47 protein-coding genes and 1 pseudogene are annotated in these 49857 nt (G+C 42.5%); 9 read left to right on the plus strand and 39 right to left on the minus strand.

Going from position 1 to position 49857, the window contains the following annotated elements; genetic code table 11:
• Positions 1–308: IS30 family transposase (locus tag G541_RS09360; RefSeq protein ID WP_027826262.1), on the plus strand; the 308-nt coding region annotated here is incomplete at its 5' end.
• A 103-nt stretch (positions 309–411) separates the two neighbouring features.
• Here the strand turns inward: G541_RS09360 and G541_RS0104070 are convergent.
• Positions 412–1335: a manganese-dependent inorganic pyrophosphatase gene (locus G541_RS0104070; protein WP_027826576.1), complete on the minus strand. Its 924-nt coding sequence runs from the start codon at positions 1333–1335 to the stop codon at positions 412–414.
• Between the two features lie 128 nt (positions 1336–1463).
• Positions 1464–2432 (minus strand): LysR family transcriptional regulator, encoded by a 969-nt coding sequence (locus G541_RS0104075; protein WP_009554421.1) that lies wholly within the window; start codon positions 2430–2432, stop codon positions 1464–1466.
• Positions 2433–2738: 306 nt separating this feature from the next.
• Between G541_RS0104075 and G541_RS0104080 the strand changes: the two genes are divergently transcribed.
• On the plus strand, positions 2739–3578 hold the full coding sequence (locus G541_RS0104080; RefSeq protein WP_027826577.1) for a MurR/RpiR family transcriptional regulator: 840 nt from the start codon (positions 2739–2741) through the stop codon (positions 3576–3578).
• Positions 3579–3740: 162 nt separating this feature from the next.
• Here the strand turns inward: G541_RS0104080 and G541_RS0104085 are convergent, their stop codons facing one another.
• From G541_RS0104085 to G541_RS0104160, 16 genes and pseudogenes are all read right to left on the minus strand, one after another.
• Entirely contained in the window at positions 3741–4727 is a 987-nt protein-coding gene (locus G541_RS0104085; protein WP_027826578.1) for a Gfo/Idh/MocA family protein, read from the minus strand.
• A 3-nt stretch (positions 4728–4730) separates the two neighbouring features.
• On the minus strand, positions 4731–5399 hold the full coding sequence (locus G541_RS0104090) for a ribose-5-phosphate isomerase A (protein ID WP_027826579.1): 669 nt from the start codon (positions 5397–5399) through the stop codon (positions 4731–4733).
• A gap of 178 nt (positions 5400–5577) precedes the next feature.
• A complete protein-coding gene (gene pyrE / locus G541_RS0104095; protein WP_027826580.1) occupies positions 5578–6195 on the minus strand; it encodes an orotate phosphoribosyltransferase in 618 nt (205 codons plus the stop codon).
• The gene (gene pyrF, locus G541_RS0104100) at positions 6192–6911 is read right to left on the minus strand and encodes an orotidine-5'-phosphate decarboxylase (RefSeq protein WP_027826581.1); all 720 of its coding nucleotides are present in this window, start codon (positions 6909–6911) and stop codon (positions 6192–6194) included. The genes pyrE and pyrF overlap by 4 nt, the downstream gene beginning before the upstream one ends.
• 8 nt (positions 6912–6919) lie before the next feature.
• On the minus strand, positions 6920–7867 hold the full coding sequence (locus tag G541_RS0104105) for a dihydroorotate dehydrogenase (RefSeq protein WP_027826582.1): 948 nt from the start codon (positions 7865–7867) through the stop codon (positions 6920–6922).
• A complete protein-coding gene (locus tag G541_RS0104110) occupies positions 7860–8642 on the minus strand; it encodes a dihydroorotate dehydrogenase electron transfer subunit (protein ID WP_051174556.1) in 783 nt (260 codons plus the stop codon). The genes G541_RS0104105 and G541_RS0104110 overlap by 8 nt, the downstream gene beginning before the upstream one ends.
• Before the next feature lie 15 nt (positions 8643–8657).
• On the minus strand, positions 8658–11843 hold the full coding sequence (carB, locus tag G541_RS0104115; RefSeq protein ID WP_027826584.1) for a carbamoyl-phosphate synthase large subunit: 3186 nt from the start codon (positions 11841–11843) through the stop codon (positions 8658–8660).
• Positions 11836–12921 (minus strand): carbamoyl phosphate synthase small subunit, encoded by a 1086-nt coding sequence (locus G541_RS0104120; protein WP_027826585.1) that lies wholly within the window; start codon positions 12919–12921, stop codon positions 11836–11838. Before G541_RS0104120 ends, carB begins: the two co-directional genes overlap by 8 nt.
• Before the next feature lies 1 nt (position 12922).
• Positions 12923–14209 carry a dihydroorotase gene (locus G541_RS0104125; protein WP_027826586.1) on the minus strand — a complete coding sequence of 429 codons (1287 nt, stop codon included), beginning with the start codon at positions 14207–14209 and terminating at the stop codon, positions 12923–12925.
• Positions 14209–15165: an aspartate carbamoyltransferase catalytic subunit gene (locus tag G541_RS0104130; RefSeq protein WP_027826587.1), complete on the minus strand. Its 957-nt coding sequence runs from the start codon at positions 15163–15165 to the stop codon at positions 14209–14211. The genes G541_RS0104125 and G541_RS0104130 overlap by 1 nt, the downstream gene beginning before the upstream one ends.
• Positions 15166–15293: 128 nt before the next feature.
• The gene (pyrR, locus tag G541_RS0104135; RefSeq protein WP_027826588.1) at positions 15294–15839 is read right to left on the minus strand and encodes a bifunctional pyr operon transcriptional regulator/uracil phosphoribosyltransferase PyrR; all 546 of its coding nucleotides are present in this window, start codon (positions 15837–15839) and stop codon (positions 15294–15296) included.
• A 175-nt stretch (positions 15840–16014) separates the two neighbouring features.
• Positions 16015–16920 carry an RluA family pseudouridine synthase gene (locus tag G541_RS0104140; protein ID WP_009554444.1) on the minus strand — a complete coding sequence of 302 codons (906 nt, stop codon included), beginning with the start codon at positions 16918–16920 and terminating at the stop codon, positions 16015–16017.
• The gene (lspA, locus tag G541_RS0104145) at positions 16917–17378 is read right to left on the minus strand and encodes a signal peptidase II (RefSeq protein ID WP_027826589.1); all 462 of its coding nucleotides are present in this window, start codon (positions 17376–17378) and stop codon (positions 16917–16919) included. The genes G541_RS0104140 and lspA overlap by 4 nt, the downstream gene beginning before the upstream one ends.
• Positions 17379–17384: 6 nt before the next feature.
• A complete protein-coding gene (locus G541_RS0104150; RefSeq protein ID WP_009554448.1) occupies positions 17385–17768 on the minus strand; it encodes an EbsA family protein in 384 nt (127 codons plus the stop codon).
• Positions 17769–17901: 133 nt separating this feature from the next.
• Positions 17902–18588: pseudogene (locus tag G541_RS09365) on the minus strand (type 1 glutamine amidotransferase domain-containing protein).
• 121 nt (positions 18589–18709) lie between these two features.
• Complete coding sequence (locus G541_RS0104160) at positions 18710–19006, minus strand: ArsR/SmtB family transcription factor (RefSeq protein ID WP_027826590.1); 297 nt, start codon at positions 19004–19006, stop codon at positions 18710–18712.
• Positions 19007–19326: 320 nt separating this feature from the next.
• On the opposite strand from G541_RS0104160, the gene G541_RS09370 reads away from it, so the two are divergent.
• Entirely contained in the window at positions 19327–19629 is a 303-nt protein-coding gene (locus tag G541_RS09370) for a CPBP family intramembrane glutamic endopeptidase (RefSeq protein ID WP_081654779.1), read from the plus strand.
• A gap of 297 nt (positions 19630–19926) precedes the next feature.
• Here G541_RS09370 and G541_RS0104170 read toward each other — a convergent pair whose 3' ends face one another.
• From G541_RS0104170 to G541_RS0104190, 5 genes are all read right to left on the minus strand, one after another.
• Positions 19927–20730 carry a hypothetical protein gene (locus G541_RS0104170; RefSeq protein ID WP_027826592.1) on the minus strand — a complete coding sequence of 268 codons (804 nt, stop codon included), beginning with the start codon at positions 20728–20730 and terminating at the stop codon, positions 19927–19929.
• 3 nt (positions 20731–20733) lie between these two features.
• Positions 20734–24072 carry a DEAD/DEAH box helicase family protein gene (locus G541_RS0104175; protein WP_027826593.1) on the minus strand — a complete coding sequence of 1113 codons (3339 nt, stop codon included), beginning with the start codon at positions 24070–24072 and terminating at the stop codon, positions 20734–20736.
• A 1-nt stretch (position 24073) separates the two neighbouring features.
• Positions 24074–25147, minus strand: coding sequence for an Eco57I restriction-modification methylase domain-containing protein (locus G541_RS0104180; RefSeq protein ID WP_035162912.1), 1074 nt, complete (start codon positions 25145–25147; stop codon positions 24074–24076).
• On the minus strand, positions 25147–25920 hold the full coding sequence (locus G541_RS0104185) for a DNA methyltransferase family protein (protein ID WP_235806343.1): 774 nt from the start codon (positions 25918–25920) through the stop codon (positions 25147–25149). The genes G541_RS0104180 and G541_RS0104185 overlap by 1 nt, the downstream gene beginning before the upstream one ends.
• A gap of 621 nt (positions 25921–26541) precedes the next feature.
• Positions 26542–29337 (minus strand): helicase C-terminal domain-containing protein, encoded by a 2796-nt coding sequence (locus G541_RS0104190; protein WP_027826596.1) that lies wholly within the window; start codon positions 29335–29337, stop codon positions 26542–26544.
• Between the two features lie 258 nt (positions 29338–29595).
• On the opposite strand from G541_RS0104190, the gene mvk reads away from it, so the two are divergent.
• The 4 genes from mvk to fni are packed head-to-tail and all read left to right on the plus strand — an operon-like array spanning position 29596 to position 33676.
• Entirely contained in the window at positions 29596–30549 is a 954-nt protein-coding gene (gene mvk, locus G541_RS0104195; protein ID WP_027826597.1) for a mevalonate kinase, read from the plus strand.
• A 2-nt stretch (positions 30550–30551) separates the two neighbouring features.
• Complete coding sequence (gene mvaD / locus G541_RS0104200) at positions 30552–31523, plus strand: diphosphomevalonate decarboxylase (RefSeq protein ID WP_027826598.1); 972 nt, start codon at positions 30552–30554, stop codon at positions 31521–31523.
• Positions 31524–31550: 27 nt separating this feature from the next.
• A complete protein-coding gene (locus G541_RS0104205; RefSeq protein WP_027826599.1) occupies positions 31551–32627 on the plus strand; it encodes a phosphomevalonate kinase in 1077 nt (358 codons plus the stop codon).
• A gap of 11 nt (positions 32628–32638) precedes the next feature.
• On the plus strand, positions 32639–33676 hold the full coding sequence (gene fni / locus G541_RS0104210; RefSeq protein WP_027826600.1) for a type 2 isopentenyl-diphosphate Delta-isomerase: 1038 nt from the start codon (positions 32639–32641) through the stop codon (positions 33674–33676).
• 71 nt (positions 33677–33747) lie between these two features.
• Here the strand turns inward: fni and G541_RS0104215 are convergent, their stop codons facing one another.
• The 14 genes from G541_RS0104215 to lepB all read right to left on the minus strand — a co-directional run bounded on the left by G541_RS0104215 (position 33748) and on the right by lepB (position 46710).
• Positions 33748–35148: an RsmB/NOP family class I SAM-dependent RNA methyltransferase gene (locus tag G541_RS0104215; RefSeq protein ID WP_027826601.1), complete on the minus strand. Its 1401-nt coding sequence runs from the start codon at positions 35146–35148 to the stop codon at positions 33748–33750.
• Between the two features lie 3 nt (positions 35149–35151).
• A complete protein-coding gene (locus G541_RS0104220; RefSeq protein WP_027826602.1) occupies positions 35152–36147 on the minus strand; it encodes an ABC transporter permease in 996 nt (331 codons plus the stop codon).
• Positions 36148–36156: 9 nt separating this feature from the next.
• On the minus strand, positions 36157–36471 hold the full coding sequence (locus tag G541_RS0104225) for a metal-sulfur cluster assembly factor (protein WP_027826603.1): 315 nt from the start codon (positions 36469–36471) through the stop codon (positions 36157–36159).
• Between the two features lie 29 nt (positions 36472–36500).
• Positions 36501–36725, minus strand: a complete 225-nt coding sequence (locus G541_RS0104230; protein WP_009554471.1) for a YozE family protein — start codon at positions 36723–36725, stop codon at positions 36501–36503.
• Between the two features lie 10 nt (positions 36726–36735).
• The gene (locus tag G541_RS0104235) at positions 36736–37341 is read right to left on the minus strand and encodes a YpmS family protein (RefSeq protein WP_009554473.1); all 606 of its coding nucleotides are present in this window, start codon (positions 37339–37341) and stop codon (positions 36736–36738) included.
• Complete coding sequence (locus G541_RS0104240) at positions 37341–38273, minus strand: SGNH/GDSL hydrolase family protein (protein WP_027826604.1); 933 nt, start codon at positions 38271–38273, stop codon at positions 37341–37343. Before G541_RS0104240 ends, G541_RS0104235 begins: the two co-directional genes overlap by 1 nt.
• A 191-nt stretch (positions 38274–38464) precedes the next feature.
• Complete coding sequence (locus G541_RS0104245) at positions 38465–38983, minus strand: dihydrofolate reductase (protein WP_027826605.1); 519 nt, start codon at positions 38981–38983, stop codon at positions 38465–38467.
• Positions 38984–38993: 10 nt separating this feature from the next.
• On the minus strand, positions 38994–39950 hold the full coding sequence (locus G541_RS0104250) for a thymidylate synthase (protein WP_009554480.1): 957 nt from the start codon (positions 39948–39950) through the stop codon (positions 38994–38996).
• A 9-nt stretch (positions 39951–39959) separates the two neighbouring features.
• Positions 39960–41870: an ABC-F family ATP-binding cassette domain-containing protein gene (locus G541_RS0104255; RefSeq protein ID WP_027826606.1), complete on the minus strand. Its 1911-nt coding sequence runs from the start codon at positions 41868–41870 to the stop codon at positions 39960–39962.
• A gap of 239 nt (positions 41871–42109) precedes the next feature.
• Positions 42110–42976 (minus strand): DNA-processing protein DprA, encoded by an 867-nt coding sequence (gene dprA / locus G541_RS0104260; protein ID WP_027826607.1) that lies wholly within the window; start codon positions 42974–42976, stop codon positions 42110–42112.
• 329 nt (positions 42977–43305) lie between these two features.
• Entirely contained in the window at positions 43306–44448 is a 1143-nt protein-coding gene (locus tag G541_RS0104265; protein ID WP_027826608.1) for a type I-E CRISPR-associated protein Cse1/CasA, read from the minus strand.
• Positions 44449–44562: 114 nt separating this feature from the next.
• The gene (locus G541_RS0104270; protein WP_009554506.1) at positions 44563–45354 is read right to left on the minus strand and encodes a ribonuclease HII; all 792 of its coding nucleotides are present in this window, start codon (positions 45352–45354) and stop codon (positions 44563–44565) included.
• The gene (ylqF, locus tag G541_RS0104275) at positions 45354–46211 is read right to left on the minus strand and encodes a ribosome biogenesis GTPase YlqF (RefSeq protein ID WP_027826609.1); all 858 of its coding nucleotides are present in this window, start codon (positions 46209–46211) and stop codon (positions 45354–45356) included. The genes G541_RS0104270 and ylqF overlap by 1 nt, the downstream gene beginning before the upstream one ends.
• Positions 46212–46221: 10 nt before the next feature.
• Positions 46222–46710 (minus strand): signal peptidase I, encoded by a 489-nt coding sequence (gene lepB, locus G541_RS09375; RefSeq protein ID WP_081581145.1) that lies wholly within the window; start codon positions 46708–46710, stop codon positions 46222–46224.
• Between the two features lie 215 nt (positions 46711–46925).
• On the opposite strand from lepB, the gene G541_RS0104285 reads away from it, so the two are divergent.
• Positions 46926–47660, plus strand: coding sequence for a matrixin family metalloprotease (locus G541_RS0104285; protein ID WP_027826610.1), 735 nt, complete (start codon positions 46926–46928; stop codon positions 47658–47660).
• 43 nt (positions 47661–47703) lie between these two features.
• On the opposite strand, the gene G541_RS0104290 is transcribed toward G541_RS0104285, so the two are convergent.
• On the minus strand, positions 47704–47889 hold the full coding sequence (locus G541_RS0104290; protein ID WP_009554512.1) for a 2-hydroxymuconate tautomerase: 186 nt from the start codon (positions 47887–47889) through the stop codon (positions 47704–47706).
• Positions 47890–48042: 153 nt separating this feature from the next.
• On the opposite strand from G541_RS0104290, the gene G541_RS0104295 reads away from it, so the two are divergent.
• Entirely contained in the window at positions 48043–49467 is a 1425-nt protein-coding gene (locus G541_RS0104295) for a C69 family dipeptidase (RefSeq protein WP_027826611.1), read from the plus strand.
• A 146-nt stretch (positions 49468–49613) separates the two neighbouring features.
• On the opposite strand, the gene G541_RS10155 is transcribed toward G541_RS0104295, so the two are convergent.
• Positions 49614–49857, minus strand: a 244-nt coding sequence (locus tag G541_RS10155; RefSeq protein WP_162139335.1) for an IS30 family transposase, incomplete at its 5' end; no start/stop codon positions are given.

A 49857-nucleotide genomic window follows, 5' to 3' on the forward strand; every position in this document is an offset into this window, starting at 1 on the left:
CTAATCAATTAGGAACTAATCTCAAGACACTGACGGTTGATCACGGGAAAGAGTTCGCCAACTACCAATCAATTGAGAAAAATACCGGCGTGCCGTTGTACTTTGCCCATGCTTATTCTCCGCATGAACGTGGTAGTAATGAGAATCGTAATCGAGTGTTACGGCGATTTATTCCTAAGGGTCAGCCAATTGAAGAGATTAGTGATGATGAATTGATTCAGATTAACTGGTATCTGAATTCACGGCCACTCAAATGTTTGAACTGGCGAACTCCAATTGAGATCTTTTTGCTTAATCTGCGTCATTAAATTTGTTCAAGTTATTTATTGCAATCTACCATACTTAAAAAGTTTTTATTAAAAGACGAGCAAAATAAAAAGACCGGTAAAAACCGATCTTTTACTACTAATCTTAGTTGAAAGCTTCTTGCATTGGTGGAACAACTTGCTTCTTACGGGAAACAACACCTGGCAAGTCCATCTTACCAGCAACTAATTCCTTACCAAAGGCCTTTTCAACAACATCAGTTGGTTCACCAACTACTAACAAGCGTGTGTTAGAGTTCAAAATGTCTGTAACCATCAGTAAGAACAGGTCGTAGCCTTCACTAGCATTTTGTTGCTTGATAGCTGCTACCAACTTATCTTCACGAGCAAAGACGTCATCTAAGTCAACAGTATTAACTTGATCAACACGTACAGACTTGCCACCCATTTCGAAGGTCTTAGCATCGCTAGTGATTAGTTCTTCTTCTGTCTTATCATCTAACTTCGTCCCAGCTTTGAGCATCTTCATACCATAGTCTTCATAGTCAACATGGGCTAAAGCAGCTAATTCCTTAACTGCAGCAACATCTTGGTCAGTTGTAGTTGGGGACTTGAGCAGTAAAGTATCAGAAATGATTGCTGATAACATCAAGCCGGCCAGCTTTTCAGGAACAGCTACTCCCCGTTGTTTGAATTCGTTAAAAATAATGGTACTAGTGCAGCCAACTGGTTCTGCATGGTAGTACAATGGTGCAGCTGTGTTGAAGTTAGCAATCCGGTGGTGGTCGATCACATTAGTTACCACTACATCAGCAATATCATCCGCACTTTGTTGTGGTTCGTTGTGGTCAACCAACATTACTGCTTCAACTTCATTTTTAACGGTTGACACAACCCGTGGTTGGTCTTCGTTAAAGTAGTCCAATACGAAAGCAGTTTCGTCATTTGGTGTCCCCAAGGCAACTGCTTCAGTATCTGCCCCTAATTGATTTTGTAAATATGAATATGCCTTCGCAGCAACGATGGCATCAGTATCAGGATTCTTATGTCCGAAAACTAATTCCTTCATGAAAAAATCTCCCATCTAAGTAAAATACAACTTCCCAACTAATCATTTTTTAATTTAAGAAGTTCTTTCTAATAATTAATAATACGCAAAGTACCCATTTTTAGCAAGTATTCTTACCGTAGAATCCGCTATTCGTTGTCCGCTTGGTTAATGTCTTTCAAGCGACTGACATAGTCTTTTTCTGTTAGGTAATTGTCAAAAGCCTTTAAGAAATTAGCGATTCTTGGAATTTGGTCCTTACCCTTACGGAAGACAAATGCCAAGTCAAACTTAATCTCAGGATCTAGTTCAGCAGTATGGATGTGCTCATCTTGCTTATGCGCCAAGATGAAAGACTGTGGTAGAACAGCATAGGCACCAGTCCGTTTAGCAAAGCGGTAGATCTGAGTCGGTGTGGCAAAATGAGCTACACTCTGCGGTTCATCGATCATCGCATTCTTGTAGGCTTCTTTGCCCAGTTCACTCAAGTAATAATTCGGTGGGTAAGTTACCCATTCATGGTCAAGGGTATCCTTGAGCCGAATCTTCTTACGTTTTTCCAGTTTAGGATTTTGATGAACAAAGAGCAGCTCTTCAGTAATGATCTTTCTGGTCTTATATGGTTTCCAATTTTTAATAGAATCGTCTGGAAGGTACATAATCGCCATATCAATGGTGTTATTTTTGAGACCTTCCCACACTTCTTTACGGGTCAACATGTACGTGGTTAACTTAATACCTGAGTTTTTCTGGAAGTATTGCACCCCAAAATCTGTCAAGACGCTGTCTTCAATGGAAGCCAAAATCCCTACTTTGATGTCACCGTGCGTCGCACTAGTTGATTGTTGGATCTCATCAGAGGCCTCATTGAGAATTTCGTAAATTCTATGGGTAGCATCCAGCATCGTATATCCAGCATCAGATAAATGTAACTTTTTGCCGACAGAATAGAACAACGGCGCACCAACAGTTCGCTCCAATTTTTTGATTTGTTGTGTTAATGCCGGCTGAGTGATTCCCAGAATCTGCGCTGCTTGCGTATAGTTCATCGTTTCGGCTAATTGGAGAAAATAGCTCAATGTTTTTGAAGAAAAAATCTTCTCTTGTTTAGTTTTCATAACTACATCCTTCTTCACAAAAATTAGTCAAACAGGTATAAATAATCCCTTATGCTTCTTAAAATATTTTACAACATCTCAAAAATATTTTAAAGTTAATTCACTTCTTGAGGGCATAATTGCTCCTTTGTTATGAAACCGTGCTCATTAAGATCTAAGTAAATACTTTAGGAAAAATACTTATTGGTATTCATAGCAGTAGTCTCAGTTTGCCCTCCCCTTTTATCCTTCCCTAACCGTTTATTATTGTAGCTATCAAGTCTTAGGCGGTATAATTAAAAATAGATATTTACCAGGAGGACGCAAATGAACGATCAAAATATCATCAATGTAATCTACAGCAAACTAGCTGGGATGCGTCCAACAGACCAAAAGATTGCGCAGGTTTTATTGGAAGACCCCGCTCGGGCTGTGGACTTTACTATTTCTCAATTAGCCCGGCTAGCGGCGGTTAGTGACGCCTCGGTAACCCGCTTTTGTAAAAGTCTGGCCTTGACGGGGTTCCACCAGTTAAAAATCGAACTTGCCAAAGCTGCCAATGATCAAACTAATTATTACCAGCAGGTCAACGCAGATAATATCCAAAAAGCATTGGCTAGTATTTCTGCTAATAAGGTTGCCGAAGTGAAAAACACTCTGGCACCTATCGCAACCGCTACGATTGAACAAGTATTGTCCTGGATCAAAGAAGCTCGGCTCATCCAAATTATTGCGGAAGGCGATACTGTTCCTGTTGCCATTGACGCAGCATATAAGCTCAACCAGCTAGGCTTCTTAGCAATTACTGCTGATTCATGGGAAACTAGCATTGCCCAGACTCTAAATATGTCACCGCATGACTTGATCATTGTCATTTCGAATTCAGGTGAGGCTCTCCGCTTACTGAAGCAAATTAAAGAAGCCCAGAAAAAGCATATCCGGGTGTTAGCCATCACTAATCGCGATGATTCGCCTATCGCACTAGAAGCAAACCTTCATTTACAGACCGCTGTACGTCAAAAAGTATTCCAGTCGGAATATTATTTTTCTAGGATTGCCGCTGCCACTGTTATTGAAGCAATCTTCCTACTTTTGATCGCAGATGATGAAACTCGGCGTGAACACATAAAAACACATGAAGCTTTAATTTCTGATGCCAAAATATAAGGTAAGCGGAAAATAATCTTCGCAGTATCTGAAGGTATTAAAGAACAAAAAACAAGACTGGTAAGAAAACATAATTTTCTTCCAGTCGTCATTTTATTCTCTATCTGTAAAATACAACGCTACTATCTGAGGACTGGATCTGCCCAGTCTTTTTATTTTTCCCTACTTATTATCAAACGGATACCGCATTCCCCACGCCGTCCGTACACTATCTAGCAGGTGTGCAACATCATGCGATAAGGCTAATTCCCCATCATCATGCCCCTGCTCAATATACCGTTGCATATCTTGAACTTCATATACCAGAGCGTCTGCACTCACACCAGCAGTCAAAGTAGTATGCGTTTCTCCATGGGCACTAGATGTATAAGTGATCTGAGCCTCTGTTGCCCGCGGATACTGGTCGATTTCAACATAACCTTTCGTTCCTGAAACCACACCCCGCTTTGGCTGCTTAGCCCGCATCGACAAAGCCATTACCGCCATTTGCTCACGGGTGTTTTTCATGATGATTCCTGATTGCTCATCCACCCCTGTTTCAAAGAACTTTACCATCGTTTGCACCGCATTAGGCTGCTCGTCCATAAAATACCGTGCAAACGCTGTTGCATAGCCCCCGATGTCCAAAAGAGCTCCTCCTGCAAGCTCCTTACTGAAAAAGCGGTTGTTGACGTCATAATCCTTTAAGCTTCCAAAATTAACTTGAATCATATGAATTTCGCCTAATTTACCAGCATTGATCAGATCTTTTACCTGCTTATAGATTGGCATATGGTAAAGGGTGAAGCCTTCGCTAAGGATCAGATTTTTCTTTCGGGCTAATGCTGCTACCTCGTCAAACTGATGGGCATTAACTGTTATGGCTTTTTCACAAAAAACATGTTTGCCCGCCAAAAGCGCCTTTTTAATATATTCATAGTGAAACGTGTGGGGCGTAGCAATATAAACTACGTCCACGTTCGGGTCATTAAGCATCGCGTCTGCATTAGTATAGGTATGCAACACATGTTTTTCTGCGGCAAATTTTGCTAAATGAGCAGCAGTTGGTGCTGTCGCCGCATAAATTTCCCCATTAACCTGATTTAAGGCATCAGCCATTTCGTGAGCAATCCAACCAACACCAATAATTCCCCAATTTAATTTTTTCATATTTTAAGCCTCTTTCGTAATTTCTACTGCATTGCCCTGCTGATCCAACGTAATTACTGCTGTCACCACATCTTTAAAATACGAACTACTGATCACACCATTAAAATTCACTAGTTGCATGTTAATGGTATCAATTGCTTGCCAATCAGAAGCATAAACGTCCACTAAACTATTACCCCGTGGTGTCCGTGCAAAAGCAGCCACCGCCTCGTCCCGTCGGTGGACCGCTTGTAACCCCAACTGCCGACACCGGTCTAATACTTGAGGAACAGCAGCTGGAATGACTTCCAAGCAGAGTTGGACGGTGTTTGGTAAAGTAAGACCTACTTTCTCTGGCGTTGCCAGCAAAATGTATTGGTCTGCTGCCTGGGCATAAATTTTCTCGTCCGTATGAATTCCACCGTTACTCTTGAGTGCATTCAAAGATTGGTCTACTGCGTCACACCCATCAAACGCAACGGCAACATGCTCAGTTGCGTTGAGTGGTCGCACTGCTAAGCCTAATTCTTGGCATGCTATTCGTGTATACTCAGAAGGTGAAACAAGGGTCAACTTCAATTCTGGGTGTTGTTTGAGAACCTGTGCAAGTTTATAAACATTACTGCCACCCCCCAAACTTACAGTTGTCTGGGGGTAAATTTTAGTTAGTGCTAATTCGGCAATGGTTGCCATCGGATACACCTACCTTGTAATTATTTTCACCTTTGATGATAAGCACTACTAAAATTTTTGTCAAATTATTTTCATTATTAAGCTGAATAAAGAAAAATATTTTCGAAAAACAATTAAAAATAAGAGATGCTCACATCGCGAAACGTTAGTGAACATCTCTTATTTGTGTTATAAAATCCTATGCCCAGTTTTCTGGATCTTGGCGCCATTCTTGTAACACTTGCTTTTGTTCAGTTGTGATGTAGTTTTCTTCATTAGCAACATCAATCAATTCACTATAATTAGTCAGTGTATGGTAGGTCAAGCCTGCTTCCTGGAAGTTAGTATCCAGCGCTGCTAATTGATAGCTAAAGATCCCACAAGTTCCGATCACATCGGCCCCCTCTTTGCGCGCTGCAGCAACTGCCTTTAAGATACTGCCACCTGTCGAGAACAAATCATCAATAACGACCGTCTTCGCTCCCTGGGGTAGTACTCCTTCAACCTGCCGTCCACGCCCGTGGTCCTTAGGCTTCGAACGAACATAAACCAGCGGAAGGTTGAGTTCAGCCGCAATCCAAGCTGCATGCGGGATACCTGCCGTAGCAGTTCCGGCAATTACCTCTGCCTTTGGGTAATTTGTCCGAATCAGATCAGCAATGCCCTGAGCAATCTGTGTTCTAACTTGCGGATAGCTGATAGTCAGCCGGTTGTCACAATAAATAGGGCTTTTGATCCCGCTTGCCCACGTAAATGGTTCATCGGGAGATAATTTAACTGCTTGAATTTTTAGTAAATCTTTAGCTACTTCTTTCATTCTCTTTCTCCTCTCCATAGGCGCATCACTTGCCGGTAAGCCGCTACTGGATCTGCTGCTTGCGTGATCGCACGTCCAACTACGATTCCGGAAGAATGTTGGGCTGCTGCTTGATCTGGGGTCATCACTCGTTTTTGATCCCCATGATCATTTCCCACCATCCGGATTCCAGGTGTAATCCGCATAAATTCTGGTGCAGTTGCTTCCATAATCATGGCCGCTTCTTGTGCAGAACAGACCACCCCGTCCATCCCGGAATTTTGGGCTAAACGTGCATAATTACGAACACTTTCTTGTAAATTAACCCGCACCAATTGTTCATTTGCTACCATATTCTCATCAGTTGAGGTCAACTGGGTAATCGCCAGTAACTGCGGAACATTATTTCCTCCTGCTCCATCCAGCAAGCCCTCCTTGGCCGCCAGCATCATTTCCCGGCCACCACTAGCATGAAGGGTGGTCAAGGCTACGCCCATTTGTCCGATCACCCGCATCGCACTAGCTACTGTATGGGGAATGTCATGGCATTTCAGGTCCAAGAAAACATCGTGTCCGCGTCCAATCACCCGCTCCACTACTGCTCGGCCTTCGCTATAAAAAAGCTCCATCCCGATTTTTACGAATAAGTGTTCATCTTTTGGAAAACGATCTAAGAACCGGTATGCCGTCTCTGCATTGGGAAAATCCAAGGCAATAATTGGTCGTTCAATTTTCATGATAGTTTTTATCCTTTCTCACCCCGAAGCATCTGTCCGGTTTGACTACATAATTCTTGCAGGGTTGACACCTGGTATTGGTCCATTGTTTTCGGCAAAGCGTCAATAATATGCGGACAAACTAATGGATCGTGAAAATGTGCCGTTCCGACCGCAACTGCACTAGCACCTGCCATCATCATTTCTAAGGCGTCCGCAGCTGTTTCAACTCCGCCCATCCCAATAATTGGAATGTCAATTGCCGCTGCAACTTCCCGAATCATACGAACCGCAATGGGTTTAATTGCTGGACCAGAAAGCCCCCCTGTTTGGTTGGCCAAGACTGGCTTACGGGTCTTGAGATCAAGTCGCATTCCTAATAGGGTATTGATCATACTTAATCCATCTGCCCCAGCATCGGCAACTGCTTGGGCAATCTCTTTAACATCCGTCACATTAGGAGAGAGTTTGACATAAACAGGAACTGAGCTGGCTTTTTTAACCGCTGCGGTCAGCTCTGCTGCCACATCAGGGTTAGTCCCAAACATCATCCCTCCGTGCTTAACATTAGGACATGAGATGTTAAGTTCCAAAGCTGCGCACATTTTCGACTCAGACAATGCCCGCGCAACAGCAACGTATTCTTCTTCCGTACTACCAGCAACGTTAGCAATGATCGGTAGGTCAGGATACTTGGCTTGTAATGCTGGCAATTTTTCTTCCAGGACCACTTTTAAACCTGGATTTTGTAGGCCAATTGCATTTAAGACGCCGGACTTAGTCTCCGCAATTCGGGGAGTAGCATTTCCTGCCCGTGGTTCCAATGTTACCGCTTTGGTAATTAATGCCCCTAACTGGTTGAGATCATACATCTGCGCATACTTGCTATCACCAAAAGCAAAAGTCCCACTAGCAGGCATAATCGGATTTTTAAGTTTTAAACCGGGTAATTCAACAGCTAATCTTGTATCAGACACTTAATTGAACCTCCTGACTATTGAAAACTGGACCCTCAACACAGACCCGTAGACTCAGTTTTCCCTGCTTATCGGGAACAACACAGCCTTCACATGCACCTACACCGCAGGCCATGCGACTTTCCAAAGACAAGTAGACGTTATCAGCATCAGGATAACGATTTTGTACACTCATCAATAAGCCCAATGGTCCACAAGCATAAATCCGGTCATAATGGTTGTCATTCCATTCATTGTCTAACACTGCACTAACGAACCCTTTAATACCAACCGAACCATCATTAGTCGTGATTGCTAGGTTTCCGTATTGTTGTAATTCATCAGTCGCAAACATTGATTCTTGATTTAAAAAACCAACCGCAATATCCGCTTGAATTCCCCGCGCATGCAATACCTTACTCAAATATAGCAAAGGGGGAATACCTGTCCCCCCGCCAACGAGAAGGGTTCTTTGTCCAGGAACCAAATCAGCAAACGGAAAACCATTACCCAGACTCCCTAAGAGCTTGAGGGTTGCACCTTCGTGTAACTGACTCATCAGCTCTGTTCCGGCACCAACAACCCGGTAAATCAAAGCCAATGTTTGTCGCTCACTATCACAGTCTGCGATCGCAAACGGACGCCGCAACTGATAAGCTTCATCTGGCATCTCCACTTCAACGAAAGTCCCTGGTAAGGCCCCTGCATAATCAAAGTCACCTTGTAATTCTAAGCGCCAGATTCCTGGTGCCAATTCGCGGTGTGCGCTGATTGTCATCTCATAATCATTAACCATCATGTACCTCCTGGCTTATAGTGACTGGGTGGTGAAAGAACGACCCTCCAAGGCGGTCAACAGTGCTTCAGCAGTATTTAAGGAAGTAATCAGTGGAATATTGTGCTCAATTGCTGTTTGCCGGATGACAAAGCCATCGGATGTCACTTCATGGTCATGCCCCATCGTGTTGATTACTAACTGCACTTGGTTTGCTTCTAATAAGCGTAGGATATTGGTCTGATCAGCATTATTTTCATGGATCTTAGTAACTGGAGTAACATGCACACCGTTATCCCGTAAAAATTCACTTGTCCCCGCCGTAGCAAAGATTTGATAACCAATATTTCTAAACCGCCGTGCTAATGGAAGGATTTGCTCTTTGTCCTTGCCATCAATTGTCAACAGAACGCTTCCCACATCAGGCACTGCCATCTTAGCACCAGCAAAGGCTTTGTATAGAGCCTTGGCAAAGGTTTGGTCCATCCCCATTACTTCACCTGTCGACTTCATTTCTGGTCCTAGGTAACTATCAACATCATCTAACTTGCTAAAGGAGAATACCGGTGCCTTAACATGGATCAATGATGATTCAGGGGCTAAGCCTGGCTTGAACCCTTGTTCTTTTAAGGATTGTCCTAGAATGGCGCGAGTGGCCACTTGTGCCATTTCGATCCCTGTGATCTTGCTCAAGAATGGCACTGTACGACTAGCCCGTGGGTTAACTTCAAGAACATAAGCTTCGCCATCGTGGATAATGAATTGGATATTCATGATCCCCTTGCACTTGAGAGCAACCGCTAATTTCTCAGTTGCAGCGACAATTTGGTCAATTACGTCCTGATTGAAACTCTGGGGTGGGTAAACTGCCATCGAGTCCCCAGAGTGGACCCCAGCGTGTTCGATATGTTCCATGATCCCTGGTAAGAGCACATCAGTTCCGTCACAGATCGCATCGACTTCACATTCGCGTCCTTCGAGATAAGCGTCAATTAAGATTGGGTGAGCTAAACCAACTTCAGTATTTTCTTTAAGATAGTTAGCCAATTCTTGTTGGTTATTGACAATTTCCATGGCCCGTCCGCCTAAAACGTAACTTGGCCGAACTAATACTGGATAGCCGATTTCTTCAGCGGCTGCTATTACTCCCGCTTCAGTGGTTGCCGTCTTCCCAATTGGTTGCTTCAATCCTAACTCAGTGATCACTTCATCGAACAGTTGCCGGTCTTCTGCCCGGTCCAAGTCAGCAACGGTTGTACCGATGATTTTTACCCCATTTTCTTCCAGGCCTGCAGCTAAGTTAATCGCAGTTTGCCCCCCGAACTGAACGATTACTCCTTCTGGTTGTTCAAGCTCAACCACATTGAGAACATCCTCTAACGTCAGTGGTTCAAAGTATAGCTTGTCAGAGATGGAGAAGTCTGTTGAAACAGTTTCTGGGTTAGAATTCATGACAATTGCTTCATAGCCCATTTGTTGGATAGCTTTAACACTGTGGACGGTCGCATAGTCGAATTCAACCCCTTGTCCAATCCGAATTGGACCTGAACCGATGACCAAAATCGATGGTTTATCACTCTTGATACTTTCGTTTTCTTGGTCATAACTACTGTAAAAGTATGGTGTAGCAGATTCAAACTCTGCTGCACAAGTATCAACCATCTTATATACTGGTCGAATAGCTGCTTCTTTCCGCATTGCCCGGACTGCTGCTGGTGTGCTTTCCCATAAGCGAGCGATAGAATCATCGCTAAAGCCGTACCGCTTTGCTTTCAGCAAAATATCCTGATCTTGTGGATGATGTGCAATTTCTTCTTCAAGTTCGACAATATGCTTGATAATGTCCAAGAAATAGGTCGTAATCTTGGTGATTTCATGTACACCTTCTAAAGAATAGTTACGCCGGAAGGCCTCTGCCAAGTAGAACAAACGGTCATCCCGTGCATAAACCAGCCGCTTTTCCAAGACTTCATCGCTAACTTGGGCTGCTTCTTTGGAGTACAGGTCTTTTTGGTCAATTTCAAGTGACCGCACTGCTTTTTGCAATGCTTCTTCGGCATTTCGTCCAATTGCCATTACTTCCCCCGTAGCCTTCATTTGGGTTCCCAAAGTTCTGTCGGCCCGAGAGAACTTGTCGAATGGCCACCGTGGAATCTTAGCAACCACATAATCCAGAGCTGGTTCAAATTCAGCATAGGTCGTCTTAGTAACAGGGTTGATGATTTCATCTAATGTCAAACCAACAGCGATTTTCGCTGCCATTTTAGCAATTGGATACCCCGTTGCTTTGGATGCTAAGGCCGAAGACCGGGACACCCGCGGATTAACTTCGATGACATTGTAAGTATAACTATTGGGATCTAATGCCAGCTGAACATTACAGCCCCCTTCAATCTTCAAAGCCCGAATCAGCTTCAAAGAACAATCCCGCAGCATTTGATATTCGCGATCAGTCAAAGTTTGTGTGGGCGCAAAAACGATTGAATCCCCAGTGTGAATCCCCACCGGATCGAAGTTTTCCATCGAACAAACAACCATTGCATTATCAGCTGAGTCCCGCATTACTTCGAACTCAATTTCTTTATAGCCCTTGATACTCTTTTCGATCAAACATTGGGTTGCAGGAGAAAGATCTAACCCGTTAGCCGCAATTTCTTCTAGTTCTTCACGGTTATTACACATACCACCGCCAGTACCGCCCATTGTAAAGGCTGGCCGGACAATCACTGGATAACCAATTTGTTCCGCAAAAGCGACCGCTTCAGCAACCGTGTTAACAGTTTTGGAAGCCGGTACTGGTTCGTGTAGTTCATTCATTAATTCCTTGAACTTTTCACGGTCTTCAGCTTGGTCAATGGAAGCTAACTTAGTCCCTAACAATTGAATGTTTAGTTCATCAAGAATACCACTCTTGCCTAAGGCCACAGCTAAGTTTAAGGCAATTTGCCCCCCTAAAGTTGGCAATATTGCGTCCGGTAATTCTTGGCGGATGATCCGCGCTACTGATTCAACAGTCAATGGTTCAATATAAACTTTGTCAGCAATCTCAGTATCCGTCATGATTGTTGCTGGGTTGGAGTTAACCAAAACCACTTGGTAGCCCTCTTCTTTAAGCGCCAAGCAAGCTTGGGTCCCAGAATAGTCGAATTCCGCAGCTTGCCCAATGATGATGGGACCTGAGCCGATAACTAAAATTTTGTGTACATCTGTTCTCTTAGGCATTTTGCTCTTCCTTTCGCTTATCCATTGCATCCATGAAATCATCAAAGAGGTCCACCGCATCATGTGGTCCTGGAGCTGCGTCGGGGTGGAATTGAACGGAGAAGGCCGGATAATACTTGTGTCTTACTCCTTCAATCGTCCCGTCATTGATTTCCTGATGGGTGACAATCAGATCAGTATCTTTTAATGAATCTGGTTCAACCGCATACCCGTGATTTTGAGAGGTAAAGGCGATTCTTCCTGTTGCAATTTCCCGTACGGGGTGGTTAAAGCCCCGGTGACCAAACTTCATATGGTAAGTATCCGCACCGTTAGCTAGGCAGAAAATTTGGTGTCCCAGACAGATCCCAAAAAGAGGCAACTTTTCTTGGATCTGACGACACATCTCGATCGCATGGGGAACATCCTTAGGATCGCCAGGGCCATTAGAGAGGAGCACCCCATCTGGATGAAGTTGGAGGATCTCTTCTGCAGTGGCCGAAGATGGCAACACAATAGTGTTGCAGTTACGCTCTGCCAATTCCCGCAAAATACTATGCTTAACCCCAAAGTCAACCAAAACAACATTGCGCTTAGAGCCTGGGTTAGGATATGGTTTGCTAGTTGATACCTGACTCACGATATCTTTATTGATAACAGTTGCTTTTAACTGATCAAAAGCATGTTCGTAATCATCCATGCTGTTAATCAAGCTCCCCTTCATTGTTCCGTGTACCCGTAACTTCTTGGTTAAAGCCCGAGTATCGATTCCTTTCAAACCGGGAATACCCATTTGTTCTAGAAACTTAGGCAACGTTTCCTGTTGGCGCCAATTACTTGAAACCCGCGCTACTTCGCGACAGATTACCCCTTTACAGTGCGGTTGGAGGGATTCACAATCATCAAGATTAACCCCATAGTTACCGATCAACGGGTTAGTAAAAGTCAAAATTTGATTAGCATAGGATTGGTCCGTGATGGCTTCTTGGTAACCGGTCATCCCTGTTGTAAAGACAACCTCGCCAGTGGTTACTTCCTGGGCACCAAAAGCTTCCCCTTCATAAACGGACCCATCTTCTAAAATTAAGTAACGTTTCATGCTATTTTTCCTCCCGCGAGTAAGCAATGTTTCCTGCAACCAATGTCATAGCAGTCATGCCATAGACTTTCATACCTGTAAATGGAGTATTAACCCCCTTGGAGAAGTATTCTTCTTCCGTTAAAACATGTTCATTTTCAAGGTCAAAAATGGCAATATCGGCTACTGTCCCTGGCAATAACGAACCGCTATCGTTTAACTTGAAGATTTCAGCTGGTTTGCTAGTCATCCAAGTCAACAGTTGTTCTAAGGTAAAGATACCTTCCTTAACAAACGCTGTATACAGAGTTGCAAATGCTGTTTCACTACCAGTGATCCCGAAAGCAGCCGTTTGCATATCCCCTTGTTTTTCTTCGCGACTGTGTGGTGCATGGTCAGTAGCGATCATGTCAATTGTTCCGTCCAAAAGTCCGGCGATTAATGCTTGGCGATCTGCCTCACTCCGCAATGGCGGGTTCATCTTGTAATATGGATCTGCCTTAGTGATTTGTTCATCACTCAAGAGGAGGTGATGTGGGGCTACTTCACAAGTAACATTGATCCCTTGCCGCTTAGCCCACCGAATCAAAGCTACACTTTCTTTAGTTGAAACATGGCAGACGTGGTAGTGAACCCCAGTTGCTTGGGCTAACATTAAGTCCCGTGCTAACTGTGAGGATTCACACACGCTTGGAATCCCTGGGACCCCCAACGCTTCGGCTTGCGGGCCAGCATTCATTACCCCGTTATTTTTCAGAGAATCATCTTCAACGTGGGCAACGATTGGTAATCCTACTTGGGCGGCAGCTTGCATAGCTTGGAACATCACTCCAGCTGTTTGGACACCATTACCATCATTGGAAAAGCCAAAGGCACCTGCTGCTTTCAAAGCTTTGAAATCGACTAACTCATCGGTTGTCCGGTCAACTGTAATCGGAGCATATTGTTTAATGTGAACTACCCCATCTTTATGGTTGATAGTAGTCATAGCTTGGAATAACTCCGGTGTATTGGGTACAGGCGTTACATTTGGCATTGCCCCTACCGTTGTAAACCCACCGTGAGCTGCTGCTTGCGACCCAGTCGCAACTGTCTCTTTGTAAGTTTGTCCTGGTTCCCGATAGTGAACGTGCACATCGATCAAACCGGGGCTGACTAATTTGCCCTTAGCATCAATCACCCGGTCAGTTGAACGCAAATGTTCGAGGTGTGATCCGATTGCTTGGATTCGATCATCTTTGATAAGAATATCCTGTTGAGTTAGCTTGCCTGCCAAGAATACTTGACCGTTTTTAATTAAAGTTTTCATTAGTTTAGCCCTCCTAATTTGCGTCCTCTTAATACAGCTTCAATCATTGCCATCCGGGCAAAAACTCCATTTTGCATTTGTTGGAAAAACATTGACTTAGGTGCTTCGACCAGGTTTGATGCCAGTTCGACTCCCCGGTTGATTGGACCTGGGTGCATGATGATCGCATCATCTTGTAGGCGGTCATACCGTGCTTGGTTAATTCCGTATTGAGCATGGTATTGCGCAGCATCAAATTGTGCTTCATTGGCATCATCTTGGTGCCGTTCATGTTGTACCCGCAGGAGCATTACGACATTCATCTGGTCAACCAAGTCATCAACAGGTAAATATTGTCCGTAATGTTCAAACTCTTCTGTAAACCAGTACTTGGGACCCGAGAAGTAAACTTCAGCTCCCAGCTGAGTGAGCATTTCCATGTTACTGCGTGCCACCCGTGAATTGGTTAAGTCCCCGATGATAGCAACCTTCAACCCTTGAAAATGTCCAAAGTGTTCATAAATGGTCATCAGGTCAAGGAGACATTGTGATGGGTGTTGACCACTACCATCGCCTGCGTTAACCACCCCAATATTGAGATGACTATTTGCAGGCAAGTTGAGCAATTCCTGATAATATTCGTTTTGTGGGTGGCGGATTACTGCAAGATCAACTCCGACTGCGTTCAGAGTTAGTAAAGTATCATACAACGTTTCGCCTTTTTTCACCGAACTTGATTGGGGATCAAAGACAATCTGCTTCATACCCAGCTTGCTTTCAGCCATTTGAAAACTTGATTTAGTTCGGGTGGAGTTTTCAAAGAAAAGATTGGCTGCATACACATCAGTTGCTAATTCCAAATGGGCTTTGCCCTGCTTGAATGCTTCTGCCCGTGTGATCAGTGCCATCACTTCATCATTGGTCAACCCTTCGACGCTCACAAAATTTGTTAATTTTACCTGCTTCATTATGCTCATCCCTTATTCCTTATTAAAAAATAACGCCCTGAATATTACTATCCAGGGCAAGTTAAAGAGACTACTGACCATATGCCAGCATCAGTGTCAACTTTTCGCTCTCTCTGGAGTCAATTAAAACGTTGCTTTTATTCGGTTTTTAAAGCTTTTAGGAAAATTCCATCTTGACCATCAAGTTCTTCGACCTTAACGGAAATTTGTTCTTTAAGTGATGTTGGAACGTTCTTCCCTACGAAGTCAGCCCGAATTGGTAATTCACGGTGCCCCCGATCTACCAAGACCGCCAAGTTGATGCTCTTAGGACGCCCTTGATCCATGATGGCGTCCAAAGCAGCCCGCACGGTCCGGCCAGTAAAGAGAACATCATCAACTAAGATGACGTGTTTGTCAGTAATATCAAAACCAAATTGTGACTCTTTAACAACTGGGTCTTTCTTAGTTGTGAGATCATGGCGGTCATCACGATATAGCGAGATGTCTAAGACACCTACGGGCACCTTTTTATCTTCTAATTGTTCCAACCGTTGGGCAATCCGTTCAGCCAAGTAGATCCCCCGCGTTTTGATTCCAACTAAGGCAATGTCCTCAATCCCCTTGTTTTTTTCGATGATTTCATATGTCATCCGTGTTAATGCTCGTTTCATCGCCATTGCGTCGATAATTTCTTTTGCCATTACTGTGTCCTCCTTAAAACAAAAAACCACTTAGTTAGGTCAAGCTTAACTAAGTGGTTTAATCTTAATACATTTACTTAGATCTAGCTCAAGCTAGTCTAAGTCTACCGTTACTAAAGATTCTACCTTCTTAGCCTCACAGGACTAACTTAAAAGCATATCTATCATACATAATCTACTGTAACTTGTCCGTTTTGTCAAGAAATTCCAAGGTTTGCTGGAAATTAGTTGGTAGTGGTGCTTCAAACGTTAATAACTCCCCAGTCCGCGGATGCTTAAAACCTAACTTCTGTGCATGCAGAAACTGACCTGCACCCGGGAGTGTTTTTCGCGGCCCATATAGGGGGTCACCAGCCAAAGGATGGTCGATATACTTCATATGGACCCGAATTTGGTGGGTACGCCCGGTCTCTAAAATGCACTTAACTAATGTATAGTGCTGGTACCGTTTCAAAACCTCAAAATGAGTAACTGCTGGTCGCCCTTCAGCAATAATTGCTTGTTTTTTGCGGTCTTTCTTGCTACGGCCAATCGGCGCGTTGATCGTTCCTTTGTCAGGTTTAATCCGGCCGTGAACAAGGGCGATATATTCGCGAATATTAGTTTTTTCTTTCAACTGATGCGCTAGACTGCGGTGAGCCTGGTCGTTTTTGGCCACCATCAATAAACCTGAAGTATCCTTGTCGATCCGATGGACAATTCCCGGCCGATAAGTGCCATTGATCGTGGAGAGAGGCGAATGGTACAACAAGGCATTGACCAATGTATGGTCTGGGTGGCCCGGAGCTGGGTGGACAACCATTCCCTGTGGCTTGTTGACAACGATAACATCTTCATCTTCGTAGTAAATATCGAGGGGGATGTTTTCTGGTTCAACCTCCAATGTTTGAATCTCTGGTTCATCAAAGGTCACCACATCCCCAGGTTCGACTTTATATTTAGGCTTAGTCACCTGCCCGTTCACTTTGATATTTTCTGCTGCAATCAGTTTTTGCAGTTGCGATCGGGAATACTCAGGTAGCAAACCCGGCAGTACCTTGTCTAACCGTCCGGTTTGATCGGTTATCTTAATCTCTTTCATGCTAGTGAATCATCCTTTAACAATGCAAATAGTATTACGACCACGCCCAGGGTTAAGGCAATGTCAGCAATATTGAAAATGGGGAAGGAAATGAAACGTAGGGCAAACATATCAACAACATATCCCCGCCCTAAACGGTCAATAAAGTTCCCTAGCGTCCCCCCACATAGAAGACTGAGCCCGATAACATACCACCAGTTCTGGTATTTCTTCATAAAAACATATGCCATTACCCCCAGTGCGAGCACTGAAATTATTACAAAAAAGAGGTGCTGACCGGAAAAACTGCTCCATGCAGCCCCAAAATTCCAAATGTGGGTCAAATCAATCACTCCTGGAATAAGTGGTTGTTCATGATTGAAAGCAATATTGCTTTGCACCCAGGTTTTGACCCATTGATCCAAGGCAACGATCATGCCCACTATGAGGACAGCAACAGGAAGGCTTTTTTTCATCATTATCACCTACTTTATTACAGTTGTTAAATACTGCTGGAGTTGGATACGGTCGGCTTTGCGTAATAAGACCCCATATTCCCGAAACTGCGTTTTGAGAATTAATTGCCCCCGCCGAACTGTCACTGCCTGAATTTTGGCAAACTTAATCCGTTTAGTGTTTTGGGGGATCAAGGTATGCAAAACAACGGTATCATCTTCAAGCGTAATGAAACGACGCCATAGTTGAATAACTACTAGAATGACAAAGAGGCCTAAAACTAGGGCTGTCCAAATCTGAAAAACAGTAATTTCCAACCATAGTAACATACTGATAAAAAAGACGATTAAGGTAAATGACCAACAGATAATGCTGGTTGGAATATCGGGTTGATAAAAAAGACGTTTGTTCATTACGTGCAACCTCACCTTTAAATAATTGATATTACTCATTATACCCTGGTTCCCCTGGTGCGGGCGAGATATTGGAAAAAATTTACGATTATTCAAGGTTTCTTTTTCTGTTCATCACTTACTTTTGCCAGCATTACTGAGCAGAAGCCAAGGCTGTCAGTAATTCCTGGGCGACCGCTCGGACTGAAAATGGGTTTTGTCCAGTAATTAAACGTCCATCACGCAGAGCAAAGGAAGCATACGGACGCTTCTTAACGAAATGTCCGCCCCGAATTTATACTGCCTCTTGGTTAAGAAACGGTACGATCCGCCGTTTCCCGGCTAAGATTTCTTCGCCAGTAGTAAAACCAGTTACTTGCTTGCCTTGCAATAAATTTTCTCCATCCGGACGGTGCAAATTTAATAGTCCCGCGATTCCGTGACACACTGAGCTAATATAACCACCGTGTCGGTAGATATCTTCTGCGATCTGGCGTAAGCCTTGATTAGCAGGGAAATCCCACATCACTCCGTGACCACCAGCATAGTAAATCGCAACATATGCTGCTGGATCAACTTCCACTGGGGCCAAAGTATGCGCCAAAGCCATTTGCTGGAAGGAAGTTTGTTGATAAAGTTTTATACTTGCTTGGTCAGCATACTTCATACTCCGTGGATCTAGCGGTACATAACCGCCCTTGGGACTAACATAGTCCACTTGGTATCCGGCAGCTTGAACCGCTAAAACAAATTCCGTCGTTTCACCCAACCATAAACCCGTGGCCTCTGATCGGCGTCCGTAAGTAGCTTGATTAGTTTCGACAACTAAAATTTTCTTCATTAAAAATTCCTCCCTCTTCTTAATAATCGTTACTTTAATATCCGTAAGCTTCAACATATTTGTCGCGCACGTTTTTTCTTAGGTTTAAACTTTTAAACATAAAGTGGTAAAAAATAACAGCTTAGCTTTCTAGGGCAGCTGTTAACTCCTTGAGTTGGGCGATGACCGGGACTAAGTTGGGTGAGTAACGACGTTCAACTCCAACTTGGCGAACCTTGATCACACCCGCATCGAGCATTAATTTCAAGTGATGGGAAACGGCCGGACGGGACAAGGATGTCGTCGCGGTTAACTCATTAACTGTCAACTCTTCTTTACAGCAAATCTCCGTCATGAGTTGCTGGCGCCGGGCATCTTGAAAAATTGCAAATGCTGGCATCACCGTCGCAAAAGCGGCTAACGTTCTTTCTTTTTCCATAAGAGCCCTCCTTAGATTTAAGTGTTTAAACATATTAAAATATTATTGCTAATGTTTACCAAGGGAGATTGGTTAATTTTTTTGAGCAAAAAATTCGTACTTACGAGCAAAAGTTGCTACGTTAGTTTTAAATAAATTATTAAAGAAGCCTTTTTCAAGACAACAGTAATCTCAATTGTTGTCAGCTATATTCTATCTTATGCCGTAGTGGACTTAGGTTTTCTGCTCGGTCAACCAGCGGCAGAAAATGTGGCGGCCAAACACTTTGTCCCCCTTGATTTGTGGGGCCGAGTAACTCTCTTTAGTCGCCTAGCTGTTTCATTGTCGGAGAAGAACTAATTACTGCTTGTTTCTTATTCCCTGTTTTATGGTGGGCTTTGAAGCATTATCAACCTAAGACGGCTTGGATCATCGCGATGCTGGTTTCTTCATTGGCCTTTGGGATGATGCATTATAATGCGTACAATTGGAATTTATTCCAAATGTTAGTAATGATCTGTTTAACACGAATTCCGTTTGATTTGGCGTGGTACAAGACGGATAGCCTGTGGACCGGGATAGTCGGCCATATCATCTTTGATTTGTTGGCATTTCTCGTGGGGGCTATGGCGGCGTTTGCCTAAACATATCTAATAACTATTATGATCATAGTGGGGATAGTCTTTGAACAGTTAGTTCTGAAGAAGATAACCTCACTATGATCTTTTTGTATTCATATTTATTTTGAACATGTTTCATAAAAAAGGATTGGTCGCTAATTAACCAATCCTTGTGTAAGATGTGTTTAAATTATTATTTTTCAGCAAAATTTTTATCCAGATGAGCTATATAAATAATGGCGCATTTCATCAAAGGAAAAATCAAGTGAAAGGTCAAACCACTGATACTTAGCATGGTTAGCCAGGTAGGTTTTAGCGTCCTTATACGGGATCGGAGAAGAGATTTTCATCTAAACATATTCCCAGCAGCAAAAGAATTAATTGTACTATGTGCCTGGGTTTATACCTATCAGGATTAATCCTCCCGTGTTGAACTGTATGCCTACCAAATTTTGAAAAATCTATCCCATTTTCGAACTTTCCAAAACTCCAAAAATTACATAGATTAGTAGCCACTGAAATAGACATTAGTATAAGCAGTGTATTTTTATCACTACTAGTGATAGAATTTTCCATGTTAACAGCTTTTTCATGTTTAAAAATATCAGTGGTTTCTATCTTCCCCATCCTTTGAAAAATCTTGTACTCTATAATACTAAACATGCAGCTCATCAAAACAGAATAATTATTGAAATCATCTTTCAACAAATTTTTTATTGTCAAAAGCTGCTTTAAATATCCACTCTCGCTTGAATTTTCCTTAAAACAATCAATTATTGTATCCAATCTTTCAAACACATGAACATAATCATCCTCAGTATAATACTTCTCTAACCATTCTAAAGTTTCTGTATCAGATTTCGAATTAAACGTCTGAATATCTAATTCAGTATCAAACGTCCAATTTTTCTTTGCTAAAAAATCTACTTTTGACAGCATCTGCTTACCCAGATTATCTGCTTGCTTCTCTATTTTTATTCTGTTGTGCTTTATATACTCTCCCACAACATGTTTCATAGGGTTCTTTATAATTTTGTTACAATAAAACACATTTGGATTAGGAAGCCTAAAGTAGGCCGCAGCAGGCATCTCTAAAAATCTACGCCCTGATTCTGAAATTTCCATTCCCTATTCTCCCCCAAACTCTTTCTGAATAACATCTTGCAAGGTACCCTCTTTAGCATACTTAGCAGCATCAATTTGCTTGAAGTGCTTACCAAGCACTGAATCTCTGAGATCGTCATCAAAGCCAAAAATATAATTAGTTGCAATTAAATAAATAATACGCGTTGGCGCTAATCCGTACACCTGGTGACACATGATATGGGTAATCCGATCACGGTCATTTGGATACAACTTCTTCATTGTTTCATTTCTGAATAAACGTTTGACTATTTCAGTAATGTAAAGACCAGATTTCATATAAAGATCAGCGAATGTCTTATTCGGATCAGCAAATATTCCCGGATTATTGGCTTCTAAATCATCTACCATACGCTTTACCACTGCCCTTGGTGTATAAATCTGATTAGTCTTTTGTGGGGGGATGTAGTCAAAAATGTCTTCATTACTACTTTCATCAAAGTAGTTGCTCAACTTATCTCGCAACTCCAAGAACTGTTGAATTGAATCATTGAAAATAACCTCATCAAAGAGATGGCCTTCAAAATGCTTCTTGGTATTAGTCTTTTCATCAAAATAATCACCACCATCCCGTAAGAAACGGAATTGTTCTTCACTTATTCCCGTTACTTCGGCAAAAACATCGTCTTCAGTATAATCATCAAAGTTTTGTAAAGTTAGGTTTTCATCCCCATAAGCCATTATAAAGCTCGGAATAGTGCGCGAAAAGCCCCGTAGATGAGCCCGAACGTCATCTTCAACTTCTTTAACCTTGCGTTCTTCGCGGTGACGTTCAACTCGTTCAATTACACTAGTTGGGGTATCCTTGACGGTCTTTTGAACTTCTTCATTAACCTGAGTATTGAAATCATCAAGAATGTTTTCAATCTTAGCTTGGTATTCTTGATGAACTTTAGCCAGTTCTTCATCTGTGCGCACAGCTTGTTCTTGGGTCTTGAGTTCTGTTTGAGCAAGCTTTTTCTGATTATTCATTTCATCAGCAATACGGTTGAATTTTTTCTCATTTTCCTTATTAATTTGTTTTTGATAGCGCTCGGCTTCTTTCTTTTTAAGCCGATATTCCTGCCTAACCCGGTTAATCACCTCAGTATTAACTTGATCATTCAGCTGTTTAACTATTTTCTTGCTGGCAGCCGCAAAGTCTGACTTATCCATCATTTTAACATCATTGGCTACTTGTTGCCCCGTCTCAGCATAAATCTTATCGCCAAACAAATCCTTAAACTTTCCAATTACTCGTTCATTTGGAACGTCAACTTTACCCTGGTCATTGACAGCTATATCGTCAACATTTTCCAGAGTAGCATTACCTTTCTTAGGGTTAGCTTCCTTAGTTGGTACCAATTCTTTCAGGATCTCCCGCACAGCAGCAGGTGCACCAAAGACACGATCAATATTAGTGAAGAGGAAATTACTCATAAAGCCCCGTTTAACCACTTCTTGTGACTTTAGTCGCCGTGGAATGGACATTACCTGTTTGGCATCCAGTTCAACCATACGGCCTTCTTCATCTTCTCCAATTACTGGGAAAAAGTTTAATAGTTTGCGAATATTTTCTTCATGATCAGCTGCAGTTCCCTTGCCGTTGGCAGTTTCTGCCAATAAATTATTAGCAAACTCATCAAAAATAATTAATGTCCGCGTTGGATCAAAGTCAAAAACATAAGCGTTTTGTTTGCGCATCAAAACACCATTGTGATTGTAAGAGTATGGGTTTTGCGCACGAAAAGCCGCCTGCATATATTCAGATGGGCTCTTCATACTTGATAACATTAATACCCCAGACCATGGTTTAATTGTTACCCCGGTAGTCAATTGTCCCACACTCAAGGTGATTGTTTTGTCATAGTTCTTAATCGCTTTTTGAACTTTATCAAAGGACTTTTCATTAGCCTTAGCGAGTTGTTTATCGTTTAACTGGTCATCCTTAAGTTGACCGTCACCAGCTGCTAGTACAATTTGATACTCACTAAATACTGGGTGGTGCTTTAACTTTTTGGCGAGGGCTTTAGCGCTATTAACCCGGTTTAAAAGCCAGAAAGTATGGGCTAGTTCTTGCCGTAACTCAGGAGTTGAAAAAGGATATTTTTCTTGGGTGGTCAAGGCATCCAGGAAACGATCAACTGCATCATCATATACAAACTTTCCGTTTCTAGTCCGGAAAAATTCATTTAAGTCAAAAGCTGGGTTAACCTTATCCCCATCATCCAATTCGATACCTGCTTTCAATTGGTCTACCATCATGGCTGATATCTGATAAGTATACATGTTAAGCTGAGGCATAACTGCGTATGGGTTGCTACCATCTTCATGGGTTTCATCCCAACTTGCTTTGGCTTTTTGTTCATCTGCATAGGACCAGTTATAGATTTGATCAGCTGCGAACTTTCCTTTAGCTAAAGCTTTAAACGGCGTTCCAGTCAAATGAAGGGTATACTTTCGCTTAATTTTTTCAAAAGCTTTATCCGTCCTGTATGTATCGACACCTTCGTGGGCCTCATCAATGACTAACAGGTCCCATTCTAAGTCCCTAATCCATTTAAGCTTTTCATGGCTCCCACCAAAATGAACAGATCCTTTAAGCCCTTGCAGACTCTCAAAAGTAATCTGCCCATAGTTGCCACCATCTGCAATTGTATTTAAAAATTCATTTCGCGATAGAACTGGTCTATCCTTTAAAGCGTCTGTTTCACTAACAAACTTGTAGTTGGTTTGCCAAGCAATGAATTTGTCAAAATCATCAAACCATGAGTTAGCAATACTAGGACGATTGGTCACCACTAAAACGTTTTGTAACTTCATTCGCCGTATCAGATCATAAGTCGATAAAGTCTTACCAAAGCGAGGTTTAGCATTCCACAAAAATTCGCTTTTTGCTCCGTTTTTCAAAAAGTAGTTCATCGTCTGCTCAACTGCTTGTTGCTGTTCTTGGCGGAGTTCATACTGAGTGCCACTATTTCCCTGAACATCATTAAGATTACGCTCAGTAAATTTATAAAAATATTGGTGAGATGTATCGCCATCGACATGGAACCATTCTGTTTTAGGCTTCCGTTCGACTTTTTTCTTATTAGTTAAATACTCATGAAATTCATGGTCAGTAAAGACTTCATCCGTCCCATCTTGATAGCGTGCATTTCCCTTCCAAAGAATTTTGACCTTTACATCTGCCGTATGCGTTTGTTGTTTAACCCGGTCTTCTACTGATTGACTTTCTGTGTACCCAATTTTGGTCCATCCCTGATGAGAACTATCATTTGGAGTAGTGTAAGCATAAATCATGGGGATGATTTGTTTGAATGATTTAATTTTTGGTGTATTCATTCTAATTCATCTCCTTTACATGGGTTTCAATAAAGTCAATTTCCTCTTGCGATAAACCATACTTTCTATATAATTGTTGGTCAATCTCTGGAATGGACTTCGTCCAGTCAATATCGGAGTTAGAAGTAAAGTCTTGGAGAGGAACGTATTTCCATTTTGGAGCAGGATTGTCTTGAGTAACTTTTAGCACGCCAAGCATAACTCTGGCAAATTTAGATTTTATATATTTTAAACATGCCTCTGCTTCATTACTGGTTTTAAAATTTCCAATTGATAAAAAAGTTTCTGTAGCACCTACATTTGGTTCTCCAATCAATGGCTTACCAATTACTGTAGACGGACTCGAAGTTAACCCTGTTCCGTATGACTTAGGTATGAAAATTTTATAATTATAAAAACTTTCTGGAACATTTTGATAAATTGATCTTGCCCACCAATATTTTCTTTCTCTACCCTCTAGACCGAGAAATTTCACCCAATCATTATTAGTATCACTTGGCTTATATTTAAAGAAAATAACATCTTTCAAAACTCTAAATGCGCCACTTCCAACGTCCTTTTTATGTCCTTTGGACTGCAAATCTTCTATTTGAGGATAATCTTTAAGAGCCTGTTCCGACAATTTATACACACCTCTACCAGTCACAATAGATTCAACGTAACCATAATTATTTACTTTTAATACTTTTCGCAATATAGTATTTAATTCATTAAATGGTGTGAAAACTTTTATAGCATCATAGTGTGCATTTTTATTAAAATATGATATTACAACGCCACCAGCAATCCCAACATTCGGAAATATATCAGCACTATTAGCAAAATATCCTATAATTTTAAATTGTACACTATTCAACATCTTCTTATTCCATGCTTTCGGAGTACTTCCTGCGTTAAACAAGAAACGTCCTGGATGAATCATTTCAACAATATTTCCAACTTTATACGCTTCATCTAAGAATTTATGATAAATAGGTGGTGCATACGTCTTATTGTCGCCAATCGTTTCATCTTGATACGGCGGATTTCCGATCACTACGTCAAACTTAAATTGTTCATTTTCTTGCTTACTCATCACTTTAACTCCCCTTTGTATACCTTTGTTACGTCGCAAACCTGGTATTTTCTAGTCGGTTCTGGCACTAACAATTCATCAAATAAGTCAAGTTGTCCCACCGTTTCGTCTGCACTCTCGTCAGCAAACAACGACTTATAAGTGAACACTTCCCGTTGTACTTTTTTGTCGTCCACCGGCCACCAATGGCTAAACTCAATCAGTTGTCCTTGATTGTTGGTATATTCCAGTGTATTTCCTTGTACGATATTCGTAGCTATCACATAATGTGCTGCTTTATAAAAATCAGTATTGCTACTCAACTGCTTTTGCATCACTGTTTGATAATGATTAATTACTACATCCATCATGGCTGCACGTGCCTTGATCAAGTTATCTGGTAATAGTTCAATCCCATAGATACTCATCAACGCCCATAGTGCTTTTGGGATCCAAGTGCTTTTTGTTGAGCTTTGGTCCACATATGTCAGGCGTTGATGAACGATTTCCCTTAAAAAAGCGCCTTCCCCCGCACTTGGTTCCAAGAATGTTGCATGCAGATCGCAAATTTTCTCCTGAATTGTTGGTTCTGCCAGCATTTTCTGAACCATCCATTTCGGAGTAAAAACTTCACCATGACTTTGAACGCGTGCTTTGGACTTGATTAGTTCTTTGGCTTCGACTGTTTCCTGGAGTTCATAATGTGTTCTCTCAGTTACGTATTCTTTATCATTGAATAAAGAAATTTCCTCTTGCGTTATGCTGGATTGTTCGATTCCCTTTTTCCCTGTCATAATATCCAGGTCCCTTCACACTTCACTGAGGAAAATAAATGTACACAAAAAGAGCCCACTGATTCTTTAAAAATCAGTAGACTCTTAAAAAAGGGCTTGACAAATAAACCTTGACCTAAATAATCAAGGTGTTCTGTTCTGTTCTGTTCTGTTCTGTTCTGTTCTGTTCTGTTCTGTTCTGTTCTGTTCTGTTCTGTTCTGTTACTAAACATTTTCTCACCTATATAATTATCTAATTCTTTTTACGTAATAATTATAGCAGTTCCCCGTTAATTCTCGTATCTTTTTCAGCGCATTGCTAATCAAAGAGCGTTTTTTAGGACTGATTCTATTTCTTCCTGACAACTTTTCTTAAGCAATTGTCCTGAAAATTTTTTATTTTTTACATTCCCCACCTTTTTGCACACTAGACACGACCTATAAAAATATAGGCGCCAAACTAAAAGCCCGTCAATCCAACTTTTGTTACTTTCATGGTTACACATATTTCACTATATATCCTGTGGTTATGAACAAAAGTGCTTATTTACCTTCAATCGCTGCTACAATTTCAAAGATAATTTTTCACGTGCCCACAAAAAATCCAGCTCGTAACAACCTAGAGCTGGATTTTTTGTAAATTTAATTATCTTCAGCCAAAAACTTAGTCACCATATTTCCAATCTGACTAGTTGGATAACGCTTAAACTGCACCTCATTGGGAAAAGTTGCCCGCATTTTATGTCCGTAACTTTTTTCGTAGATCCGGTTATCCAAGATAACAAATGCACCTTGATCATGGGGCGTTCGGATCAACCGGCCCCAGCCTTGTTTCAAACGCAAAATAGCCTCTGGCAGAAGAATTGCGTTGAAAGGATCCAAGCTGTTGTGTTGGGCGTCCTCCCGGCGAATCTGGTTAAGCTCTGTATCTGGTGATTGGAACGGCAAGCGCGCCACGATCAATAATTGCAGCTGATCATGAGGCAAGTCAATTCCTTCCCAAAAAGTTCCCGTCCCTAAGAGAACATTAGCATTATTCTTACCCAGGATGAACCGTTTGCGCAGTTTCTCCGCTCCCCCGTTAATTCCCTGGGCAAGAACCGTTCGGCGTTGGGTAAACCCCCGCTCACTCAAGCGCTCATATACTTCCTTGATGTCATCCAGAGCATTAAAGAGGACCAAGGTTTGAACCGGTGTTTGACAAATTTGCTCAATCGCATCCGCTAAGTAAGCGATATATTCTTCCCGTGGTACCTCGGTCACTAACGGGGCATCCGTTGCGACCATCGTGATTGTTTGTTTCTGATAGTCAAACGGTCCTTGATATGTTTCCACCAGCGCATCCCGATCCAAATCAAGTTGGCGGTACATATAATCATCAATCTCCGGCAGAACCAAATCAGCTCCCATAAACAAGACCCGTTGGAACTGCTGGTAGACTTGTTGTTGCAAGTAGTCTTGCCCACTAAGGTAGCCAGTAGTTAACCGCAAGTGGGCAGTTGAATGTGCTGCAAGCGTCAACCAAGTTTGGCTCTTGGTTGGCGCTGCTTGAAGCGCCCCACGGCATAACCTACTCCACGGAGCAAGTTCCTGGTTAATTTCATCCAACAAGGAACATACACTTCGCAACAACTCATTTCCTTCACGACCAATTTGCCCAGATGCTTGGGCTTGCTGGCGCTTATTTTCTAACCATTGGCCAAAGGCTTTTAAATGGGGTAATGCCCGGTTGATCTGTCCCACCAAAGCACTGTGGCTTTTAATGAAGTCATTGAGGTCTGGTGCAGGAAGTAGTTTTTCTGTATATTCCGTCAACTTTCCCCCACCAACGAAATGGCTCAACAACCGGTGACGGAGACTAGGAACAGCGTGGTCAACCACTTGGACCTGGCGGAGATAGGTTGTATATTGTTTAGCCGATAACACCCCTATCTTGACTAAATTCTCAAACGAATACGACTGGTGCGACTCCATCTTGACCAGGGCCGTATCGGCTAAGATCTTGACCTGGTCAAAGTCTACCACCTGCCGGTTAACCCGCGTCATAGTTGTCACTAAGTCTTGCCCTTCATCAATGATCAAATTGGCCCCAAAGTCAGCCAACTCCGCTGCATGCTGCAACAAATACGCATGATTAGTCACTACGATATCGGCACTCTTGAGGGCTAGGGCTTGGCGGCGGACAAAGTCATATTCATAAAACGGACTTGTTTGCTCGAGAGCTGCTAGCCCGTGGTGCGCGATCGTTGTAAATAAGTTGTCCTGAAGTGTGGTCAGGTGGAGTTCTGCAAAATCCCCGGTTTCTGTCATACTCAACCACACGAGAATCTTCATTTGCAAAACACAGGTATTATCGTTTTGAGGAAACTTTAGTGACTGAGCAAACCGTGCTAGGTCGATATAGTTACTATTTCCCTTCAACGACAATACCCGCACCGGAATCCGAGTTAATTCTGTCAAGACTGGTAAGGATGTTTTAAGTAGTTGTTCTTGTAAGGCCATTGTCGCCGTACTGATAACGAATTTTTGTCCCTGACTCACTGCATATAAGGTAGGTAATAAAAAACCATAGGTCTTTCCCATCCCGGTTGGTGCTTGTACTAACTGTTGCTTTTGTTGGGACGAATGCCAAAAACGATCGATACTGTCCATCATCCGTGCTTGCTCATTTCGCAGGTGCAAGCGTTCACCAAAAAGCTTACGTTTTTGGGCAACTTTACGCGGATATACTTGTGGCTGGATGGTTGTCACTTGCCGTTCTGGGCGCCGTAGCAAAATCCCGCCTACTTCAACGAAACTATTGCTCAAAACTTGGTGGCGGTGCTTGCGATTACGGTAAGCATTAATAAAAAGAGTCCCAGTATCATACAAAAGGTGACTAGCCAGGGGGCGTAATGAAGCAAGTAACGGAAATGGTAGACTGCTCAAACGGTTACGGAGTTTAATAAAAATCCGCGCCGTTGTTTCTGCATCACTATCAGCCCGGTGGGGCCGCTTGTTTTCGATTCCAAGCAGGCTCCCAAGTTCAGCCAACCGATATGAAGATAAGGTTGGAAACAAGACCTGGGCTAACTGGACGGTATCGATACAGGCCAGGTCTAACATTGGATACCCCACTCTTTCCAATTCACTATTCAAAAAACGATAATCAAACTGAATGTTATGAGCCACAAAATTTGTATCTTGTAATAATGAATAAATGGTTCCCGCCACGTCTTCAAAATATGGGGCGTTGCGGACATCTTTATTAGTAATCCCCGTTAGGTTTTGTGTTTCGCGGGGAATCTTCATCTCAGGGTTAATTAAAGTATTAAATGTATTGATGATTTTATTATTTTTCACGAATACGCAGCTAAACTGGATAATGCGGTCCCCCGTTTCGAAACTAGTTCCCGTCGACTCCAGATCGACTACTGCAAATGTATCTGTCAACTTCATAAATAAATGTCTCACTCCCTGATAATCTCGCTGTAATTTTAACACAAGTCGGTGTTACCACGCGAACTGCAATAACATCCCCTGACATTCGTTTACTCATTTCAGCCCCGTTTCATCCCCAATAATAATCATTTCTTTCATTATTGACCCCAATAAATTTTAACTTTTAGCTATTTTTACAACTAGTTTTTTATTCCCTTGGTTACATAGTGTATAATCATTATGTTTGAAAATTATTTTGAGGAGCATTTTGATAGAATGCGAGAAGATAAATTAACTGCAGTAGGAACTAGTCACGCCAAGATCATTTTGATCGGAGAACACTCAGTAGTATACGGACAGCCAGCAATTGCCTTTCCGTTATCTGCTGTTAGCGTCCGCGTTACAGTTACAGCTAACAATCACCACGGCGTGTGGGTAAAAAGTAGCTTGTACACCGGGCCGCTGGCCACTGCTCCGGCAACACTTGCTGGGACTAAACACTTAGTTGCGGAGTTGCTACGGGGATTACCTGCAGACCAACGCAACATCACTTTAAACATTAACAGCAACATCCCTGCCGAGCGCGGGATGGGATCATCAGCTGCGGTTGCCGTGGCGATTATTCGTGCTATTTTCCGTTTTTATGGCTGGACCCTCAACCAGGATGTACTCTTACATCTAGCCAACATCTCCGAGATTGATACCCATAAAAACCCTAGTGGCTTGGACGCGACTACGGCTGCCAATGCTTCCCCCATTTGGATGATTCGTGACCATGAGATCAAAAAGATCCCCGTCACTAGTCGCGGCTACCTTGTTATTTGCGATAGTGGGATCCTCGGTCAAACCAAAGAAGCGATTGCGATTGTCCGCCAAAAGATGGAACGTGATCCGCAGGGCACTACCCAACACTTATATAATCTCGGCCAACTAACAGCACAGGTGCGAACCCTTTTAGCCCAAGACGAAGTCATAGCACTAGGGCAAGCATTAGGCCAAGCCCACCAGGAACTCAAAGAATTGGGGGTAAGTTTGCCCGCCATTGATGACCTGATCACTGCCAGCTATGCGCATGGTTCATTAGGTAGTAAACTTACTGGTGGCGGACGAGGGGGGTGCTTCATCTGCCTAACTGCTGACCGACCTACTGCAGAAAAATTAGCTGATTATATGAAGACCCAGGGGATAGTTCAGACTTGGATTGAACCTCTGGCAACGTCAAAGGAGTAATTATGTCAAAAACTGTCACTGCACGGGCGCATACCAATATTGCGCTTGTCAAATATTGGGGGAAAAAAGATGACGAGCTGATCATCCCGATGAACAGCTCGCTTTCCCTTACTTTAGATCATTTCTACACTGACACGACCGTCACATTTGATTCCCAGCTAGTGGCTGATCATTTCACTTTAGATGGGCAATCAACACCGGTCAGTGCTAAAATTACCAGGGTTATTGATCGGGTGCGGACCTTAGCCGGAATCACTACTCCTGCGCGCATTGATTCAATCAATCATGTGCCCAATATGGCAGGCTTAGCATCCTCTGCCAGTGCTTTTGCTGCCCTCGCTTTGGCAGCTAGTCAGGCTGCAGGTTTGGATCTTTCCTTGCGGGATGTCTCCCGCCTAGCTCGTCGCGGGTCAGGTTCTGCTACTCGGTCAGTTTACGGGGGCTTTGTCGAATGGCAAATGGGACATGATGATACCGATTCTTATGCCGTTCCTTATTTGGAACACCCTGACTGGGACATCCATGTTCTAGCAGTGGTAGTCAACAGCGCGCCCAAGGCTATCTCCTCTACGGCAGGAATGAAGCGGGTAGTTTCAACTTCCCCATTCTATCCCGCATGGGTTGAGCAGACAGCTAAAGATATGGTCACGATCAAACAGGCTATTACTGCCCACGATTTCACCCAATTAGGTGAAACTGCTGAAGCCAATGCAATGAAGATGCATGCGCTTAATATGGCCGCCCTACCACCTTTTAGCTACTTTAGTCCGGATACTATTCGGATTCTCGATGCAATTGCGGAACTCCGCCGGCAAGGGTATGAGTGCTATGCTACGATTGATGCGGGACCAAATGTAAAAATTCTCTGCCAAGCGGCTACTAAAGACCATATTATTAACTATATCCAGGGACTTCTCCCTACTAGTCAGATTTATAGTGCTACTGTGGGTCCAGGAGCAACAATCTGCGAATAACTGTTAACTTTGAAAGGACTTGATTTTTTGATTGAGGCACAAGCACCAGGAAAACTATATATTGCAGGCGAATATGCCGTAGTGGAAACAGGCTACCCTGCCATCCTCGTTGCTCTCGACCAATTCATCCGGGTGCGGGTTTCCCCTAGCCACGGATACGGAACGATCTATTCACAGCAATACAAAGAAAATTCAATTCATTGGCGCCGTAAAGGCAACCAGATTGTGCTCGATAACCGGGACAATCCTTTTCACTATATTCTTTCCGCCATTAGAATCACGGAAGAATATGTGCAGTTGCAAACACAGCGCCCTTTGACAACTTATGATCTCACGATTGATAGTGACCTCGATAGTGTTGACGGTAAGAAATACGGCCTTGGTTCTTCGGCAGCAGTCACTGTGGCTACGATTAAGGCCCTCTGTCAGTTTTACAATTTAGCCATTACTAAGAACACACTCTTTAAATTGGCAGCTATTGCGCATTTTGAAGTTCAAGGCAATGGTTCCTTGGGCGATATCGCCGCAAGTGTTTATGGCGGTTGGATTGCTTATCATTCTTTTGATCGTGAATGGCTCTTGGTTGCACGCCAACAACTCAGCTTAGAACAACTCCTAGCTACTGATTGGCCCCAATTAGCTATTGAACAACTCACCCCACCCCCAGCGCTAAAACTGGTAATCGGATGGACTGGATCGCCGGCATCAACATCCCGCCTGGTAGATGCTGTTAGTTTGATCAAGGCCCAAAAACATCAAGGATACCAAGCCTTCCTAACTGCTAGTAAAGATTGCATCCACCAGTTAATCACAGGTTTTAAAAACCATGACTTAGCGCAAATTAAAGCAGGTATCCGTGCTAACCGCCAGATTTTAAGCAACTTGGCCCAGATCAGCCAGGTTGACATCGAAACACCATTACTTACTCGGCTCATCGATATTGCTGAGGAGATGGAAGCTGCCGCTAAGACTTCTGGTGCTGGTGGTGGCGATTGCGGGATCGCAATTACCGATAGTGATACAGCAGCCACCACCATCCGTAACCAGTGGCAAGCTCATGGAATCGAACCACTTGCCCTCCAGGTCCATACAATTACTGAATAAAGGATAGAATTATGGAAGATAATATTCATGCGCAACGCAAAAATGAACATTATTTTATCGCTGAAAAGTTATATCAGGCAGACGCCCACAATGGTTTGGATCAAGTTCAACTTCACCCTGACAACTTGCCTGAACTTGCTTTAGCTGATGTTGACTTGCGGACAACCCTGGTTGGTCAACCAGTCAACGTCCCCTTCTTTATCAATGCGATCACTGGTGGCAGTCAACAAACCACCAAAATTAACCAACAATTGGCAACTGTTGCTGCTCAAACCGGAATCCCTATGGCTGTTGGCTCGGAAAGTATTGCCCTCAAATTGGGAACAACTGCAGGTTTTGAGGTCATTCGCCAAGCCAATCCAGATGGTTTTGTACTAGGCAATTTGGGGGCTGGACATAATTTGCATAATGCAAGAAAGGCTGTCCGCCTGATTAATGCGGATGCTTTAGAAATTCACCTGAACGTTGCCCAAGAATTGACCATGCCGGAAGGCGACCGGTCTTTTAAATGGAGTGCCAACTTACGAGAAATCATTACCCACCTCGAACAACCCGTCCTAGTCAAGGAGGTGGGGACCGGGATGAGCACCACTACGTTAGAAAAATTACGCCGGCTAGGGGTTAAATACGTCGATCTTTCCGGAGCTGGTGGGACTAACTTCGTTGCAATTGAAAATGAACGGCGCCATCACCAGGATTTTGGTTTTCTTCATGAAATTAGTCTGTCCACTGCCCAAAGTTTGTTATTAGCCCAGGACTTCTCCCATGATTTCGAATTTACGGCTTCGGGCGGAATCCGGTCTGCGCTTGAGATTGCTAAATGCTTAGTTCTTGGCGCCAGCAACGTTGGTATCTCGGGCCAGTTCTTGCATATTTTAATCAAGCACGGACCCGACGCCTTGGTTACATACATTGAAACTTTAAAAGACGAGCTTCGTAATATTATGGTCCTCTTAGGTTGCCAACGGGTTTCTGACCTGCACCAGGTAGCATATACCCTCAGCCCTGAACTCTGGTCATTCAAACAGCAACATCAAAGTAATAATTAATAAACAAAACGGCTTGGAAGCACGTGTTTAACACTAACTCCAAGCCGTTTAATTTTTTATTTTCTCAAGCACTAAAACCGTAATCCCTTAGGGAAAAAGTTTTTGATTACCCCATTAACCAGTTTCCCCATGGCAAATGGTTTGCCAGCACAAACTAGCAGATACCATCCGTTAGGCTGGCTAGGGCCCGTATATTGGACCGTATTTCCGCCGACATATTGCCGCCACTCACTTTCATCTAAATCCAGTTTAGCTTGAATTTCAGCTGGTTGCACAGCTAAAGCCAAGGCATAACTTGGTTCAAAGCGGTGTTTCTTAAATTCGCCTAATAAAATACCCGGACGCATATACTTCATCTGGTCAATATCTGGCCAACTTGCATCGTAGTAATACAAGTAACTACCATTGAGGCGCAAATTATTAGTGCTGAATTTTTGTCCTCCTCGATCCATAAAGAAGGACTGTTTAAATTCTTCCCACAATGCTAGTTGTTCTTTGCTTAAACTGTTACCCTTCCCGCGGGCTTGTTTTCCGCGGCGCTTCTTTTTCTTAGTTGTAGGGGCAGGAGCAAGTTCTGGAGCTGTTTGTGCTAATTGAAACTTAGCCACAAATTGGCCTTCACCTTGAAAATGGTGAGGCATCATCCGTACTGCCTTAGTCATTTCTGAATCGTTATCAGCAAATGCCGGTTGTCCAGGCGTCATCCCGGCTACTTTAGGTACCGCCACCATTTCTAATTCAGGATAAGTCGCCAGCAACCACGCAGCAATCTGCTCATCTTCTTCGGGAGCAAAAGTACACGTTGAATATACCAGTTGTCCCCCAGGACGCAACATCTTTAAAGCTGAATTCAAAATATTTTTCTGTCGTACAGCACATTCAGCTGGATAGTGTTCATGCCAATAAGTGACTGCATTGTGGTCTTTTCGAAACATTCCTTCGCCTGAACATGGGGCATCCACTACAATCTTATCAAAGTATGCGGGGAAGTACTGTTCCATATTGGCGGGGTCTTCATTCAACACGATCACATTTGTAGCCCCAATCCGCTCCATGTTTTCGGCCAAAATACGTGCGCGCTTGGTATTAATCTCGTTGCTAACCAACAATCCTTGATTTTGCAATTGCGCTGCTAATTGGGTTGATTTTCCGCCGGGAGCAGCACATAAATCTAACACTCGTTCCCCTGGTTGAGCAGCAGCCACTTCCGCAACATACATTGCACTGATATCTTGACTATAAACATAACCGGCCTGGTGGGCTAGACTTTTCCCAGATACCGTCCCATAATAAGCATCCTGTACAAATGGGACTGGATGGTGCAAATCTAAAGCGACGTCTTGGTACTTAGCTTTGAGGGGGTTGAGCCGAAAACCATGCTCTACATCCTGGTCAAGGCTCGCAAAAAAAGCTGGCGCCTCATCACCCAACAGGTTTGTATATTTATCTATAAAAGCTTGTGGCAGTTGCACACGCTACTCCTCCTTTTTCTTTTTGTCTAATATTACCGCAAATATAATCCCAAATGCTGTCAGTAAAACTATATATAATCCCCCTAAGAACATTAACAAGCTAGTATAGGTAGTGAAACTAAACTTGAATATTCCCAGCATTGTCCCCAAGACCAAACCTAAACCATTCAAAAAGCTAAAGAGCGCCAGCTGGTGGAAAAGGATTCGGTCACGGTTGAGCGTGATGAATTTTTTGGTAAAAACATCCTTACGGGATACCATTATCCAGAACAAGATCTCAAGTAATGCCATAACTACTATCCCTACCAATTGTAAGGTTTGCTGACTATGCAGGGCGACCCATGAGTCTTTCTTGGTAATTAACTTGGTATTAAACAACTTCTTAACTTTTTGTGCACCCAAGATTTTTTGCAAAGTTGCTGACTTTACCGGTTGCTTCGTTGCCGTATCAATGATGATGCGGTATGCACTAGCAGCAGTATTCTGCGCCCGTTGGCTTGACATCGAAATAAAGACCTGCTTGTCCAATTGCGATTTATACTTACTCCCCATAACACCAACTACTGGAATATATTGCCCGTCTTGCTTCAAGTAGGCTTGATCCTTAGGTTGATAGAGTTTTTTCTCCCAATCTTTACCTACAACTGCCGTTTCTACAGCTGAAGTAAAGTCACTAGTGGAGAAAAACGAGCCTGAAATCATCGGGGGGATACTGAACTTACCTTGCCCATAAAAATAAATGCGTTGTGAGTTATGTCTATCTTGAAAATGAATCTGTGCATCCTCTAGTTCTTCACTTTTAGTTACACGTTCTAAAAGCTCACTAACCTTAGTCCCCTTTTTCATTTGTATCTGGTAAGACTGGTTTGACAAGTTGGAATTGTTGAGGCGCATAACGTAGTCTGCTTCCTGAATGTGGTAAAAAATTACGACACTTAGAAAAGCTACTATTCCTGCGTACAAAACAATCAGTAGTTTTTGGTTGAAAAAGTTTCGCATCGTTGCCTCCTATATTCCCAGTGCCACTCGTGCATAGCGTGACATCCGGTCAATTGTCCAGACAGGTTCAAACGTAAACTTGACTTGCGTCTGTTCAATCTCAGGAACCGGCTTGAGGGCTCCCACTACCATTTCAGCCAAAACATTGGTTAATGGACACCCCATAGTCGTTAAAGTCATCGTTACGGTACAAATACCATCTTTAGCCAAATCTACCCCATACACTAATCCCAGGTTAACAATATCTATCCCTAATTCAGGATCAATAACTTGCTCTAATCGGGTTAAAATATCGTCCCGAATCTCCTTATTAGTTCGTACCATCTTCATCGCCTCTTTCGTCACGTTTTGCTTTAACTCATTTTAGCGAGATACCGATCCCATGCTTCATCAAAAATTGTCATGGTTGGAAGATAGGCCGCGTTGAGTTCTAAATATTGCGAAAGTTCCTCATAGTCTTGTGACTGCTTAGGAAATGATTGGTCATAAAAGGCTCCTTCAGCAAATTCAGCAATCTCATCATGACTATCGCGATTTCGTTCTGTCATTAAGTATTGATAAAAACTTTGTCGATACATCTGTTATCACCTATTCTAATGGGATTTGCACTTTAAAGCGGATATCATTGTGTTGCAAATCTAGTTTTTCGCCCTTGATCTTAATCTTATTCTTATTTGTCAATGAGTTCATATTCAAGGTAATAAGTTCCTTTTTGTCATCAATTGTTGCCCATTTACCTAGATCATAATTATTTTTAACGTACTTTAAGATAAAGGCTGGTGGGGCATTCAACGAACCAATCGCCACTGATTGAGCCTTGAGCGCAATATTCCCCCGTTTATCTAAATAAGGTTTGGTATACAAAGTGAAAGAAACTTTTTCTCCCAAAACCTTTGTTGTTCCGATAAGGATCGCAGCTTTTTTGTGCAAGGCGAAGTGGTACTGAACACCTGTCTTTTGGCTGTTTTTCCTCAAATAGTAATTGATAGCCGCCACGAGCTGTGATTTATTAGCTGAAACATCGATCTCAGAATATTTTTTCTGTGTGATTTGCTGTTTAGGAAGTTCGGTCTGTTCTACTGTTGGCGTCATGATTTTACTGGTAATAAAGATCCCCCCAGCAATGTTGAGTGCCAATAGTACGGCAAATGCCCATTTCCAATAATTCTTCTTGTGTGTTTCCTTTTGCACCACTAGCTATCCCCTTTCTTTTGACGCCAAGTTGCACTGTGGGCTTGCATCACTTGGTAAAGTTGCTCAGTCATATATTTGTATCCCTTTAAGTTCGGATGGAAATGATCCTGACTGGACAAGAAATCATTTTTTTCCTTAGCATCAGTTAACAGATCTTCAGCTTTTTGTTGGGATACTTTGCCTAAATCAATCGTTGTACTGTTTTTTAAAGATTTTTTGGAGCGGTGGAGGTATTGCCCTTCTGACAATTGGTGATTAATATCTACGAAATAAACTTTTTTAAAGCCCTGACCTGTTTTTTTTGCAACTTCATTCCATTCGTCAGTATACTTCTGTAACGCAGTCAATGTTGGAAAATATACATAGAACGGATTATAAACGCTAAATAAGAAAATCGGCGCATGTCCGTTGTAAGTCCGAATGGTCTGTAACAATTGTTTTAACTTAGCTTGGTATTGCTGCTCTTGTCCATCCATAACGCTAGCCAAGTCGTTATTCAATAATTTGCCTGCATTCTTTTGCAGGACTTGCATCAAGTCATTACCCCCCACAGTTAACGTAATAACGTCAGCTTGGTGCAAATCTTGTTGTAATTGCTTTTGGGTCTTGATTCGAGTTTCAATCTGATCACTCCGATCGCCTGTTTTACCGTAGTTACTCGTCGTTACCTGGAGATCAGATTGTTTATTTAATTTTTGTTTAATCAGATAGACATAGCCACCCTTGTTAGTAGTATCACCTACACCATGAGTCAGTGAGTCACCCACTGCACATAATCTCACCTTTTGGGGTGGGGTCGGCTGGTGTTTCTTCGTCGTCGGGATAGCAACTGGTGCAGGCGAAGCAAACATTACCTTCATAACTCCCAAAAATATCCCCACTAAAAGTAAAACAATTCCACTAAAAACAAGGCCTTCCTTAAATTTTTTCATATTAATACTTTAGCTCCATCTCATACATTACTGAATATCTATTTTAACCTAAGAATACTATTATTCCTAGGTTTGCCCGCCATCTTCTCTTAGTTTTACACCAATTCTTAACTTTTGTAACTTTCGTTCATTTCAAAAGGAAGACACCAGTAAGCAACAAAGTAATTGTTGCCTACCAGTGTCTTCATAAGTTAAATTGAATCTTTTGGTTTGCGTTGATATACGCGAAACTCATATGGATACTGATTTTTCTCATCAACTTGTCCCGACTGTACCGAAATCAAATCAAAGTTTCGATAATCTATTGCTGGCATCGTCACGTCACCATCAAAATGAGCTTTGATCACAGTCTGATACAAGGTATCTACTTCATCTTTTAGCAAAGTGAACAGACTGGCGCCCCCTATGACAAAAATATCTTCATCAGGATGTGCAGTTATCCATGCTTTCATCTCTGCAGGTGTTATGAAGACTTCTAAGTTGTCTGTCACCCGGGCTTTTTCTTTCAAAGCTGCATTTCTAGTCAAAACTAGATGTAATCGGTGGGGCAACATTCCCGGAAAACTAGCAAAAGTTTTGCGTCCCATAAGGATTGGATGTCCCAATGTCCGCTGCTTGAAATACGCCAAGTCAGCTGGTAAATGCCACGGAAGATGTCCATCCTTACCGATATGTCCGTCAAGGTCTTCTGCCCAAATATATGCTAACATCAGATACCTCCTAGACAGCTACTGGAGCCTTGATAGCCGGCCCACTTTGATAGTCTAAAACTTTGATATCTTCCATATCAAAGTCCATGATATTGGTCTTATCAGGGTTGAGCCAGAGCGTAGGTGCAGCAAAAGGTTGACGCTGGAGTTGCTCTTGAACTTGGTCAAAGTGATTGTTGTAAATATGCGCATCACCAAGGGTATGAACAAACTCACCGACCTCTAGTCCTGTTTGTCGGGCAATCATATGGGTTAGTAAGGCATAGCTTGCAATGTTAAACGGCACCCCTAAGAAAACATCTCCGCTCCGCTGGTACAATTGACAGCTGAGTTTATTATCATTTACATAAAACTGAAAAAGTGTGTGACATGGTGGCAAAGCACTGTTTGGCACATCTTCTGGATTCCACGCTGATACAATGAGCCGGCGGGAATCAGGATTGGTCTTAATAGTTTCGATAACATTTTGAATTTGGTCGATCGTTTCACCTTGACGAGTTTGCCAGTGCCGCCATTGGGCTCCATAAACATCTCCCAAGTTACCATACTTAGCAGCAAACGCATCATCATTGACAATACGTTCACAAAAAGCCTTTTTCTCAGCCTGATAAAGTTCATTAAATGCAGGGTCTGCCTGTGCCCGCAACCCAAAGTCCGTCATATCGGGACCATGATACTCATCACTTTCAACCCAGTTTTTAAATGCCCATTCATCCCAAATATGGTTTTTGTGCTTCAGCAAGTATTGGATATTAGTATCCCCCCGCAAGAACCATAGCAGTTCGCTTTTGATTAAGCCAAACGGAACTTTTTTAGTTGTTAACAAAGGAAAGCCTTGACTCAAATCAAACCGCATTTGGTAGCCAAACAAGCTTTTGGTCCCCGTCCCAGTACGGTCAGCTTTAGCATGCCCATGCGCCAGTATGTCTCTAATTAATTGCAAATAAGGTTCATCAAGATTTGCCATTTTGTCCTCCTAAAGATCAACGTATTCGCTAAGTTCTAACCAACGTTCTTCTCTTTCATCAATTGCTTGGGTTAATTCATCTACTTGGGCTTGTAAGTCTCCCAACTTGGCATAATCTGAGCCATCAACTTGACTCATTTCGGCGAGCAAAGCATCTTTTTTCTGACCAAGTTGTTCCATCTCTTTTTCGATCCGTTCATATTCCAAACGTTCCGCATAGGTCAGCTTAGTTTTGACTTTCTTAGCTGCTGGTTTGGCAGTTGCAGCTGTTTGCTCATGGGATTGGGGCTTGTTTTCAGCCTGAGAGGTAGCCTGCTTTTGTGCCTTGGCTAGGTAATCCGTAAATGAGCCTGCATAGCGCTTGATTTGCCCATCACCGGCAAAGATGAGCAATTTATCGGCAACCTTATCCAGGAAATACCGATCATGAGAAACAGTGATAACAGTCCCATTAAATTCATCTAAATAGTCTTCTAAGACTGTCATGGTCGCAATATCCAAGTCATTAGTGGGCTCGTCTAACAGCAAGACATTTGGTTGTTCCATCAACAACCGTAACAGATACAGACGCCGTTGTTCTCCACCGGATAACTTTCGAATCAGTGTTCCATGCATAAAACGTGGGAACAAGAACTGTTCCAAAAGCTGAGTGGTGCTAACCCGCTCCCCATCCCGGTTAATGATGTTTTCGCCAATCTCGTTGAGATAGTTGATCATTCGCTTATCACCTGGAATAGGTGGCATCTGTTGCCGATAATAACCAATGCGTACAGTTTCGCCAACTATCAATTGACCATCCGCTAATTCTTGGTCACCTGCCAAGATGTTGAGCAAGGTACTCTTACCAGCACCATTAGCACCAGTGATCCCAATCCGGTCATCAGCTTGAATTAAATAATTGAAGTCACGGATAATTTGGTGCCCTCCAATGGCTAAGCTAGCAGCTTGTAGCTCCAACACCTTTTTACCCAGACGTTTTTGCCCAATATTAATGTTGACATTATCTGTTGCTTGCACTTTACTATCAGCTAGGTCTGCTTTAATTCGTTCAAAGTTGTTGATTCGGGCTTGTTGCTTGGTTGTCCGTGCCTTAGCTCCGGTTCGCATCCAGGCTAATTCTTTTTTATATAGTTGCTTTTGCTTGTGTTCAGCTACGGCCTCACGTTCAACCCGTTCAGCCTTTTGACGGATAAAGTCCTGGTAATTACCCGGATAGGCATATAATTTTCCAAAGGAAAGTTCCATAATTTGCGTTGCAACATGGTCAAGAAAATATCGGTCGTGGGTAACAACTAGTAGAGCTCCCTTGTAGTTAGCAAGGTAATCTTCCAACCATTCGATCGAGTCAAAATCCAAGTGGTTTGTCGGTTCATCCAGAATCAGCAAGTCCGGTCGTTGAACTAACACCTGTGCTAACCCCACTCGTTTCTGCTGTCCTCCGGATAGTTCACCCACTTTGACGTCTAAATCATCGATATGTAACTGGCTCAGGATAGTTTTCACATCACTGTCGGCAGTCCACGCATCTTCCTGGTTCATCAAGTCTTCAGCCCGATTATACTGTTCCTGCAATTTAGGATCTTCTGGGTTCTGACTGTACCGTGCCAAAACTTCTTCATAGTGGCGGATCGTTTGAAAAACTGGGGCTGCCCCCTCAAAGATTGCTTCCATAATGGTGGCATTTTGGTCCAGGGGCGGTCGCTGTTGGAGATAACTGATCCGATAATCATTGGGGCTGATCAAATCACCACTATCAGCAGGATCAATTCCACTCAATGCATTCAATAATGTTGTCTTGCCAGATCCGTTGGTACCAATCAAACCAATCCGATCATTTTCATTGATCAAAAAGTTAACATCCTGAAAAAGGGTCTTTTCACCATATGTTTTGGTTAAGTTCTCAATTCTTAGTGTCTTCATCGCTTCTCGTCCTAAAATAAAAATGAATTTCTAAGATAACATTATAGCAAAAACTACTCTTAGCTTCATCCATGGAAATCGCCCTAATTTGTTAATTCAAAGAATTTAGCGGCCAAGCCATTGGGCTAGGTTTTATAGGGATTTTATCAAATATTGTATATTACAATTATGCTAAGGGATAGTTATTGTTATTTCAAACGAGCTAAGTGCATTATTAAGATTTATTGCATAATACAATTTTATAATTGCAACTCATCAAGAATATCAGTCGCTGCTAACACTGGCTTGGCTCCAGCCTGAATTAATTGATTGCAACCGACATATTTTTCTTCGTCAATGGGTCCAGGAACAGCAAGTACATCCCGATTTTCTCGGAGGGCCATGTTTGCAGTAATCAAACTGCCACTTTTTTGGCCCGCTTCAACCACAACTGTTGCCTGGGATAAACCTGCAATAATTCGGTTGCGGTGGGGAAAGTGCCACCGGAGTGGCGATGCTTGGGGTAGATATTCGCTCAACACCAAACCTTTTTTAGCCAGAAGTTGCTGCAAACTCTTGTTGGCTGGAGGATAATATCGGTCTAACCCGGTCCCAATCACAGCGATGGTTTTTCCGTGGCACCCTATTGTTGTTCGGTGAACCAAACCATCAATCCCCTGGGCTAGCCCGCTACACACAGTTATCCCTTGGGCCACCAACGGAGGTATCAATTGCCGAACCGCCACTTGACCGTATGATGTATAGTGCCGTGATCCAACCATACTTACAATCGGTGTTTGCAATAGTTCCAAGTTACCTTGATAAAAAAGGAGCAAGGGTGGCATATAAATCTCACGCAACTGGGTTGGATAGTTTTTATCAGCAATTGTGATGAACGGATGATTCGCCAGTATCCACTCACTCATTTCGATCATCGCCGGCGAAGTTAGGTCCTGAACAAATTCTTCGGCTTGATCGAGGTCGATATTTAAAAGCTGGCCTACTGTGGTTAGCGGTGGTATCTGCCCTGTTTTTTGTAGGTAACCTACCAAAACTAATTTTTGTTTAGGTGTCAGCTTGTTAGTAAGATAGCATTTTAATATATCGTGTCGGAGCTTTTTAGTCACTGTATCCCCTCTTTCTGTATTTCTGTTAGTTATATACGCTAGATTGTATTGTTTTAACATTTTTAAGATATTATCGTGGTTTAATTTGACTCTATAATCTGGTGAATTCCTTCAAGCAGACTGATTGTATTTTGAATAAAAAATTCTTATCTTCTACCTGCATAGCAAATATTTTTTCATACACTCAACTAGATCTAAAAGGCCAGTAAATAAGAAGCCGGACGATGAATCACTTAAGATTTCTCGTCCGGTTCTTTTACGACTAAGAATTTTTTCAAGCCAATAATATGAGTTCATTAATTCAGTGACAACCGTTAACAAATTATCAACTAAAATGTTTCCGAAAATGTGAATGATTTTATCTCTAGATCGCCAAGGGTTCTGTATTTTAATTTTGAACCTTCCTTGCTCTCATTATAACTAGTTGCAAACGGGTCTAAATAATCACCTTCAGAAAAGATCGGTGCTGGTAAACCAGCAGCATAGATCACCGGTTTACCCTGGTTCCATTCGATATGAAACAGGCGGGCGGGTAGGGTGTATAATTGCGCCGTGTTGTCGGGGAATGTCGTTAACTGATCAATATAGTCGGTTAACTTCCATTCCCATATAGGGCGTTGCGGTTTATCATCGTAAACCATATTCAATACAAGGGTATCGAATAAGTTTTTACCCTGGATATAAACGGGATCAATCTTGAATAACCACCCGCTAGAGATTGGATTATCTCTATATTTGGTTAGCTTAACTTTATCAGTAACACCAGCATAACCTTGATAGGTAATCAACCACCGTACTAATTCGCTGATAGTGGCGGTGTCCTTGTATTTTTCAGAACGACTGCTAAAAAGCGCAGGGGAATTCTTACTCTCACTAATACGGCGGTCAATCTGACGAATAGCAACCGTTCCCGTTTTTTTGCCTGGATAGATTTTATCATCATCACTTACCAGGCTATTAAAACTGTCAACGTCAACATTCAAAAAGTTGTTATTCCCCTGGAATTCGAACTTGCTTTCATTGGCTGCCAAGTAATCGAATAAGAACTTATTAAAGCCCTTATTGATTAATGTCTTTGGTTGCCGTCCTTGGTAAACCGTTTGAAGAATAGCAAGCAAAAACCGCAGTATTGCCAAATTCTGGAGTTCACTATCACCCGCTAATTGGCGGTATTCACTAGCGTTTTTAAAAAGATCAGTGATAGATACTTCCTTAGTCCCTTCAGTCGTTAAAACTGGAATCCAGGGGCTGGATAGCAAATTAAAACCCTTATTATTATCCTTGTCGCCTTTTAAAACTTGATAGGCTTTATATAAAGCGACTGCCGTTTGTAGTTGCATGCGGTCAATGTCATTTAGCTTTCTTTGCTTGCCGATGTTGGCAGCCGTCACGCCTGATACTTTAGAAATTCTATAGGCGCTAATACTTTCATCTTCCAACAACGCCTTAATTTTTTCAGTGTCAATGATCATGTAAAAACCTCCGTTTAAGACTGTAAAAAACAACAATCGTACAATTAAAGTACCCTACATCATTAGACCAACACGTCCAATGCATAGGATACTTCTGTTATTGACTATGCAAGTTTAACCACTATATTTACCCGTGACTAAACCAGTTTTAATTGGTTCAAAGGTTCTGCGATGAATCGGTGATACTCCATAATTAGCCAGGCCTTGGAGGTGTGCTTTCGTTCCATAGCCCGCATTATGACCGAATTCATAGCCAGGATAAATTTCATCATAAAATGCCATCAAGTGGTCCCGGTTAACCTTAGCTACAATGCTTGCGGCTGCAATAGATGCCGACTTAGCATCGCCTTTAATGAGTTTTTGTTGCGGAACATCACTAGCAATCGTCATAGCATCGATCAAAAGTTGGTCTGGCCGAACAGTTAAATCAGCCACTGCCTGTTCCATGGCAGTAATTGTAGCCTGATAAATGTTGACTTCATCAATCAACCGGTTGTCCGCCCAGCCGACTGCAACAGCCACTGCTTCTGTCAAAATTTGTTGGTACAACGCTTCTCTCTTAGTCGCCGATAATTGTTTAGAATCATTAACATCATAGAGGGCAAAATCGTGCGGTAAAATAACTGCCGCAGCCACTACTGGACCAGCCAAAGGACCGCGTCCCACTTCATCAATTCCAGCAACATACTGGACTCCCTTTTCCCAATAAGACCGTTCGATTACCAGGCGCTGTTGAAAAGCTTCTCGCCGAGCTTGCTCTCGTTCTTGCCGGTGGTAGTAGGTCCGCAGTGCTTGTTGCACCCCTGCCCGCTTATCATCTTGAAGCTGAGTTAGTAACTGTTTGTCAACTGGGGTTTCATTCAACAGCTGCTTGACTTTTTTGATGGTAAGCTTTTTTTCCGCCATTATTCTTGCTCCTCGACTGGTTGAGGAATCTCATCAAGGGTATACCGCCCCAACTTGCCTTTGCGAATATCAAAAATAAGCCGCTCACTAGCCCGTTCGTAGTCATCCTTGAATCCCATATTAGCCGTGATTGCTAATAAGAGCTCAACAGTCGTGTCGTTAATCTGATCATTGGTAACTCGGTAACGATCCATTAAGGCCTGCGGATTATGTGCTACGAAGTGTTCTAATGCGTAAAGGGCAACATCGTCCTTAGCGTAGAGTGTATCCTTAATCGCTCCTGTCAAAGCTAACTTCTTCCCTACTAACGGATCTTCAAACTTGGGCCACAAGATTCCTGGTGTGTCCAACAATTGCAAGGTGTTCCCTACTTTAATCCATTGCTGTGCTTTCGTCACTCCGGGCCGGTTCCCTACTTGGGCAATTCTGCGCTTAGCCAGATGGTTTAGGAGGGTTGACTTCCCAACATTAGGAATTCCCACACACATCACCCGACTACGCTTGGTCTTAATGCCTTTTTCTGCTTTCTTTTTATTATTATCTCCCAAAACAGCAATAATCTTTTTTTCAATTACCTTCAAGCTGTTAGCGTTACTGTTAACTGCTAGTGCTGGAATGCCATTTTGTTCATAATAATTAATCCATTTTTGGGTCATTGCTGGATCAGCCAGATCCATCTTGGTCAAAACTACAATCCGTGGTTTCTGCTCAATCACCTCTGTCAATTGCGGATTCCATGAAGAATCAGGAATACGTGCATCAACCAATTCTAGAACAATATCAACTGCCTTTAAATTCTCTTTCACCTGGCGCAAAGCCTTAGCCATATGCCCTGGGTACCATTGAATAACTGCCATTTTTACCTCCTTAAAAGAATCGGAACTGGTCAAACGGGGCGATGTTGCACACTACCCGTCCTTTGATTTGCTTTTTTGGTATTACCCCAAATGTCCGTGAATCGCGACTTATAGGGCGATTATCGCCAACTAAAAAATACGTTCCCTGCGGAACATGGACGCCTTTGCTAGTATAATCAGCAGGAAAATCAGCTGTATAGCGCTGGTGCTTGTTCAGATCAAGTTGTTTATATAAAAAGTCTTCTGCTACCACGCGTCCGTTGACGTATAGTTTTTCGTTATGATAGCGAATGTTATCACCTGGCAAGCCGATTACACGTTTCACATATACCAAGCCGGCTTGGTCAGTTGCCAATACCACATCAAAGCGGTGGATTTTTTTAGTGCGCAATACCATGACTTCCTCGCCATTATGTAACGTCGGCTTCATCGAAGTCCCCTCAACTATTGCCACAAAAAAGAGAAGGCGCACAAGTAGTGCTACTAGCGCACCTCCCATCAAAAATCCTATAATTATCTTTTTCCTACGCTTCACAAGCAAATACCATTCCTTAATATATCAATCACCTTTCATTATACCATTAAATTCACTCTTCTTTTTTGCCGTTTCTCCCCTTAAAAGTGGTTAAAAGTCGCTAAATTCTCCCTTCATTTGCCAGGAGATGGTATAATTTAAATCAAACGGATGTTTGAATAACTCGAAAGGTACTGCTCATGAGTAAGTGGATATTTAAACTTATTAAAAATATTTTTTATCGCTTACGCCCGCTCATTCTCTTTATTCTGTGCGGGTTAGCTTTTATTGTTCTCATGCAGATGCAGTATGCTCATCTAGCCTTAACTCCCCGCAACTTTTTTGATACCGCTAACCGCTGTTTTCAGGCAGCTCAACATCATGAGCAACCTGTCGACCATTATCAGCCGGCCTCGATTCACCGTACCGTCTATTTTTACGTCAATACCCACGGTCATGACCAGTCAACTTTACCTTATTGGCATGAAGCTGTACAAGGTTGGAACAAAACCAATGTCGTCACTCTCCAACCGACTAATGATATTGCGGCAGCTACAATTACATTGATTCCTCAGAGCATTTCTCTCAGCCAAAATACAGTGGGGCTGACTAATACTCAATCTAGCCTTACTACTCAACAAATTAATGGCCGCTATCAATATCGCAACCACAACATCAGTCAATGCGAACTTGATTTAAAGAAAATGAAGACCTATGGCTATACCAAACAGGAAATAGTAAACGTAGCTGAACATGAGTTAGGTCACGCTTTGGGTTTGAAGCATAGTCAAGCAGTACGCTCCGTCATGAGTGCTGATAATCGCTTTTTTAATATTCAGCAAACTGATGCCGATCATTTAGCCGATATTTTTTCAAAAACCACTCCTAACCACCCCGTTAACCAATCGATTAGTTGCCATATTGCGGGTTCATAAAAAGACCAGCCTTATTTCAAAGCTGGTCTTTTTATATACTGTATTATTCGTCACTCTTTAGTGTACCGCCAACAGCGTAACGGTTCTTTTGCATTTCATTCAGAACCACGTGCACATGTTCAGCAGGAGCACCAGTGTTTTTAACCACCGCTGCAGTTACATCCGCTACTAAGTTCTTCAATTGTTCTTGGGAACGTCCCTCGATTAGTTCAATATGAATTAAAGGCATGTCCTCATCCTCCTTATATCTTTACACATAGTTTACCAAAATTCACTTTTAAAGGATATCTTTTACAACTTAGGCTTTCCCCAACGCTTCTGAAGTTAGATATCCTTGCATATATGGTATCATAGTAGACAGTTAAAAATGGGAGGTTTTAAAATGGCTTCAAATCGCTATGAATTTTCTGCCTGTACCAGTGTTCTGGTCGGCAAAAAGGCCACTGTCGATGGTTCTACCCTTATTGCACGAAACGAGGACTTCAAGTCGGCTTGGCCAAAGCACCTAGTGATTCATCCACACGAAAAATTCGCTAATGAACAAAAATTCGTTGCCCAAGACAACGGTTTCACTACTACTTTGCCTAAGGTTAAGGGAAAATACACTGCTACACCTGAATGGACTGCTGAAAACGGATTGATCGAAGAAGATGGAATCAATGAATACGGAGTTGCAATGAGTGCAACTGAAAGTACGTATGCTAATGACCAAGTCTTAGCAGTTGACCCCCTGGTTGAAACAGGGATTAACGAAGGTTCAGTAGTCACTGTGGTTCTTCCATACGCACATTCAGCTCGTGAAGGTGTCGCAATCCTGGGTAAGATTGTTGAAACTAATGGGGCTGCTGAAACCAACGGCATGCTTTTCTCCGACCAAGATGAAGTTTGGTATATGGAAATTGGGTCAGGTCACCATTGGGTCGCTCAACGCATTCCTGATGATTGCTATGCTGTTGCTGCTAACCAGATGGCTATCCAAGAGATTGATTTTGATGATCCCGATAATTTCATGTTCTCACCAACTATCAGAGAATTTGTAGCACAAAATCATCTTAATACCGCCCGTGAAGGGTTTAATTTCCGCAAGATTTTCGGCACTCAAACTCTTTCAGATGAAGTTTATAGTACACCACGTGTTTGGTTTGCCCAACAATATCTCAACGCTGATACCCCTAACACTCCAATGAGTGAAGACTTACCTTTTATTCGCAAGGCTGACCGTCTCATTCAGGTAGCTGACGTTGAATATATTCTAGGATCCCACTTCCAACGGACGCCATACGATTTACTGGGCAAGGGGCCTGAAAGTGGGAAGTTCCGCCCAATCAGTCTAGCCAAGACCCAGGAATCACATATCCTCCAAATCCGGCCTGGTATGCCGATTGAAGTTGGGGGCCTCCACTGGTTATCCCTCGGTGTTACCGCACAAAGTGTCTACGTTCCACTTTATGCTGGTGCAACCGATGTTCACCCTGCCTACAAGGTTGGAACCAAGGATTATAGCCCAGATTCAGCTTACTGGACATACAAATTGGCCGGAATCTTGGTTGATCCTCACTATCATGAATTTGGAGAAGACCTTCAAGAAACTCAACACAAGTTGCGGATTAAATTTAGCCAGATGGTACGCGAAGCTGATCAAAAGGCTCTACAAATGGAACCAGCCGAACGGACTAAGTTCCTAACCGACCAAAGTATCAAGATGCAACAAACAGGATTAGACGCAATGAACAAGCTAATCAGCGTCTTGGTAACTAAGTCTACTGACTTATCACCGCTAAACTATAACACTGATTTAAATCTTTAATTATAATTGGCCAGCAAGCATTAGCTTGCTGGTTTTTTCATTTTAAATGATATTCTAGGAAAAATTCCCCCTGTTTCTGTTTTATTTTTACTCGCCAATTGCAATAATAAATTGAACACTTGCCAATAGCATCTGGTAGATTTTGACTATCTGTGTCGATAAATATGGTCAAGCTCTATGTCAAAGCACTCTTCTGGAGTCTTGTAGTTTAAGATCTTTCGAGGAAGAGAGTTGCACCATACTTCGATCTTAGCAATGTCTTCCACGCTGTACTTATCTATCCGGTCTCCCTTAGGAATATAGCGTCTGATAAGCCCGTTGTGCCGCTCTACGCTACCTTTATCACAGGATGTATAAGGGTGAGCATAATACACAAGCGTCTTGGAAACT

Origin of the sequence: Ligilactobacillus saerimneri DSM 16049, from assembly GCF_000423265.1 — a bacterium.
In the GTDB taxonomy this organism is placed as follows: Bacteria; Bacillota; Bacilli; order Lactobacillales; family Lactobacillaceae; genus Ligilactobacillus; species Ligilactobacillus saerimneri.

What these genes read in the sequence shown, in the direction of transcription:
- pyrE (WP_027826580.1), bottom strand. Translation starts at nt 6,195, where the DNA reads ATGAAAGAAGTAGCTAAAGATTTACTAAAAATTCAAGCAGTTAAATTA.
- G541_RS0104270 (WP_009554506.1), bottom strand. Translation starts at nt 45,354, where the DNA reads ATGGCGGAAAAAAAGCTTACCATCAAAAAAGTCAAGCAGCTGTTGAAT.
- G541_RS0104090 (WP_027826579.1), bottom strand. Translation starts at nt 5,399, where the DNA reads ATGGCAACCATTGCCGAATTAGCACTAACTAAAATTTACCCCCAGACA.
- G541_RS0104285 (WP_027826610.1), top strand. Translation starts at nt 46,926, where the DNA reads ATGAGTAAGTGGATATTTAAACTTATTAAAAATATTTTTTATCGCTTA.
- lepB (WP_081581145.1), bottom strand. Translation starts at nt 46,710, where the DNA reads ATGGGAGGTGCGCTAGTAGCACTACTTGTGCGCCTTCTCTTTTTTGTG.
- G541_RS0104170 (WP_027826592.1), bottom strand. Translation starts at nt 20,730, where the DNA reads ATGGAAATTTCAGAATCAGGGCGTAGATTTTTAGAGATGCCTGCTGCG.
- G541_RS0104245 (WP_027826605.1), bottom strand. Translation starts at nt 38,983, where the DNA reads ATGTTAGCATATATTTGGGCAGAAGACCTTGACGGACATATCGGTAAG.
- G541_RS0104080 (WP_027826577.1), top strand. Translation starts at nt 2,739, where the DNA reads ATGAACGATCAAAATATCATCAATGTAATCTACAGCAAACTAGCTGGG.
- G541_RS0104240 (WP_027826604.1), bottom strand. Translation starts at nt 38,273, where the DNA reads ATGAAAAAATTTAAGGAAGGCCTTGTTTTTAGTGGAATTGTTTTACTT.
- G541_RS0104070 (WP_027826576.1), bottom strand. Translation starts at nt 1,335, where the DNA reads ATGAAGGAATTAGTTTTCGGACATAAGAATCCTGATACTGATGCCATC.
- G541_RS0104265 (WP_027826608.1), bottom strand. Translation starts at nt 44,448, where the DNA reads ATGATCATTGACACTGAAAAAATTAAGGCGTTGTTGGAAGATGAAAGT.
- G541_RS0104110 (WP_051174556.1), bottom strand. Translation starts at nt 8,642, where the DNA reads ATGGTTAATGATTATGAGATGACAATCAGCGCACACCGCGAATTGGCA.
- fni (WP_027826600.1), top strand. Translation starts at nt 32,639, where the DNA reads ATGGAAGATAATATTCATGCGCAACGCAAAAATGAACATTATTTTATC.
- G541_RS0104220 (WP_027826602.1), bottom strand. Translation starts at nt 36,147, where the DNA reads ATGCGAAACTTTTTCAACCAAAAACTACTGATTGTTTTGTACGCAGGA.
- G541_RS0104180 (WP_035162912.1), bottom strand. Translation starts at nt 25,147, where the DNA reads ATGAGTAAGCAAGAAAATGAACAATTTAAGTTTGACGTAGTGATCGGA.
- G541_RS0104120 (WP_027826585.1), bottom strand. Translation starts at nt 12,921, where the DNA reads ATGAAACGTTACTTAATTTTAGAAGATGGGTCCGTTTATGAAGGGGAA.
- G541_RS0104130 (WP_027826587.1), bottom strand. Translation starts at nt 15,165, where the DNA reads ATGAGCATAATGAAGCAGGTAAAATTAACAAATTTTGTGAGCGTCGAA.
- G541_RS0104125 (WP_027826586.1), bottom strand. Translation starts at nt 14,209, where the DNA reads ATGAAAACTTTAATTAAAAACGGTCAAGTATTCTTGGCAGGCAAGCTA.
- G541_RS0104295 (WP_027826611.1), top strand. Translation starts at nt 48,043, where the DNA reads ATGGCTTCAAATCGCTATGAATTTTCTGCCTGTACCAGTGTTCTGGTC.
- G541_RS0104150 (WP_009554448.1), bottom strand. Translation starts at nt 17,768, where the DNA reads ATGAACAAACGTCTTTTTTATCAACCCGATATTCCAACCAGCATTATC.
- G541_RS0104225 (WP_027826603.1), bottom strand. Translation starts at nt 36,471, where the DNA reads ATGGTACGAACTAATAAGGAGATTCGGGACGATATTTTAACCCGATTA.
- G541_RS0104255 (WP_027826606.1), bottom strand. Translation starts at nt 41,870, where the DNA reads ATGAAGACACTAAGAATTGAGAACTTAACCAAAACATATGGTGAAAAG.
- G541_RS0104290 (WP_009554512.1), bottom strand. Translation starts at nt 47,889, where the DNA reads ATGCCTTTAATTCATATTGAACTAATCGAGGGACGTTCCCAAGAACAA.
- mvaD (WP_027826598.1), top strand. Translation starts at nt 30,552, where the DNA reads ATGTCAAAAACTGTCACTGCACGGGCGCATACCAATATTGCGCTTGTC.
- ylqF (WP_027826609.1), bottom strand. Translation starts at nt 46,211, where the DNA reads ATGGCAGTTATTCAATGGTACCCAGGGCATATGGCTAAGGCTTTGCGC.
- G541_RS0104190 (WP_027826596.1), bottom strand. Translation starts at nt 29,337, where the DNA reads ATGAAGTTGACAGATACATTTGCAGTAGTCGATCTGGAGTCGACGGGA.
- G541_RS0104075 (WP_009554421.1), bottom strand. Translation starts at nt 2,432, where the DNA reads ATGAAAACTAAACAAGAGAAGATTTTTTCTTCAAAAACATTGAGCTAT.
- G541_RS0104175 (WP_027826593.1), bottom strand. Translation starts at nt 24,072, where the DNA reads ATGAATACACCAAAAATTAAATCATTCAAACAAATCATCCCCATGATT.
- pyrR (WP_027826588.1), bottom strand. Translation starts at nt 15,839, where the DNA reads ATGGCAAAAGAAATTATCGACGCAATGGCGATGAAACGAGCATTAACA.
- mvk (WP_027826597.1), top strand. Translation starts at nt 29,596, where the DNA reads ATGCGAGAAGATAAATTAACTGCAGTAGGAACTAGTCACGCCAAGATC.
- lspA (WP_027826589.1), bottom strand. Translation starts at nt 17,378, where the DNA reads ATGATGAAAAAAAGCCTTCCTGTTGCTGTCCTCATAGTGGGCATGATC.
- G541_RS0104085 (WP_027826578.1), bottom strand. Translation starts at nt 4,727, where the DNA reads ATGAAAAAATTAAATTGGGGAATTATTGGTGTTGGTTGGATTGCTCAC.
- carB (WP_027826584.1), bottom strand. Translation starts at nt 11,843, where the DNA reads ATGCCTAAGAGAACAGATGTACACAAAATTTTAGTTATCGGCTCAGGT.
- G541_RS0104185 (WP_235806343.1), bottom strand. Translation starts at nt 25,920, where the DNA reads ATGACAGGGAAAAAGGGAATCGAACAATCCAGCATAACGCAAGAGGAA.
- G541_RS0104230 (WP_009554471.1), bottom strand. Translation starts at nt 36,725, where the DNA reads ATGTATCGACAAAGTTTTTATCAATACTTAATGACAGAACGAAATCGC.
- G541_RS0104140 (WP_009554444.1), bottom strand. Translation starts at nt 16,920, where the DNA reads ATGAAAGAGATTAAGATAACCGATCAAACCGGACGGTTAGACAAGGTA.
- pyrF (WP_027826581.1), bottom strand. Translation starts at nt 6,911, where the DNA reads ATGAAAATTGAACGACCAATTATTGCCTTGGATTTTCCCAATGCAGAG.
- G541_RS0104160 (WP_027826590.1), bottom strand. Translation starts at nt 19,006, where the DNA reads ATGGAAAAAGAAAGAACGTTAGCCGCTTTTGCGACGGTGATGCCAGCA.
- G541_RS0104250 (WP_009554480.1), bottom strand. Translation starts at nt 39,950, where the DNA reads ATGGCAAATCTTGATGAACCTTATTTGCAATTAATTAGAGACATACTG.